Origin of the sequence: Plantibacter sp. CFBP 13570, assembly GCF_014841395.1 — a bacterium.
Classification (GTDB): Bacteria; Actinomycetota; Actinomycetes; order Actinomycetales; family Microbacteriaceae; genus Plantibacter; species Plantibacter auratus.
The window spans coordinates 1-57509 of sequence record NZ_JACYTW010000016.1 but is presented as its reverse complement, the minus strand read 5'-3'; the positions used below and the strand labels follow the sequence as shown (position 1 = coordinate 57509).

The 57509-nt window shown below is 70.3% G+C and carries 50 protein-coding genes and 1 pseudogene (1 of these 51 running past the window's edge); 26 read left to right on the top strand and 25 right to left on the bottom strand.

Annotated elements, in window-relative coordinates:
• A protein-coding gene (locus IFT89_RS07915; RefSeq protein WP_202938683.1) for an MFS transporter crosses the window boundary here: on the bottom strand, window positions 1-238 show its 5' portion. Its footprint begins 1229 nt before the window's first position; only the first 238 of its 1467 coding nucleotides appear in the window; its start codon is at window positions 236-238; its stop codon lies off the left edge, out of view.
• 178 nt (window positions 239-416) lie between these two features.
• Between IFT89_RS07915 and IFT89_RS07910 the strand changes: the two genes are divergently transcribed.
• From IFT89_RS07910 to IFT89_RS07870, 9 genes are all read left to right on the top strand, one after another.
• Entirely contained in the window at window positions 417-1163 is a 747-nt protein-coding gene (locus IFT89_RS07910) for an ABC transporter ATP-binding protein (protein ID WP_124768575.1), read from the top strand.
• Between the two features lie 2 nt (window positions 1164-1165).
• On the top strand, window positions 1166-2539 hold the full coding sequence (locus IFT89_RS07905) for an FtsX-like permease family protein (RefSeq protein WP_202938682.1): 1374 nt from the start codon (window positions 1166-1168) through the stop codon (window positions 2537-2539).
• A gap of 97 nt (window positions 2540-2636) precedes the next feature.
• A complete protein-coding gene (locus IFT89_RS07900) occupies window positions 2637-5219 on the top strand; it encodes an ATP-dependent Clp protease ATP-binding subunit (protein WP_202938681.1) in 2583 nt (860 codons plus the stop codon).
• 306 nt (window positions 5220-5525) lie between these two features.
• Window positions 5526-7388, top strand: coding sequence for a molecular chaperone DnaK (gene dnaK / locus IFT89_RS07895; protein ID WP_085511953.1), 1863 nt, complete (start codon window positions 5526-5528; stop codon window positions 7386-7388).
• 2 nt (window positions 7389-7390) lie between these two features.
• Complete coding sequence (locus IFT89_RS07890) at window positions 7391-8086, top strand: nucleotide exchange factor GrpE (RefSeq protein ID WP_202938680.1); 696 nt, start codon at window positions 7391-7393, stop codon at window positions 8084-8086.
• Between the two features lie 2 nt (window positions 8087-8088).
• The gene (locus IFT89_RS07885; protein ID WP_194599428.1) at window positions 8089-9090 is read left to right on the top strand and encodes a DnaJ C-terminal domain-containing protein; all 1002 of its coding nucleotides are present in this window, start codon (window positions 8089-8091) and stop codon (window positions 9088-9090) included.
• Window positions 9091-9120: 30 nt separating this feature from the next.
• Window positions 9121-9537 carry a heat shock protein transcriptional repressor HspR gene (locus IFT89_RS07880; RefSeq protein ID WP_202938679.1) on the top strand — a complete coding sequence of 139 codons (417 nt, stop codon included), beginning with the start codon at window positions 9121-9123 and terminating at the stop codon, window positions 9535-9537.
• 90 nt (window positions 9538-9627) lie between these two features.
• Complete coding sequence (locus IFT89_RS07875; protein ID WP_202938678.1) at window positions 9628-10269, top strand: hypothetical protein; 642 nt, start codon at window positions 9628-9630, stop codon at window positions 10267-10269.
• 39 nt (window positions 10270-10308) lie between these two features.
• On the top strand, window positions 10309-11508 hold the full coding sequence (locus IFT89_RS07870; RefSeq protein ID WP_202938677.1) for a class I SAM-dependent methyltransferase: 1200 nt from the start codon (window positions 10309-10311) through the stop codon (window positions 11506-11508).
• A 90-nt stretch (window positions 11509-11598) separates the two neighbouring features.
• On the opposite strand, the gene IFT89_RS07865 is transcribed toward IFT89_RS07870, so the two are convergent.
• The gene (locus IFT89_RS07865; protein ID WP_202938676.1) at window positions 11599-13071 is read right to left on the bottom strand and encodes a hypothetical protein; all 1473 of its coding nucleotides are present in this window, start codon (window positions 13069-13071) and stop codon (window positions 11599-11601) included.
• Window positions 13072-13162: 91 nt separating this feature from the next.
• Here IFT89_RS07865 and IFT89_RS07860 point away from each other — a divergent pair, with 91 nt between their 5' ends.
• The 6 genes from IFT89_RS07860 to IFT89_RS07835 are packed head-to-tail and all read left to right on the top strand — an operon-like array spanning window position 13163 to window position 19603.
• Window positions 13163-14080 (top strand): DUF817 domain-containing protein, encoded by a 918-nt coding sequence (locus tag IFT89_RS07860; RefSeq protein WP_202938675.1) that lies wholly within the window; start codon window positions 13163-13165, stop codon window positions 14078-14080.
• Window positions 14081-14136: 56 nt separating this feature from the next.
• Complete coding sequence (locus tag IFT89_RS20750) at window positions 14137-15969, top strand: sensor histidine kinase (protein ID WP_202938674.1); 1833 nt, start codon at window positions 14137-14139, stop codon at window positions 15967-15969.
• A 52-nt stretch (window positions 15970-16021) separates the two neighbouring features.
• Window positions 16022-16306: an ATP-dependent Clp protease adapter ClpS gene (gene clpS / locus IFT89_RS07850; protein ID WP_056009029.1), complete on the top strand. Its 285-nt coding sequence runs from the start codon at window positions 16022-16024 to the stop codon at window positions 16304-16306.
• Window positions 16303-16872 (top strand): DUF2017 family protein, encoded by a 570-nt coding sequence (locus tag IFT89_RS07845; RefSeq protein ID WP_192004454.1) that lies wholly within the window; start codon window positions 16303-16305, stop codon window positions 16870-16872. The genes clpS and IFT89_RS07845 overlap by 4 nt, the downstream gene beginning before the upstream one ends.
• Window positions 16873-16924: 52 nt before the next feature.
• A complete protein-coding gene (locus IFT89_RS07840; protein WP_137242401.1) occupies window positions 16925-18130 on the top strand; it encodes a glycosyltransferase in 1206 nt (401 codons plus the stop codon).
• 9 nt (window positions 18131-18139) lie between these two features.
• Window positions 18140-19603, top strand: coding sequence for an MGDG synthase family glycosyltransferase (locus IFT89_RS07835; RefSeq protein WP_202938673.1), 1464 nt, complete (start codon window positions 18140-18142; stop codon window positions 19601-19603).
• A 10-nt stretch (window positions 19604-19613) separates the two neighbouring features.
• On the opposite strand, the gene IFT89_RS07830 is transcribed toward IFT89_RS07835, so the two are convergent.
• A complete protein-coding gene (locus tag IFT89_RS07830; protein ID WP_202938672.1) occupies window positions 19614-21872 on the bottom strand; it encodes a beta-glucosidase family protein in 2259 nt (752 codons plus the stop codon).
• Between the two features lie 106 nt (window positions 21873-21978).
• Here IFT89_RS07830 and IFT89_RS07825 point away from each other — a divergent pair, with 106 nt between their 5' ends.
• Entirely contained in the window at window positions 21979-22647 is a 669-nt protein-coding gene (locus IFT89_RS07825) for an ABC transporter ATP-binding protein (protein WP_244650653.1), read from the top strand.
• The gene (locus IFT89_RS07820) at window positions 22644-24386 is read left to right on the top strand and encodes a hypothetical protein (protein ID WP_202938671.1); all 1743 of its coding nucleotides are present in this window, start codon (window positions 22644-22646) and stop codon (window positions 24384-24386) included. Before IFT89_RS07825 ends, IFT89_RS07820 begins: the two co-directional genes overlap by 4 nt.
• A 112-nt stretch (window positions 24387-24498) precedes the next feature.
• On the opposite strand, the gene IFT89_RS07815 is transcribed toward IFT89_RS07820, so the two are convergent.
• Complete coding sequence (locus IFT89_RS07815) at window positions 24499-25500, bottom strand: ABC transporter substrate-binding protein (RefSeq protein ID WP_236555357.1); 1002 nt, start codon at window positions 25498-25500, stop codon at window positions 24499-24501.
• A 440-nt stretch (window positions 25501-25940) separates the two neighbouring features.
• Here IFT89_RS07815 and IFT89_RS07810 point away from each other — a divergent pair, with 440 nt between their 5' ends.
• Entirely contained in the window at window positions 25941-26348 is a 408-nt protein-coding gene (locus IFT89_RS07810) for a hypothetical protein (RefSeq protein ID WP_159877537.1), read from the top strand.
• A gap of 251 nt (window positions 26349-26599) precedes the next feature.
• Window positions 26600-27199, top strand: a complete 600-nt coding sequence (locus IFT89_RS07805; protein WP_202938670.1) for a hypothetical protein — start codon at window positions 26600-26602, stop codon at window positions 27197-27199.
• A 127-nt stretch (window positions 27200-27326) separates the two neighbouring features.
• Here the strand turns inward: IFT89_RS07805 and IFT89_RS07800 are convergent, their stop codons facing one another.
• From IFT89_RS07800 to IFT89_RS07785, 4 genes are read right to left on the bottom strand one after another with little or no spacing between them, the layout of a single operon-like run.
• Window positions 27327-28130 (bottom strand): ABC transporter ATP-binding protein, encoded by an 804-nt coding sequence (locus IFT89_RS07800; protein WP_202938669.1) that lies wholly within the window; start codon window positions 28128-28130, stop codon window positions 27327-27329.
• A gap of 1 nt (window position 28131) precedes the next feature.
• Entirely contained in the window at window positions 28132-29175 is a 1044-nt protein-coding gene (locus tag IFT89_RS07795) for a FecCD family ABC transporter permease (RefSeq protein WP_202938668.1), read from the bottom strand.
• The gene (locus tag IFT89_RS07790; protein WP_079704968.1) at window positions 29172-30242 is read right to left on the bottom strand and encodes an iron chelate uptake ABC transporter family permease subunit; all 1071 of its coding nucleotides are present in this window, start codon (window positions 30240-30242) and stop codon (window positions 29172-29174) included. The genes IFT89_RS07795 and IFT89_RS07790 overlap by 4 nt, the downstream gene beginning before the upstream one ends.
• A 4-nt stretch (window positions 30243-30246) precedes the next feature.
• Window positions 30247-31197, bottom strand: a complete 951-nt coding sequence (locus IFT89_RS07785) for a siderophore-interacting protein (RefSeq protein WP_202938667.1) — start codon at window positions 31195-31197, stop codon at window positions 30247-30249.
• A 122-nt stretch (window positions 31198-31319) separates the two neighbouring features.
• On the opposite strand from IFT89_RS07785, the gene IFT89_RS07780 reads away from it, so the two are divergent.
• The 4 genes from IFT89_RS07780 (at window position 31320) to IFT89_RS07765 (ending at window position 35905) form a co-directional block, all read left to right on the top strand.
• The gene (locus tag IFT89_RS07780; protein WP_121291528.1) at window positions 31320-33482 is read left to right on the top strand and encodes an ATP-dependent Clp protease ATP-binding subunit; all 2163 of its coding nucleotides are present in this window, start codon (window positions 31320-31322) and stop codon (window positions 33480-33482) included.
• A gap of 224 nt (window positions 33483-33706) precedes the next feature.
• A complete protein-coding gene (locus tag IFT89_RS07775) occupies window positions 33707-34684 on the top strand; it encodes a PrsW family glutamic-type intramembrane protease (protein WP_202938666.1) in 978 nt (325 codons plus the stop codon).
• A gap of 87 nt (window positions 34685-34771) precedes the next feature.
• Window positions 34772-35191 carry a hypothetical protein gene (locus tag IFT89_RS07770; RefSeq protein WP_192019321.1) on the top strand — a complete coding sequence of 140 codons (420 nt, stop codon included), beginning with the start codon at window positions 34772-34774 and terminating at the stop codon, window positions 35189-35191.
• A 60-nt stretch (window positions 35192-35251) separates the two neighbouring features.
• Window positions 35252-35905 (top strand): DUF1345 domain-containing protein, encoded by a 654-nt coding sequence (locus tag IFT89_RS07765; RefSeq protein ID WP_274499325.1) that lies wholly within the window; start codon window positions 35252-35254, stop codon window positions 35903-35905.
• 618 nt (window positions 35906-36523) lie between these two features.
• Here IFT89_RS07765 and IFT89_RS07760 read toward each other — a convergent pair.
• Together IFT89_RS07760 and acs are read right to left on the bottom strand one after the other, a co-directional pair.
• A complete protein-coding gene (locus IFT89_RS07760; RefSeq protein ID WP_086473061.1) occupies window positions 36524-37105 on the bottom strand; it encodes a nitroreductase family protein in 582 nt (193 codons plus the stop codon).
• A gap of 80 nt (window positions 37106-37185) precedes the next feature.
• On the bottom strand, window positions 37186-39282 hold the full coding sequence (gene acs, locus IFT89_RS07755; protein ID WP_192019322.1) for an acetate--CoA ligase: 2097 nt from the start codon (window positions 39280-39282) through the stop codon (window positions 37186-37188).
• A gap of 174 nt (window positions 39283-39456) precedes the next feature.
• Between acs and IFT89_RS07750 the strand changes: the two are divergent.
• Window positions 39457-40372 (top strand): annotated as a pseudogene (locus IFT89_RS07750) (NADP-dependent oxidoreductase); the annotation flags it as partial.
• Between the two features lie 245 nt (window positions 40373-40617).
• On the opposite strand, the gene IFT89_RS07745 reads toward IFT89_RS07750, so the two are convergent.
• The 14 genes from IFT89_RS07745 to IFT89_RS07680 all read right to left on the bottom strand — a co-directional run bounded on the left by IFT89_RS07745 (window position 40618) and on the right by IFT89_RS07680 (window position 55185).
• Window positions 40618-40962, bottom strand: coding sequence for a hypothetical protein (locus IFT89_RS07745; RefSeq protein WP_133059936.1), 345 nt, complete (start codon window positions 40960-40962; stop codon window positions 40618-40620).
• Between the two features lie 209 nt (window positions 40963-41171).
• A complete protein-coding gene (gene thrC / locus IFT89_RS07740; protein ID WP_202938664.1) occupies window positions 41172-42617 on the bottom strand; it encodes a threonine synthase in 1446 nt (481 codons plus the stop codon).
• A 92-nt stretch (window positions 42618-42709) separates the two neighbouring features.
• On the bottom strand, window positions 42710-43819 hold the full coding sequence (locus tag IFT89_RS07735) for a threonine aldolase family protein (protein ID WP_202938663.1): 1110 nt from the start codon (window positions 43817-43819) through the stop codon (window positions 42710-42712).
• A gap of 161 nt (window positions 43820-43980) precedes the next feature.
• Window positions 43981-44418 (bottom strand): hypothetical protein, encoded by a 438-nt coding sequence (locus IFT89_RS07730; RefSeq protein ID WP_079704981.1) that lies wholly within the window; start codon window positions 44416-44418, stop codon window positions 43981-43983.
• Window positions 44415-45566 (bottom strand): ABC transporter permease, encoded by a 1152-nt coding sequence (locus IFT89_RS07725; RefSeq protein ID WP_240043960.1) that lies wholly within the window; start codon window positions 45564-45566, stop codon window positions 44415-44417. The genes IFT89_RS07730 and IFT89_RS07725 overlap by 4 nt, the downstream gene beginning before the upstream one ends.
• Window positions 45563-46447 carry an ABC transporter ATP-binding protein gene (locus tag IFT89_RS07720; protein WP_202938662.1) on the bottom strand — a complete coding sequence of 295 codons (885 nt, stop codon included), beginning with the start codon at window positions 46445-46447 and terminating at the stop codon, window positions 45563-45565. The genes IFT89_RS07725 and IFT89_RS07720 overlap by 4 nt, the downstream gene beginning before the upstream one ends.
• Before the next feature lie 187 nt (window positions 46448-46634).
• On the bottom strand, window positions 46635-47639 hold the full coding sequence (locus tag IFT89_RS07715; RefSeq protein ID WP_191940431.1) for an aldo/keto reductase family protein: 1005 nt from the start codon (window positions 47637-47639) through the stop codon (window positions 46635-46637).
• 63 nt (window positions 47640-47702) lie between these two features.
• Window positions 47703-48410, bottom strand: coding sequence for a response regulator (locus IFT89_RS07710; protein WP_202938661.1), 708 nt, complete (start codon window positions 48408-48410; stop codon window positions 47703-47705).
• On the bottom strand, window positions 48407-49810 hold the full coding sequence (locus IFT89_RS07705) for a sensor histidine kinase (protein ID WP_202938660.1): 1404 nt from the start codon (window positions 49808-49810) through the stop codon (window positions 48407-48409). Before IFT89_RS07705 ends, IFT89_RS07710 begins: the two co-directional genes overlap by 4 nt.
• Window positions 49811-49944: 134 nt before the next feature.
• A complete protein-coding gene (locus tag IFT89_RS07700) occupies window positions 49945-51378 on the bottom strand; it encodes a DUF6421 family protein (RefSeq protein WP_202938659.1) in 1434 nt (477 codons plus the stop codon).
• A 160-nt stretch (window positions 51379-51538) separates the two neighbouring features.
• On the bottom strand, window positions 51539-52402 hold the full coding sequence (locus tag IFT89_RS07695; protein ID WP_194643779.1) for an ABC transporter permease: 864 nt from the start codon (window positions 52400-52402) through the stop codon (window positions 51539-51541).
• A gap of 45 nt (window positions 52403-52447) precedes the next feature.
• Window positions 52448-53509, bottom strand: a complete 1062-nt coding sequence (locus tag IFT89_RS07690) for an aliphatic sulfonate ABC transporter substrate-binding protein (RefSeq protein WP_124768606.1) — start codon at window positions 53507-53509, stop codon at window positions 52448-52450.
• Between the two features lie 54 nt (window positions 53510-53563).
• Window positions 53564-54472 (bottom strand): ABC transporter ATP-binding protein, encoded by a 909-nt coding sequence (locus IFT89_RS07685; protein WP_202938658.1) that lies wholly within the window; start codon window positions 54470-54472, stop codon window positions 53564-53566.
• A 131-nt stretch (window positions 54473-54603) separates the two neighbouring features.
• On the bottom strand, window positions 54604-55185 hold the full coding sequence (locus IFT89_RS07680) for a TetR/AcrR family transcriptional regulator (RefSeq protein ID WP_071262226.1): 582 nt from the start codon (window positions 55183-55185) through the stop codon (window positions 54604-54606).
• A gap of 88 nt (window positions 55186-55273) precedes the next feature.
• Here IFT89_RS07680 and IFT89_RS07675 point away from each other — a divergent pair, with 88 nt between their 5' ends.
• Both IFT89_RS07675 and IFT89_RS07670 read left to right on the top strand, forming a co-directional pair.
• Entirely contained in the window at window positions 55274-55711 is a 438-nt protein-coding gene (locus IFT89_RS07675) for a DUF1304 domain-containing protein (protein WP_374190794.1), read from the top strand.
• A 92-nt stretch (window positions 55712-55803) separates the two neighbouring features.
• On the top strand, window positions 55804-56817 hold the full coding sequence (locus IFT89_RS07670) for an NADP-dependent oxidoreductase (RefSeq protein WP_202938657.1): 1014 nt from the start codon (window positions 55804-55806) through the stop codon (window positions 56815-56817).
• Window positions 56818-56896: 79 nt separating this feature from the next.
• Here the strand turns inward: IFT89_RS07670 and IFT89_RS07665 are convergent.
• Window positions 56897-57509: Glu/Leu/Phe/Val dehydrogenase family protein (locus IFT89_RS07665; protein WP_244650652.1), on the bottom strand; the 613-nt coding region annotated here is incomplete at its 5' end.

Below are 57509 nucleotides of genomic sequence, written 5' to 3'. Positions count from 1 at the left end.
ACGACGCCGAGCCCCAGTCCCACAGGCTCCACGCGAAGATGCGACCCTTACGGCCCGCCTGCGCCTTCACTGCGGCGACCTGCGAGGTGTCGAGGTCGACGGTGGCCGCTGCGGCGTCGGGGGTGACGAGCGGTGGTGGCGGGAAGTTGCGGGGCCGGGATCCGAGACGCGGGGCCTCGTCGCCGTGCCCGCCTGTCCGGCCGGTGTCGTCGGTGCCACCTGGGGGAGTCGTGCTCATGGACTGAGGCTAGTGCCGCGTGGTGAACGGGCGGTAGCGCGGAGGCCCGGCGTTGCAGTCGACGACACCGAACTCTACATTTGATATTTCAAGGACATCGAGCGCAGCAGCCCCGATGCTCACGACCGACCTGAGGTGGTGGAGACACCGTGCCTGAACGACGAAAGACACTGCAACGATGAGCCTGGAAGCACGCGATCTCTCCTTCGGCTATTCACTGCATCGCCGCGAACCGGTCCACGTGTTGCGGGGGGTGAGTCTTTCTGTAGCCGCCGGTGAGTCGTTGGCGGTCGTCGGGCCCTCGGGATCCGGGAAGTCGACACTCCTGCACTGCCTATCTGGTCTCCGAGCGCCGACACGTGGAAGCGTCGTGGCGTTGGGGACGGAGCTGTCATCCCTGACCGAGTGGGGTCGTTCCCGATTCCGGCGGCGGTCCGTCGGCTTCGTGTTCCAGGACTACAACCTGATCCCCTCCATCAACGTGCGGGACAATCTCGCGTTGCCAGCGCTCTTCGCCGGTCGCGCAGCCGGGCGTCAGGCGGTCGCAGATATCGCCGCGGACATCGGACTGTCGTCGCGCCTCCGGCATCGCCCGGACGAGCTGTCAGGCGGTGAACGGCAGCGCGTCGCGATCGGCCGGGTGTTGCTGTCGCAGGCTGAATTGGTCTTCGCCGACGAACCCACCGGTGCACTCGACACGTCGTCAGGACGGGTCGTGCTCGACCTCCTGTTCGGATCGCTCGGTCCCGAACGCACGATGGTGATGGTTACCCATGACCTCGATGCTGCTGCGCGGGCGGATCGTGTGCTGGTCCTCTGTGACGGTTCTGTCCACGCCGAGCTGACGTCCGCCACCCCGGCAGCGCTCTGGTCCGCCATCGAAACGGCCCGCGCGGACAGTGTCCATACGTCCGTGGGAGCATGACGATGGCCGGTCTCGTTCTCCGCACACTCCTGCAGCAGTGGCGGGTGTGGATCTCCCTGCTCCTGTTCCTGGCACTCGCGAACGCGCTCCTTGTCAGCGTGGGAGCGCTCGTGGAGGTCGCCGATCGGCTGCCCGTCCGGGAACAGCGCATCGTCCGGAATCTGAGCACGCCGATGTCCGGGATGGCCTCGGTCGCCGTCTTCGTCATCACCTCGAGCGCGGTCTCCTTGGCGGTGCAACTCCAGCGTCGACCGTTCGCGACCTGGAAGCTCGCGGGGATGTCGTCAGTGCGGATCGCCGGCGTCCTTGTGTCGCAGCTGATCGTGCTCGGGACCGTGGGTGGAGCGCTCGGGCTGCCGCTGGCCCTATTGGTCGCACCGCGGTTCACCAGCTGGGTCCTGCAGGCCAACGCGGTCACCGCGATCGTCGATGCCCCGGCGAGCACGCTGGTGCTCCTGTCGACCTGGGCGCTGCTCATCGGCATCCTGTTGCTCGCCGGTCTGCAAGGTGTCGGCTCGATCCTCCGGGTACCGGCGGTCGATGCGGTCCTGAGCGCGGAAGTCGTCCGCCGTCGCCCGACCGCGTTCAGGCTCACGCTCAGCCTGGTCATGTCGGCGGCGGTCCTCGCAGTGGCGGCCGCAATGGTCGGTTCGGCTAGCGGCGACGTGTCCAGTCGGCTCGGTCTCCTAGTAGGCCTCGCGATGCTCCTGTCGTTGCTCATCATCCCGCTGATCGCGCTGCACGTCTCGCGGATCGCTGCACTGTTCCTCGCGGCGTGGACATGGATCGTCCCACGTCGGTGGTCGACGGCTTGGTACCTCGCGCGTCGTGGCTGCGCCTTCCGCTTGGACCGTGTAGGCGTCTCCCTCGTTCCGCTCTACGTCGCGGTCGCCCTCGCGAATTCGATCTACACCGTGTTCGAGACCGCCGATTCCGCCAGGAGGGCGGCCGGGCTTGTGCCCGCCGGCGAGCACGGCATCAACCACTCCGGCGTCTGGACCATTCTCGGTCCGACGGTCGTCCTGGCGATCGCCGGCACCGCGACGGTCGTGGTGATGGCTGCTCGTGAGCGGGCGCGCGAGCGCGCGCTGCTGGCTGTGGGCGGCGTCAGTCACCGCTCGATCGTCGGAGCCGTCGTCGTCGAAGCCTTCATGTATGCCGTGACCGCGACGTTCCTCGGGCTCCTGACGGCAGCGGCTGTCTCAGCGGTGGAGGCTGAGGCGTTCGGTCGCCTCGAAGCGGGGGCGCGCCCGGTGCTCGCCGTCGCGCCAGGCCTCGCGGTCGGCGCTGGAGGCTTCTGTGTGCTGGCTGCCGCCCTCGCTTTGCCCGCGGCGCTGGAGCATCGTCGGGCGGCGGTGGACAGGCTCGCTCGCTGAAGGTTCGCTGGGACGAGGATCGTTGCCGGGAATAGCTTTGGGCATCCCGCGTTGGACTTGAGCGTACGACACTCAAGTTTGAATCCAGGAGGTTCACGTGCCCGAAGACTTCACCCAGGGCGGCGCAGCAGCAGACGGCGGATCGTCGTCGTTCGACGACTTCCTCGCCCGATACCTCGAGGGCGAGCGGGCGCGTTCGGCGCGGACCATCGACCTCAGCCGCTTCCTCACCGCGCGGACGCAGGAGATCCTGCAGCGCGCCGGCCGGTTCGCGCTCGAGCGCGGCCAGAACGAGCTCGACGCGCTGCACATCCTGCGCGTCATCGTGAGCGAGGAGCCCGCGAAGGACGCCGTCGCGCGCCTCGGCGTCGACCCGAAGGCCATCGCCAAGGCCGCCGAGCAGCGCCTGCCGCAGGCGTCTTCGCCGAGCGTCAAGGACCCGGCCATCACACCGTCGGCCCAGCGCGCGCTGTTCCACGCCTACCAGGTGGCCCGCGCCGCCGGATCGACGTACGTCGACCCCGAGCACCTCTTCTTCGCCCTCGTCATCAACCAGGATTCGCCTGCCGGTGAGGTCCTCGCCCGCGCCGGCGTCACGGCGGAGGCGCTGACCCAGGGCATGCGCCAGACCGTCGGCGACCCCGGTGTCGCCACCGACGACCAGGACGACCGCGATGCCGACGACCTCGACTCGGACACCCCGATGCTCGACCGTTTCGGCACCGACCTCACGGCGCTCGCCGCAGGCGGATCGCTCGACCCCGTCATCGGACGTTCCGAGGAGATCGAGCAGACCATCGAGATCCTCTCCCGCCGCACGAAGAACAACCCCGTGCTCGTCGGCGAGGCCGGCGTCGGCAAGACCGCGGTCGTCGAGGGGCTCGCCCAGGCGATCGTCGACGGCGGCGTCCCGGAGCAGCTGCGTGGGAAGCGCGTCGTCTCACTCGACCTGCCGGCCATGGTCGCCGGAACCCGGTACCGCGGCGACTTCGAGGAGCGCCTCACCGGCCTGCTCGACGAGATCGCGGCCAACCGCTCCGAGCTGATCGTCTTCATCGACGAGGTCCACACGGTCGTCGGCGCCGGAGGTTCCGGCGAGGGCGGCATGGACGCTGGGAACATGCTCAAGCCGCGTCTCGCGCGCGGTGAGCTGCACCTCATCGGTGCGACCACGCTCCGTGAGTACCGCGGGATCGAGAAGGACCCGGCACTCGAACGCCGCTTCCAGCCCGTGCGCATCGGCGAGCCGTCGATCGAGGACGCCGTCCTCATCCTCGACGGTCTTCGTCCGGCCTACGAGGAGCACCACGACGTCCGCTTCACCGACGACGCCCTCCGCGCCGCCGTCGAGCTGTCGGCCCGGTACCTGCCCGACCGTGTCCTGCCCGACAAGGCCATCGACCTCGTCGACCAGGCCGGAGCCCGGCTGCGGTTGCGGCTCGGGAAGGCGGTCGACGTGAGCGCCCTCGTCGAGGAGCTCGCGACACTCGAGGCGTCGAAGAACGCGGCCGTGTCGGCCGAGCACTACGAGGAGGCCTCGCGCATCCGCGACGAGATCACCGCCGTGCAGGCGAGGCTCGACGCCGCCTCCAACGGACCCGGTGCCCGCACCGACCGCGACGCGGTCGTCGACGAGGCCCAGATCGCCGGCGTCGTGTCCCGCGCCACCGGCATCCCGGTCAGTCGGCTCACGGAGGGCGAGCGGGAACGTCTCGCCGGTCTCGAGGACGAACTGCACGCCCGCGTCGTCGGCCAGCACGACGCCGTGACCGCGGTGTCGAAGGCCGTCCGTCGCAACCGCACGGGCATGGGGGATGCGAACCGACCCGTCGGCAGCTTCCTGTTCCTCGGCCCCACCGGCGTCGGTAAGACGGAGCTCGCGAAGGCGCTCGCCGGATCCCTCTTCGCTGACGAGCACTCCGTGATCCGCTTCGACATGAGCGAGTTCGGCGAACGCCACACGGTGTCGCGACTCGTCGGCGCCCCTCCCGGGTACGTCGGGTTCGACGAGGCGGGCCAGCTCACCGAGCGCGTGCGGCGCAACCCGTACTCGATCGTGCTGTTCGACGAGATCGAGAAGGCGCACCCGGACGTCTTCAACCTGCTCTTGCAGGTCCTCGACGACGGTCGCCTGACCGACGGTCAGGGGCGGACGATCGACTTCCGCAACACGGTCGTCGTCATGACCTCGAACCTCGGCTCCGAGTTCCTGGCCTCCCGGTCCGGTGCGATGGGCTTCGTGGCCGGTGGCGCCGACGACCCGACGGGCTTCGGCTCCGAGGAGGCGCTGCGGGCACGGGTCATGGGCAAGCTGCGCGAGGCGATGCGTCCGGAGTTCCTCAACCGCATCGATGAGATCGTCCTCTTCCGCAAGCTCGACCAGCAGCAGCTGCAGGAGATCGTCGCGCTGATGCTCGGCCGCACGACCGAACGGTTGGCCGCGCGCGGTGCGTCACTCGAGACGACTCCGGAAGCGCGCGCCCTCCTCGCGGAGCTCGGCTACGAGCCGGAGTACGGTGCACGCCCCCTGCGTCGCCTCATCCAGCGTGAGGTCGACGACCGCATCGCCGAGCTCGTCGTGGGCGGCGGGGTCGGCGACGGCTCGACCGTGCACGTCGACGCGGTCGGCGGGAAGATCGTCGTCACCGAGCGGTCTGTGATGGTGGCGGAAGCCGCCTAGGCCGGGAGATGGATCGACAGGCTCAGGGACCGGACCTCCGGACCCTGGGCCTGTCGCCGTTCCGGCTGGCCGCCGCGCAGGCAAACTGGCCATCCGCTGGGAGTTGAGCCAGGCGGACTCAACTTTCTTGACGTCGAAACCGGGCCTCGGTAGCATTGAGTCATCGGGGCTCAAGTCTCGACGTCACACCACCATCACCCCATCAACCAGCTCGGTGCCGAGCTCGTCGAGTCGGCCGGACGCCCACAGCATGCCGCCCGAGTCGACGAGTTCCGAACCGGCAGTCAACACAAGGAGAACCAACACATGGCACGTGCAGTAGGCATCGACCTCGGTACCACCAACTCGGTGGTCGCCGTCCTCGAAGGTGGAGAACCCACCGTCATCGCCAACGCCGAGGGCTTCCGCACCACCCCCTCCGTCGTCGCATTCACCAAGGACGGCGAGGTGCTCGTCGGTGAGACCGCGAAGCGCCAGGCTGTCACCAACGTCGACCGCACCATCGCGAGCGTCAAGCGCCACATGGGCACCGACTGGAAGTTCGACGTCGACGGCAAGAAGTACACGCCGCAGGAGCTGTCCGCCCGCATCCTCGCGAAGCTGAAGCGCGACGCCGAGCAGTACCTGGGCGACACGGTGACCGACGCGGTCATCACCGTCCCCGCCTACTTCAACGACGCCGAGCGTCAGGCCACGAAGGAAGCCGGTGAGGTCGCAGGCCTCAACGTGCTCCGCATCATCAACGAGCCGACCGCTGCAGCCCTCGCCTACGGCCTCGACCGCGGCAAGGAGGACGAGCTCATCCTCGTCTTCGACCTCGGTGGCGGTACCTTCGACGTCTCGCTGCTCGAAGTGGGCAAGGACGACGACTTCTCCACCATCCAGGTCCGTTCCACCTCCGGTGACAACCGCCTCGGTGGAGACGACTGGGACCAGCGCGTCGTCGACTACCTGATCAAGCGCTTCAAGGACTCGACCGGTGTCGACGTCTCGGGCGACAAGATCGCGAAGCAGCGCCTCAAGGAAGCCGCCGAGCAGGCGAAGAAGGAGCTCAGCTCCTCGATGTCGACCTCGATCCAGCTCCCGTACCTCTCCCTCACGGAGAACGGCCCGGCGAACCTCGACGAGACGCTCAGCCGCGCGAAGTTCGAGGAGCTCACCAACGACCTCCTCGAGCGCACCCGCAAGCCGTTCAACGACGTCATCGCCGAGGCCGGCGTGAAGGTCTCCGACATCGCGCACGTCGTGCTCGTCGGTGGATCGACTCGTATGCCCGCCGTCGCCGAGCTCGTCAAGAAGCTCACCGGTGGTCAGGAGCCCAACAAGGGCGTCAACCCTGATGAGGTCGTCGCCGTCGGCGCCGCCCTCCAGGCCGGCGTGCTGAAGGGTGAGCGCAAGGACGTGCTGCTCATCGACGTCACCCCCCTGTCGCTCGGTATCGAGACCAAGGGTGGCATCATGACGAAGCTCATCGAGCGCAACACCGCGATCCCCACGAAGCGGAGCGAGACCTTCACCACGGCCGACGACAACCAGCCGTCCGTCGCGATCCAGGTCTTCCAGGGCGAGCGCGAGTTCACCCGCGACAACAAGAACCTCGGCACCTTCGAGCTGACCGGCATCGCGCCGGCTCCGCGCGGTGTGCCGCAGGTCGAGGTCACCTTCGACATCGACGCCAACGGCATCGTGCACGTGTCCGCCAAGGACAAGGGCACCGGCAAGGAGCAGTCGATGACGATCACCGGTGGCTCGTCCCTCGGCAAGGAGGACATCGAGCGCATGGTCCGCGAGGCCGAGGAGCACGCTGCGGACGACAAGGCCCGCCGCGAGCAGGCCGAGGTCCGCAACAGCGCCGAGCAGCTCGCCTACTCGATCGACAAGCTCATCAAGGAGAACGACGACAAGCTGCCCGAGGACGTCAAGACCGACGTCCAGGCCGATGTCGACGCCCTGAAGAGCGCGCTCGCCGGTGAGGACGAGGACGCGGTGAAGACCGCGTTCGACAAGCTCAACGAGAGCCAGGTCAAGCTCGGCGAGGCGATCTACGCCCAGGCGCAGGCCTCCGAGTCCGCCGCAGGAACCGAGGCCCCGGCTGAGGAGGCGACCTCCGATGAGGACGTCGTCGACGCCGAGGTCGTCGAGGACGAAGACGACAAGGACAAGAAGTAACCATGACTGACGAGAACCAGAACCAGAACCAGGACGATCCCATCATCCCTTCGACAGGCTCAGGACAGGCCGCGAAGCATGGGGACGACCCGGAGACCGGCGAGGTTCGTCAGCCTGGCACCGAGGGGGCTGACGCCGACGCGTCGGCCCCCTCGGGCGCACCTGCCGAATCCGCCGGCGCCGACGCACCGGCCGCCGACGACGAGCTGACCGTCGAGGACATCCTCAACGCGGCTCCCGAGGAGCCCGCGCAGGGCGGCGACCTCTCCCCGGCCGAGCAGCTCGCTGCAGAACGCCTCGGCGACCTGCAGCGCGTCACGGCCGAGTACGCGAACTACCGGAAGCGCACCGAGGCCGGCCGCGAGGTGGAGCGCGAGCGCACCACCGGCGAGGTCGCCAAGGTCCTGCTGCCGGTGCTCGACGACCTCGACCGCGCTGACAAGCACGGCGACCTCGAGGGCGACGCCCCCTTCACGCAGATCGCGGCCAAGCTCCGCGGCGCTGCCGAGAAGCTCGGGCTGAAGCCGTTCGGAGCGATCGGCGAGACCTTCGACCCCAACGTGCACGAGGCCATCTTCCAGCAGCCCACGCCGGGCGCCGAGGGCGAGACCGTCCTCGACGTCGTGGAGACCGGGTACCACCTGGGCTCCACCCTGCTGCGCGCCGCGAAGGTGGTCGTCGCGGTCCCGGCGAGCTAGCCATGGCGAGTCAGGACTGGTTCGACAAGGACTTCTACAAGGTCCTCGGCGTCAAGAAGGACGTGACGCCGGCGGAACTGAAGAAGGTCTACCGGAAGCTCGCCCGGCAGTACCACCCGGACTCCAACCCGGGTGATGCGAAGGCCGAGGCGAAGTTCAAGGAGATCAGCGAGGCCCACTCGGTCCTCGGCGACCCCGAGCAGCGCAAGGAGTACGACGCCGTTCGTGCCATGGGCGGTGGAGCTCGCTTCACCGCCCCGGGTGCCGGCGGCGGCCAGGGCGGCTTCGAGGACGTCTTCGGGACGATGTTCGGTGGGGGCGGTGGTGGTGGCGGTCGCCAGAGCTACAGCTACCAGCAGGCTCCTCCCGGATACGAGGACATCCTCGGCGGCATGTTCGGCCAGGGTGGCTTCGGCCAGACCTCAGGTGGCTTCCGCGGCTACGGCGGACCCACGCCGGGCCGCGACATCACCGCGCACACGACGATCGACTTCATCACGGCCACGCAGGGCGACACCATCTCCCTGCAGACCTCCGAGGGACGCACCATCAAGGTGAAGATCCCGGCGGGTGTGTCGGATGGACAGAAGATCCGCCTGCGCGGCAAGGGGCAGCCGAGTCCGGACGGCGGCGAAGCCGGCGATATCGTGGTCACCGTGAGTGTCCGCAAGCATCCCGTGTTCGAACGCGACGGCCTGAACCTCCGCGTCACCGTGCCGGTCACCTTCGTGGAGGCCGCGCTCGGCGCCACGATCGAGGTTCCGACGCTCGGCGGCGACCCCGTCAAGCTGCGCGTCGCCCCCGGTACGCCGAGCGGCCGCGTCCTCCGCGTCAAGGGCCGTGGTGTCGCGACGACGAAGGGCACCGGCGACCTCCTGGCCGTCGTGCAGATCGTCGTCCCGGCGCATCTCGGCGGCGAGGCCAAGGAGGCACTCGAACGGTTCCACGAGCTGGAGCCGAAGGACAACCCCCGCGACGAGCTCATCGCTCGGGCTCGGGGCTAGTAGCCAGCAGCGCACGGAAGGGCAGGGAGCATGGACGAGCATTCGCCGGTCTTCGCGATCGCGATGGCTGCCGAGCTCGCCGGCATGCACCCGCAGACCCTCCGGCAGTACGACCGGCTCGGGCTCGTGTCGCCGACGCGGACCGCGGGGAAGTCACGCAGGTACTCGATGCGCGACATCGCCCAGCTCCGTGAGGTGTCCAGGCTCAGTGCCGAGGGCGTCAGCCTCGAGGGCATCTCCCGCATCCTGACCCTGGAGAACGAGGTCAGCTCGCTCCAGGGTCGGGTGCGGGAGCTCGAGCACGCGCTCGCCAACGCCCTGCTGCGTACCCCGGGCAACCGGGTGTTCGCCGCCGGCATGGAGGGGAGCGTCGTCCCGATGCGGAGCGGTACCCGCACCCGCCGCCGGACCGAGGTCGTCCTCTGGCGGCCGTCGCTCTCCGAGTAGCCGACCACAGCGCACTCGTGGTCGTCATCCCGCGTGGATGACGACCACGGGTGCGCTGTCGTATGTCTGCGCGCCGCGTAGGGTTGGGGCATGAGCGCGCAGCCCGTGGTGACGAAGCCGGACCCGGCGCAGACCGCACCCGCGACGGCCCGGAGGCGGCGCGGCGCCCGCCTGACCGGGCTGACCGCCTACCCGCTCATGTACTTCGGCGTCATCGCGGGCGTGCTTCCGCTGCTGACGCTCGTCGTGATCGGCGCCCCGATCCTCGTCGGCGTCCTGCTCGGTGCGGGCGAGGCCGAGTGGGTCGACGGCTTCTCGCGCGTGTTCGGGTTCATCCTGCTCTTCCTGACACCGCCGTTCGGCGCCTGGGTGTGGGGGTACGTCGCGCTCGGGGTCGTCGCCTTCCTCGGTGGCATCGCCCTCAGCCTGCGGATCCTGCGACGTCACGGCGTGCGTCGCGCCGGAGCCGTCACGCACTGGGGCATGTGGGCCACCGTCCCGCTGCAGCTCATCTTCGCGGTCATCAGCCTCGTGATCGTGTTCGGTGCGATCGCGTCCGTCCGCGCCGAGGACGCCAGCGGCCTCGAGACCGTCCGCGCCTTCGGCCAGGGCGTCGCGATCGCCACGGTCGTCAACCTCCTCGTCTCCGCCGGGCTCGGTGTCCTCGTCTTCCCGGCCGTTCTCCGAGCCGTGAAGGCGGAGAAGCCGGCTCGGCGCGGGCGCCGTCGGTGACGCCGTTCCTCGTATCGCGTGGCCGGTTACGCTGAGGGGATGCCCGAGTTCTCCTTCGACGCGCTGCGCCGGTTCCCCGATCACGAGGCACCCAACCTCTTCGCCGTCGACGCGACCGACCGGCTCCTGCTCGACCAAGCGGCCGCTGCCCTCGCCGGGCGGGTGCCGACGCCCGGCGAGATCGTCGTGGTCGGCGACGCCTACGGGGCGCTGACCCTCGGCGCCATCGCGCTCCTGGGGGCGACCGACGTCCGGGTCCACCAGGACGCCGCCGTCGGTGAACGCGCCCTCGCGGCCAACGCCGAACGGCTCGGCGTCGACGGCGGCTTCCGCAACCTGCCGCTCGGCGAGGAGCTGTTCACGGGCGCATCACTCGTCCTCCTCCAACTCCCGAAGCACCTCGAAGCCCTGCATGAGATCGCCGCCGCCGTGGCCCGCTGGGGCGCCGTCGACGTCCGTCTCCTGGCCGGTGGCCGGGTGAAGCACCTCACGCCCGCGATGAACGAGGTCCTCGGTCGGAGCTTCGCGACCGTCACCGCGAGCCTCGCCCGGCAGAAGTCCCGAGTGCTCCGTGCGAGCGATCCGGTGACCGCCGCCGTCGAGGGAGCGCGTGACGCGGCCGACACCATGGCCTCGACCGCGCTGCGCACCGAGCACCATGCCGACATCGGCCTGACCATCGCCGCCGCCGGCGCGGCGTTCGCCGGCACGAAGCTCGACATCGGCACCCGCTTCCTGCTCGAGGCGCTGCCGGAGATCGCGCCCGACGCCCGGACGGCCATCGACCTCGGCTGCGGCACCGGCGTCCTCGCGGTGTCGCTCGCCATCGCCCGGCCAGAGCTCGCGGTCATCGCGACCGACCAGTCCGCTGCAGCGGTCGCCTCGACCACCGCGACCATCGCGGCCAACGACGACGCCGACCGCCGGCTGGTCGACCGCATCACGGTGCTCCGCGACGACGGCCTGTCGATGCAGCCGGACGCGTCAGCCGACCTCATCGTCCTGAACCCTCCCTTCCACAGTGGGACCACCGTCCACACGGGCGTCGCGCACGACCTGTTCACCGAGGCCGCGCGTGTTCTGCAGCCGGGCGGCACCCTCGCCGTCGTGTGGAACTCGCACCTCGGCTACCGGGCTGCCCTCGAACGGCTCGTCGGTCCGACGACGCAGTTCGCGCGCAACCAGAAGTTCACGGTGACGGTCTCGCGCCCCCGGGCCGCCGGCGAGCCGCGTCCGTAACTCCTGCTGCTTGGACCGCTCGGCGAGCAGGGGCCGCTCGAACACCGGCATCGTCGACCGTCCGGACGGGCGTTGCAGGAGTTGTGGACGTCAGGCGGCGTTCCAGAGGCGCTCGATGCGCTCGCGGAGTGCGGTCTCCTCAGGGGACTCGTCGGCGTACTCGGAGGCGTCGATCGTGATGGTGTTCGCGGCGTCGAACCACCAGGTCCCCGGCTCACCGTCGACCCCGATGCTGGTCCACGTCCCCGGAGCGACACCCGCCTTGACCAGGCCGATGGCCGTCCCGAGCGTCGCGTCGTCGCCCGCGTGGAATTCGACCTGCAGGCGACCGACACTGGTCTCGGCGGACGCCAGCGAGCCCATTGCGGTCAACTGCTCGACCAGGGCGAACAGCATGGTCGCGTCCTCGCGGGCGCCACGCACGGAGAACGTGCCAGGGGAACCGCTCACGACGGGGCCGTCGATGCCGACCGACTCGACGACCGATGCCTCCGGCAGGGCGTCGAGGACGTCGAGGGCGGTGCGCCCGGCGCCCGGGTCCGCGACGGTGAGCCTGACGCTGTCACTCGACGCCGCGATCGCGGTCACGCCGGGCACCGCGCCGAGAGCCTGGACGACCGGCAGCATGTCCGCCGACTGGACGCCGTCATCCCAGGTGACGATGCCGCCCTGGATCTCCACTGCGACATCCGCCGGAACCGCACCCGTCGCCACCGCGGTCGCGGCGGCCACGTCCTCCACGCTCGCGATGCGGAGGTCGATCGTGTCCGGGGTCAGCGCGGCGCCGATGACCTCGAACTGCTCGGCGACGGCAAGGTAGGCGGCGCGGGTCGTGCCGGGGTCGCCGCTGACCGTCGCATCGTCGTCGACGCCTGAGGAGATGGAGAACCGCGCGTCCCCGTCCCAGTTGGGGAAGCCGGGGGCCGCATCGTCGGCATCGTCCTCGTCGGGTTCGGCCGGGTCGACACCGTCGTCGCTGCGGCCGCTGACGACCGCTGCGGCGTAGGCGGGTGTCGCGTCGGCGGTCGCCCTGGCCAGGTCGTAGGCATCGAGGAAGTCCTCGCCCGGACGCGCCACGAGGGTGAGCGAGGACGCACGCGCACCGTCGGTTCCAGCGGAGGCGAGCTGCAGCTCGCCGCCCGGCACGCCCTCGTCCTCGAGCGAGGCGAGCAGCTCCAGCTGGGTCGCGTTGTCGGCTCGTCGGTCGAGGACGGACAGGGTGAACCCGCGGACGGTGAGGTCGACGCCCTCCCACGTCGCTCCGCCGCTCCGCTTCGCCTGCTCGTTCAGGAATCCGCCGATGCGGTCTACGATCGCGCTCAGTCGATCGTCGGTGACGTCGTCGTCCAGGAGCACCGACGCCGATGCCGTTCCGCTCCACGGCAGGGTGTTGCTCCCGGTCGTGTCGACATCGGCCACCTCCGGGACACCGTCCAGGAGCTGCTCGAAGTCCTGTCCGGCGGCGGAAGCCGCGTTCACGTCGCCGCAGCCTGAGAGACCGAGGACGGCGGCCACGGCGAACAGCGCCGTGGCGACGGTCCGGATCGTGCGGTTCTGCTGCATGGATCCACCCTAGGAGCCGCACGCCGCAGCCCGCGTCGGGGTGCTCCCGACGTCTCAGGTGCGGCGCCGAGTGTGCCCGTATGCTGGCCCGATGTCCGAGCCGTGCACCCCTGCAGACGGAGCACCTCGCGGCTCGCGCCGCCGAGATCAGCACGATCTCACCGCGGTCGAGCGCTGGATCGACGACCGGGCCAACCGGCTCCTGCGCGACGCCCCCGATGGCGGTGCGCGGGCGAAGGCCGTCGAGTTCCTCGTCTTCGGGGCGAAACAGGCGTGGGCGTGCATCTTCGGCGCAGCGATGCTCGCGGTCATCGTCGCCGCCCGCCTCTGGTACCCGGACGACGTCTGGCTCGCCCGGAACGACGCGCTCGTCGTCGCTGCCATCGTCATCCAGGTGGTCATGATCGTCACCAGGCTCGAGACGGGCCGCGAGCTCTGGGTGATCGTCCTGTTCCACGTCGTCGGGACGGGCATGGAACTGTTCAAGACCGGGGTCGGATCGTGGGAGTACGACGGCGGCGGGGTCCTGCACCTCGGTGCCGTGCCGTTGTACACCGGGTTCATGTACGCGGCCGTCGGGTCGTACATGGTCCGTGTGTACCGGCTCTTCGACCTCCGGTTCGACCGCTATCCACGGGTGTGGCTCACGACGATCATCGCCGCCGGCATCTACGTCAACTTCTTCAGCCAGCACTACGTCGTCGATCTGCGATGGGTGCTGCTCGCCGCCGTCCTCATCGTGTTCGCGCGGACGATGATGCACTTCCGCGTGTTCCGTCGGACGCACCGCATGCCCGTGCTGGTGGCGTTCCTGCTCGTGGCCTGCTTCATCTGGATCGCCGAGAACATCGGGACGATCACGGGCGCCTGGCTGTACCCGAATCAGGAGGACGGCTGGCAGCTCGTCCCGCTCACCAAGCTGGTGTCGTGGTTCCTCCTCATGATGATCTCGGTGGTGATGGTCACCTGGGTGTACCCGCCGAAGCGGCCCGATCGCCTCCCGACCTGAGCCGCCTGCTGTCAACAGTTGCTGAAGGCGGTCCGCGCACCGGGTAGGGTTCGGGAGTGAGCGACCCGATCCCGGTGATCGCTCGTCCCCTCCGGAGAGCAGCCATGGCCCAGCGTCAGCCCCAGGACCCACGATTCCGTGATCGTGGCGGCGCTCGGCCAGCCTCCACGCAGTCGGGTCCCGTTCAGCCGGGCCCGGCCCGGCCAGCCCCGGCTCGACCTGCCGCCGCTCCACGGCCCGCACCACCGACCGTCGGCATCTCCGTCCCGGCCGCGGCAGCCGCACCCCTGCCGCGGGCCAACCATCTCTTCGCCGGAGCGCAGTTCGCGTTCATCGCCTCGATCGTGATGCTCGGGCTGTACATCGGCCTGACGTCGACCTGGACCCTGCTGGAGCCGGACTTCCTCATCGGGCTCTCCCTGACCGCTGCGGCCACGTCCCTGCTCTTCGCCGTGCCGCCGTCAGGCAAGCTCCGTGGCCTGCTCGTGCTCGTTCCGACCATCGACATCCTCGCCGTCGGGTTCTTCCGCGACACCCTGCCGAACCTGCCGACGTCGGGTCTCCTCATCGTGATCCCGGTGCTCTGGCTCGCGGGTGGGTTCGGGGTCTCGGCACTGCCCGTACCGGTGTTCGGAGCGATCTTCGTCTCCCTGGTGCCGGTCGCGCGCGCCGGAGCGTGGCCGACGACGCCTGGCGGGTGGGGTGCGATCTGCATCCTGCCGGCCCTGGTCCTCATCATGACCGTCACCGTGCACCTGGCCGCGCGCCAGCTCCGCGCCCACGAGGGACGGGCGCGCATCGCGCTCGCCGCGGCGACGGAAGCGGCGGCCGTCGCGACGACGGTTTCGGAATCCGTCGACGCCGCCGTCGCCTTCTTCCGGCCCGACGGCACGGTGGCGCTCCGGAATGAGGCCACGTACGAGCAGGCCCGACTGGCGGGGTTCGACCCCAAGACCCGCGCCGGCGTCCACGTCTACGGACCGGACCGGAAGACCCGGCTGCGGCCCGACGAGCAGGTCATCAACCGGGCGCTGCGCGGAGAGAGCTTCCGCGGCGATCTGTACTGGGTGGGGGAGCCGGGCGACCAGCGCGCCATCATCGGGAACGCGCGACAGGTGCACACCGACGACGGCACGTTCGTCGGCACCATCACCGTCGGTCACGACGTGACCGACCTCGCGAACGCGGTGGCGCTGCGGGAAGCGTTCCTGATCGACGTGTCCCACGAACTCCGCACCCCGTTGACGTCGATCATCGGCTACCTCGACCTCCTCACCGAGGGACATGACCTGCGGCAGCTCGGGCTCGAGCGCGAGGTCTCGACGATCCAGCGCAACGCGGAGCAGTTGTACGCGATCATCGGCGACCTGCTCGCGGCGGGCGACGCCGAGATGCGGGTGCGGATCGCCCTCACCGACGTCGCCGACATCGCCCGGCAGAGCGTGGGAGCGATCCTGCCGCAGGCGTCGGAGGCCGGTGTCGTCGTCCGAGCCGAGGTCCCGCCGCACGTGGAGCTAGAGGGCGACGGTGGACGGCTCCGCCAGGTCCTCGACAACCTGCTGTCGAACGCGGTGAAGTACACCCCGCGAGGTGGGCGCGTCGTCGTGACCGTCGCAGTGGACGGTGAGACCTGCACCGTGAACGTCGCGGACACCGGCATCGGCATCTCACCGGACGCCCAGCGGCAGCTCTTCGACCGCTTCTTCCGGGCCAGGGAGGTCCGCGACGACGCGCGGCCCGGCGTCGGCCTCGGGCTGTCGATCGTGAAGTCCATCACCGAGGCGCATCATGGCTGGATCACCGTGTCCAGCCGCCCGGGCCGCGGCTCCACCTTCACCGTGACCCTGCCGCTCCGCCAGCCGCGCGCCGGCGCACCGTCCGCTTCCTGAGTCGGACCCCGGCAGGGAGGCGCTGCGGCACGCATCGTGGGAGGCTTGGAGGATGGCGCAGATCCTCGACCAGCCGATCGTCGACGAGGCGACCCTCACCATGCAACCGTGGGTCACCATCGTGTGGAACGACCCGGTGAACCTCATGTCCTACGTCTCACTCGTGTTCCGCAGCTACTTCGGCTACACCCACGAGGAGGCGGAGCGACTCATGCTCGCCGTGCACCACGAGGGCCGTGCGGTCGTCGCGACCGGCAACCGCGAGGAGATGGAGCGCCACGTCGAGGCCATGCACGGGTACGGGCTCTGGGCCTCGCTCGCGAAGGCCGACGCATGAGCGCCTTCGTCCGTCCGCCCGTCGGACCCGTCGTGCTCCGTCTCGACGAGCAGGAGACCTCGATCCTCGAACAGTTGGCGAGCCAGCTCGTCGACATGCTCGAGGACGCGACGCGCGCCGGGCTGGCGACCGCTGTGGAGCTCGACCCCGCCATGGCGCGACTGGTGCCGGAGGGGTACCGCGACGACCCCGAGGCCGCCGCGGAGTTCCGACGCTTCACCGCCGACGACCTCGTCGGCGGCAAGGTGACCGCGGCGCGGACCGTCCTGGCGGCGCTCACCGCCGACGCGTCCGACGCGGCTCAGCCGACGGACGTCCCAGCCGGGCACGAGGACGGTGCAGCCGTGACCCTCGAGGGCGAGACGGCCTGGACCTGGCTGCGGTTCCTCAACGACACCCGGCTCACCATCGCGGCTCGACTCGGCATCGAGGAGGACGACGCGGAGCCGTTCGACCCGTCTCCGACGAGCTCGGACGACGAGCAGGATCCCCAGCTCATGATGGCGATCTACGCCTGGCTCGGGTACCTGCAGGAGTCGATCGTCGCCGTCCTCGACGAAGCCTGAGTCGCGGCGCCGGACACCTGCGACCCGGGTGCCACGGGTAGCCTTGGTGACCATGCACATCCTCGTCTTCAGCGACCAGCACCCCGAGTCGTCCGGCGGGGCCCAGGTCTCGATCCGGCTGCAGCGGCGCTTCCTGGAGGCCGCGGGACACACCGTCACGGTGTGCTCGCCGCGGATGCACCAGGAGCACGACGACGACCCGCACTATCTCGACACCCCTTCGATCCCCATCACGCTCGACCGCGAGTACTCGATGACCGTGCCAGGCCGCCTCACCGACCGCTGGCTCGACGCACGCCTGGCCGAGCTGCCCCCGGTCGACGTCGTCCACGTGCAGGCCGACTTCTGGCAGGCGCTCACGGCCTACCGCTACGCCGAACGGCACGGGATCCCGGCCCTCCACACGATGCACAACCGCATGGACGTCGGCATCGAGCAGACCATGCCGGCTCCGGGCCTCGTCGTCGGAGCCCTGTCGTGGTGGCAGCGCCGGGTCCTCCGGCCGCGGCTCTCGACCCTGCCGACCGGCGTCTGGTCCTACCTGCAGGAGTTCGCCAAGCGTGCGGCCGTCGTCATCGCGCCGTCGCACCACTTCGCGCGGGTCCTCCGTGAGCAGGGCGTGACCGCCCACGCCGAGGTCCTGTCGACGGGCGTCGACGACGCGGTGCTCGACGAGATCCTCGACGAACGCGCGACCACGCTCCACGTGCCGCACCGGCTGCCGTCGTTCGTGTGGATCGGCCGCTTCAGCCAGGAGAAGCGGCTCATGGAGTTCCTCGAGGCGGTCCGGCTCGCGGACGTCGACGCGGTGTTCCGCCTGTACGGGGCCGGACTCCTGCTCGCGAAGGCCCAGGCGTTCGTCGCACAACACGACCTCGCCGACCACGTCGTCTTCGCCGGTCGTGTCTCGTACCCCGACTCGCTGCGCGCCATCGCCGACGCCGACGCCCTCGTGCAGACGTCGATCGGGTTCGAGACGCAGGGCATGACCGTGTTCGAGGCGGCCGCACTCGGCACACCGTCGATCATCAGCGACCCGAACATCGCGGCGGAGCTCCCGGCCGACTCGATGTGGCAGCCGACGGACGGTGGGGTCGAGGCGCTCGCCGAAGCGATCCGCCGCGCCGTCGCCGACATCGAGGCGGGTACCGCGCCCGTCGTCGCACCGGGCCTCGCCCGCACCCTGCGCCAGTCGACGCAGACCACCCGCCTCATCAGCCTGTACGAGGCAGCCCTGGCGCCGGAGGCCGCGCGCTAGCATCGGCTCATGCGCAGGACATCGAAGCAGCAGCCCGGACCGGATGGCGGCGAACGCGTCCTGATCCTGTCGGCCGGGGTCGGGTCCGGACACAACAGCGCCGCCGCCGCCGTGGAACAGGCGTGTGCCGGGCGTCCCGACGTCACCGAGGTCGAGGTGCTGGACGTCCTGCAGGCGAGCACCTCCCTGTACCGCGACGTCCTCGGCAAGGGGTACTTCGTGCTCGTCGAGGAGACGCCCTGGCTCGTGGAGTGGGGCTACGACCTCAGCGACGCACCGTTCCGTCGTCGCGGCCCGCTCGACCCCTGGACGCGGGCGAACGCGATGCCGGTGGTCAGCGCGATCAAACGCTTCAGACCCACGGCGATCATCTGCACCCATTTCCTCCCGGCCCAGTTGCTGGCCTCCCTCATCCTCCGCGGCGCCGTCGACGCCAGGACCGCGATCGTCACCACGGACTACGACTTCCAGGGGCTGTGGTTGACGAGCGCCTTCCACGCGCTCTTCCTCGCCCGGGAGGAGGGGCGGGTCCAGCTGACGGCCCTCGGTCTCCCGCCCGACCGCGTCGTGGCTTCGGGGATCCCCATCGCCGCCCAGCCGAGCACCCCGGCCGAGCGCGACCCGGCAGCACCGCCCATGTTGCTCATCTCGGCCGGTGCGTCCGGCGGTGACTACGCGCTCGCGGTCGTCCGACAGACGCTGCACCTGCGGTCGCCGTTCACCGCGACGATCGTGTGCGGGCGGAACGAGGCACTGCGGCGGAGCGTCGAGGACCTCATCGCGCCCGGCGACGACCGCTACACCGTGCTCGGCTTCACCGACGAGATGCCGCGGCTCCTGCGCCGAGCCGACCTGTTCATCGGCAAGCCCGGAGGACTGTCGGCGTCGGAGTGCATGGCCGCCGGTCTGCCGATGGTCCTCGTGAACCCCATCCCCGGGCAGGAGGTCCGCAACGGCGACTACCTCATGGAGCAGGGTGCCGCCGTCCGGTGCAACACCGCGACGACGATCGGGTGGAAGATCGACGGAATCCTCGGCGAGCCGGGTCGTCTGGCGCGGATGCAGGCCGCGGCCCGACGGGTCGGTCGCCCCGACGCGGCCCGCGACGTCGTCGACCGGCTGCTCGACGGTCCGGCACGACCGTTCGTCGTGACCCGGGCGGCGCAGAAGACGATCTTCGACGCGAGCGCCCGGCGGGTGGTCGCGAGCGAGCTCGAGGGCGAGTCGGCCCTCGTGCGTCTCGTCGACCCGGCGGCGTCCAGCACGGTCGCGCTGCTCCGGGCCGGTGAGCTGGACGACCTGCAGCAGCGCTACACCGGGCCGGACGGCACCCTCGTGCTGCGACGCGACGACGCGGTGCTCTCCGTCCGGCGTGACTCGCAGCGCCTCCTCCGCGCCGTCCTCGGACGGGATGAGGAGCTCGCCGTGCGGGTCGAGGGTCTCGCCGACCTCGAGTCGGCCGGCCCGAGCTGATCGGGTCGGGTCAGCCGGCTGTGTCCGGCAGTCGGGCGGGGTCGTCGTCGAGGTCGCTGTCACCGTTCCGCAGCGGGGTCGCGTCCGCCCAGGTCGACGGGCTGTGCTGGGCGGCCTGCAGTGCCCAGTCGCCGGTGCGGGGTGACCAGTGGCGGGTGACCGGGTCGCGTTCGAGCGTCGGTGTCGGATCGAGGACGACCCGGACGACGCGTTCCTCGCCCGCCTGCAGGGTCACCTTCCGGAACCCGAGGAGCTGGGCGACCGGTCGCTCGAGTGCGGTGTCGGCGGCGTAGAGCTGGACGACGGTCGACCCCTCGCGGTGACCGGTGTTCGTCACAAAGACCTCGGCGGTCCCACCGGTGTCGTCGAACCGGTGCCCGAGCAGGCGGTGGTCGATCGTCGTGTACCCGAGGCCGAAGCCGAACGGGAAAGCCGGCGTGTGACCCTCCTCGTCCAACCGCCGCTGTCCCCAGCGGTCGTCGTACACGACGGCCTTCGCCTCGCGGTCGAAGGGCGGCAGGTGTGCGGGATCGGTCGGGATCACGAACGGCAGTCGCCCGCCGGGCTCGATCACACCGGTCAGGACGTCGGCGAGCGCTCGACCACCCTCCATCCCGCCGTACCAGGCGAGGACGAGCGCCGGGACCCGGTCGCGCCAGGCCTCGGTCAGGATCGCGCTCCCGCCGATGAGCACGACGACCGTTCGCGGGTTGGCTGCGGCGACGGCCAGGATGAGGCGTTCGTCCGACGGCCGGAGATGGAGCGAAGTGCGATCGCCGCCGCGCACGAACCGCGACGCCAGGTGCGCGACGCCCGTGATGGCGCTACGGAGTCGACCCGAGTCCAGGGCCGCCCCGAGGACGCCGACGTCGACGCCGCCGGTGACGACCGACTCGCCCTCGTCGTGCTGATCGAAGCCGACGACGACGATGGCCGTGTCGGCTGCCACCGCCGCAGCGACCGCGGCCCGCACGTTCCCGGCCGGGGTGGTCGTGATCTGCGTGTCGGGGAGTGCCTCACGGAGCCCTTGCAGCGGCGAGACGGTGGTCGGCGGACGGACGCGCGACGAGCCGTGGTCGCCGAGGTTCGCCCGGTCCGCGAGACGGCCGACCACCGCGATCCGACGGGTCGTCGCCGACAGGGGCAGGAGCGGTACGCCGTCGTCGACCGGGCGGTTGGCGAGGAGCACGATCGACTCCTCGGCGACGTGTCGGGCGAGCGCGCGGTGGGCCGAGCCGGCGACGACGTCCGCCGAGGGTTGCGGTTCGGTGCGGGTCGCGGCGTGCAGGAGGGTCGTCCGCAGGATGCGCCGGGCCGAGCGCAGGACGGTGGCGTGGTGGAGGGTGCCTGCCCGCAGGGCGGCGGGCAACTCGTGTGCCCGTCGCAGGCGGAGCGGCATCTCCACGTCCATCCCGGCTTCCAGGCTGCCGACCGCGTCATGGGTCCCGAAGACCCAGTCGCTCGTCACGAAGCCCGTGAAGCCCCACTCCTCCCGCAGCACCTCGGTGAGCAGCGGACGGTTGACGTCCATGTACTCGCCCCGCACCCGGTTGTAGGCGCTCATGACGGAGTCCGCGCCGGCGTCGATCACGGCTTTGAAGTGCGGCAGGTAGACCTCGTGCAGTGCGTGGTCGTCCACCGAGACGTCGACCTCGAACCGCTCGTCCTCCATGGAGTTGAGCGCGAAGTGCTTCACGCACGCCATCGTGTGGACGCGGACGCCGCGGGTCATGGCCGACCCCATCCGGCCCGTCAGCACCGGATCCTCGCCATAGCACTCCTGTGCGCGGCCCCACGCGGGATGACGGAGCAGATTGACGCAGACGGACGCCGAGTAGTTCGCCCCGCGGATCCGCGTCTCCGCACCGATCGCCTCACCCACCTGCTCCTCGAGCACCGGGTCCCAGGTGGCCGCCCGCGCCATCGTCACGGGGAACGCGGTCGACTCGCCGATGACGACACCGCGGGCGCCGTCACTGAACCGGATCCCCGGGATCCCGAGCCGTGGGACGGCTCCGGCCACGAACGGACGCCGGTGGAGCAGCACGGGGATCAGCGGGAGGAGTCGGCGCGGGGAGTCGCCGTCGAGCAGCCCCAGGAGCTCCGCGTCGGTCAGCCGCTCGATCAGTCGTTCGGCGCCTGCGTCGGCGTCGAGGCGTCCGGCGCGGATCTCCCGCACGACCTCGTCGTGGGCGTCGCCCTCGGGTGGTCCGCCTGCGCGGCGCTGCTTCGGCGGACGCGCGTTCCGACGCCCGGTGACGATTCCCATGCTCTGCATTCTGCACCCTCGACCGACGTGCTGAGCCCCGACGCCCGACCGCGCGATCCGCCGCGAGGTGGAGGACACCTCGGCGGACGCCTGCGAGGATGGGACGATGTCGGGACACGAGTGGGAGTCGGTTGCCGCGATGCAGCCGCTGATCGAGGCGGATGGCGTCGGAGCGGTGATCGACGGGGAGACCCTGCTGGCGCCCACGGACATCCGGGTCGAGCCGGGGATGGCGCTCGCCGTCCGGGGCCGGAACGGATCGGGCAAGACGACCCTGTTGCGGATCCTCAGCGGACGGCTGCGTCCGTCGAGCGGGACGGCGACGATCGGCGGCCGGACCATCGACGACCGCGACCGCACGGTGCGTCGCTCCGTCTCAGCCCTCATCGGCACCCCGGCCTACGCGCCGGACCTGACGCTGCGCGAACACCTGCGCTACATCTCGACGACCTGGGGAGTGACCGGCCAGGCGGCGGACGACGCCGCCGACGAGCTGCTCGCGGCCCTGCGCATCCACACGCTCGCGCGCCGCTTCGCCACCGAGCTGTCCTCGGGTCAGTCGCAGCTCTTCGCCCTGGCGACGGCGCTCGTCCGGCCCTTCGACGTGCTCGTGCTCGACGAACCGGAGCAGCGCCTGGACGCCGAACGACGTGGTCTCGTCGCCGACCGCATCCTGCTCGCGAAGGAGCGCGGTGCGGCCATCGTCTTCGCGAGCCACGACGCCGGACTCGTCGAACGGGTCGCGGACGAGGCGATCACGGTCGAAGCCCCGTGAGCACCGACTCCGGGCACATCTCGCGCGACGACCGTCGGGTCCTCCGCGCCGGCCGGGCGGTGCTCGCCGCGCGCGACGGGCGTCCGCGGGTCACCGACGTCGCGTTCGTCGTCTACGCCGCGCTGCTCGTCGCACTCATCGTGGGCGCTCCGCTCGTGCGGTTCGCGGTCCTCGGACTGATCGAGCCGGATGCCGCGGGCGTCGTGGCGGCCGTCCGGCCCGGGGCGGTCGCGCTGCTCTCGGCGATCGCGACGATCGTCGTCGTGCTCGGTGGTCGGACGAGGGGACCGGTCGTGCCGAGGCCCGCGGCGGTGCAGTTCCTCGCCGATTCGCCACTGCCGCGTCGACTCACGCTGCGTCGTCCCTTCGTCGCCTCCGCGCTCGCACTCGCGGGGCTCTCGGTCCTCGTGGCCGGGGTGGTCGGCTTGTCGCGACTCCTGGTGCCGGAGGAGCGGGCGATCGTCTCGGCCGGAGTGGCCGCCGACACGGCCTCGGTGATCGGCATGACCGGACCGACCGTGCCCGCCGCCGTGGTGGCGTTCGTGATCGGTGCCGTGGGCTTCTCGCTGCTCCTCGCGGTGGCGTGGCTGCTCGGTCAACACGGTTCGCGACGGACGGTCGCCGCCGTGGTCATCGTCGCCGGTGTGGGCGGAGTGCTCGGTCTCCTCGTCCCCGGCATGCTGCTCGTTTCGCCGTGGGGCTGGCTGGGGCTCCTCTGGTCGCCGGTGGCTGGCGGCATCGAGGCCATGGTGCTCGGCAGCGCGCTCGCGACGGGGGACTGGGCGGGGCTCTTCACCTGGGGTGGCGGCGGTGGCTGGTTCGCGTCGGTGGGGGTGCCGGTGTCGTGGTGGCCGGCTGTCGCGCTCGTCGTGCTCGGGGCTGTCTCCCTCCTGCTCGTCCCGAGGGCGCTGGACGGGCTGCGGAGCGGACCCCTCCTCGACCAAGCGCTGCGCTGGCAGCGGGTCGGGATGATGCTGCAAAGCGGCGATGCCTCGGGTGCCGTCGGCGGGCTGCGAGCCTCCCCGACGAGCGGTCGCCGTGTCCCGCTGCGGATGACCGGGCCGTTCTGGCTCGTCGTCCTCCGGCGGTCGATCGTCGGAGCACGGCGGACGCCAGCGCGGGTCGCCCTCGGTTCGCTCATCCTTGCGGCGTCCGGTGCGGCGGTCGGTCTGTCCTTCGGGCTCCCGGACGGTGTGCGGTGGATGCTCGCCGTCCCCGCGGCGTTCCTCGCCTACCTCGCGGTGGGTGTCTGGTGCGACGCCGTTCGGCACGGGGTCGAGAGCGCGGGGACGCCCACGCTCTACGGTCGGAGCCCCCGCTCGCTCGTGCTCGCCGGAGCCGTCGCCCCGCTGCTGGCCGCGGTCGTGATCGGAGGGATCGGTGCCTTGCTCGGGGTGCTCGCCTCCGCGGCACCGGGCGGGATGGAGCTCCTCCAGCCGCTCGGGTGGTGGCCGCTGCTCGCGGTGTGGATCGTCGTGCTCCGGACGTTCGACGCCGCGAAGGGACCACTGCCGATCCTGCTGCTCATGCCCGTCCCGACGCCGTTCGGCGACGCATCCTCGCTGAACGTCCTGCTCTGGCAGTCGGACGCCATCCTGCTGGCGCTCCTCGTCGGTGGTGGGTTGACCGCGCTGGCGCCGGTGGCGCCGGGTGCGGCCGTCGTGCTGCTGGTGGGGGTGCTCGTGATCGTCGCGGCGTTGGGGTTCGCGCGGTTGCGGAAGCTGTCCCGGCCGGCCTGAGCGTCGGGGCGCTCAGCGTGAGAGCCGGAGAACAGCGCGAGAGCCGGACGGAAGACGCGATTCCGTCCGGCTCTCGCGCGGATCTCCTGCTGTGGTGCTGGTGGGCTGGACCCTACTTCGCGACCTTGGCGGCGGCCTCGGCGAGCTTCGGGACGAGCTGCTCGAGAACGACGGGGATGCTGAGCACGGACGCCGCGCTGTAGGCCTGCGTGAGCTCGTCGGCGGGGTCGAGGACGATCGCGCGACCGTCCTGCACCACGGGGAGGCTCGCGAGCAGCGGGTCGGCGGTGGTGTCCGCTGCGCTGAACCCGATCGGGAGGAGGACGGCGACGTCGGCGTCGAACGCGGACACCTGCTCGGCGGAGACCGCCGCGTAGAAACCGGAGGCCTCGAGGTCGAGGACGGCCGGGTTCTGCTGGAAGCCGAGGTCGGCGAGGATGTCGAAGCGACCGTCGCCCTCGAGGTAAGCGCCGTAGGCGTCGCCGAACTTCGTCGCGGCGACGGTGGTGAGCCCGGCGAACTCCTGGTGGAGGTCGGCGGCCTCGTTGATCGACTGCTTCGTGGCGGAGACGAGTGCGTCGCCCTCCTGGGTCTTGCCGAGCGCGGCGGCGACCTGCTCGAGCTGGACGTCCCACGGGGTCGCGAACGCGGCGGTCCCCTTGGGTGCGAAGACGGTCGGGGCGATCTCCGAGAGCCGCTCGTACTGCTTCTCGTCGCCGGCGGACCGGGTGTTGAGGATGAGGTCGGGTTCGAGCGCCTGGATCTGCTCGTAGTTGACCGTGTCGCCGCTGTCCTCGATGATCTCGGGGGTGACGTCGCCGAACAGGTCGGTGGCCCATGGGCCGACGGCCTTGTTGTCGGCGCCGAAGGACTGCCAGTCGTAGACACCGACGGGCACGACGCCGAGGGAGAGCGCCATCTCCGCGTCGGACCAGCCGAGGGCGACGACGGTGAGGTCGCCGGCGGGCTCCGGGACGGTCACCTCGCCGAACATCGTGTCGACGGTGCCGAGCGTGCCGGTGGAGGCGTCGTCGGTGGAGGACCCGGCGGTGCAGCCGGCGAGGGCGAGGCCTGCGACCGCGAGGGCGGCGACGGCGGTGAGGGTGCGGGTCATGCGGCGCATGTTCTGCTTTCCGTTGAAGACGTGGGGTATGAGGTAAGCCTAAGCTTCCCAAGTCACGTCCCGGTAACGCTTGTGCTTCGGCCAGCGCGGTGCGCTGACGTGAGCGCGGGTCACTGACGTGAGCGCACCCCTCCGGAGACCCGCGCTCACGTCCCCTGAGGTGCGCTCGCGTCAGCGCATCGCGCTGGCACGCGGGCCAGTTGTGCGGCATATGTCGGTGTAGGCATATCTGCTCTGTGGATAACCCCGGGCGGGAGTCTGGGCGCGCTTAGCGTCGAGGGATGCCACGGACCTCGCGCTCTCGCTCTGTCTCTACGATCGTTCTCACGGCGGGACTGCTCGCCCTCACCGCGTGCACGGGACCTGAACCCGCGCCGCCTCCGAAGAGTTCGCCGCCGGTCTTCGAGAACGAGGAACAGGCGCTGGCGGCCGTGACCGATACGTATCAGCGTTTCCAGGAGCTCTCGTTCCAGATCCTTGCCGAAGGCGGAGCGAACCCGGAACGGATCTCGACGCTGGCATCAGACGACGTCGCTCAGGTGGAGATCGACGGGTATCGCCGATCGGCAGAGCTGGGGTACGCCGTCACCGGTACGCCGTCGATCCAATCCGTCGTCCTCGACCTCTGGCTGCCCCACCCGGACTCCCTCCAGATCGTCGCTCGTGCAGACGTCTGTGTCGATATCTCGAGTGTCCAGGTACTCGATAGCGCCGGGGCGTCTGTTGTTTCAGCCGATCGTGCGACCCAGTCGCTCTGGTCAGTCGACATCGCGTACCGAGAAGCAGATCGATCGCTCTTCGTGAATTCCAAGGAGAAGGAGAAGGACCAATGCGACTGAACGAATCTCACCGTCCGACGGTGCCTACCGCCTGGGCGCTGGTCCTTGGTCTCATCCTCGCACTCGGCCCTGGGACTGCGGCGGTAGCTGCGCAGTGCTCGGACTTGGACCACTCCATCGGCGCTTGCATCGGTAACGGTTCGGTCGACATCGGTGGCAGCGTCGAACGCCCGGGCACTGGCGTTGGTTCCGGCGGCGGAACGGGCGGAGGCGACGACGAAGGAGGCGGCTCGGCCGAGCTTCCTCCCGGGGTGACCGACGGGCCCAACGGTGAGCGGACGGTCTGCAGCCTCATGCGGCCGGACGAGTGCTACACCTTCACTCCCGGCGATCTCGGCACCGACCTCGGAGCAGCACCGTCGGCCCCCGTCACGATCCGCGACGTCGCCAGCTTCGCCCCCGCCGCACCCACCGTCACCACCGAACCCGCCGCCTGGGGCGTCCGCGGGCTCCACACCAACGTCATCGCAGCTGCTTCCGGACACACCCGCACCGGCACCCTCCTCGGCCAGGTCGCGGAGGTGAACTTCATCCCCGTCGGATTCACCTTCGACTACGGCGACGGCGACACGACCACCACCCGGACCGGCGGATCCTCATGGGCTGCCCTCGGACTCGCGGAGTTCTCCAAGACCCCGACCAGCCACCGCTACACGACGGTCGGGACCAAGACCATCACCGCCGAGGTCGAGTACGCCGCCGAATACCGCATCGGCGACAGCGGGTGGCTTCCCGTCGTCGGAACCCTCTCGATCCCGACCGAAGAACCCCACACGGTCCAGATCGTCCGCAACTCGACCGTCGGCGTCGACAAACCCTGCCGACCCGGCAAACCAGCCATCGGCTGCTGACACCGGGACGCGTCCACCTGGTGAGCGCGCCCCACCGGCGTGAGCGCACCCCTCCGGAGACCCGCGCTCACGTCAGCGGGGCGCGCCCACGGCAGCGCACCGCGCTGACACCGGCCAGCACCACGGGTCAGTGCGCGCCCATCAGTGGGATGACCAACGGCGTGTGCGACTCGGGGTCGTCGATGATCCGGCAGCGGAGCCCGAAGACCTCCTCGACGAGCTCGGCCGTCACGATGTCCGCCGGCGCACCCTGCGCGACCACGTGACCGTCGCGCATCGCGATCAGGTGCGTCGCGTACCGCGCCGCCTGGTTGAGGTCGTGCAGGACCGCGACGAGGGTGCGGCCACCCTCCTGGTTCAGCCGGGTGAAGAGGTCGAGCAGCTCCACCTGATGCGTGATGTCGAGGAAGGTCGTCGGCTCGTCGAGCAGCAGCAACGGCGTCTCCTGAGCGAGGGCCATCGCCACCCACACGCGCTGGCGCTGGCCGCCGGACAGTTCGTCGACGAGGCGACCGGACAGCTCGGTGACGTTCGTCGCCTCCATCGCCGCGAGCACCGCCGCCTCATCGGCCGCCGACCAGCGTCGGAGGATCGACTGGTGCGGGTATCGGCCACGCGACACGAGGTCGATCACCGAGATGCCGTCGGGCGCGATCGACGTCTGCGGCAGCAGCCCGATGCGCTTCGCGACCTCCTTCGACGGGTAGCGCGTGATCTCCTGACCGTCGAGCACGACGTGTCCCTGGGTCGGCTTCAGCAGCCGGGCGAGGGCACGCAGGAGCGTCGACTTGCCGCAGGCGTTCGGGCCGACGATGACCGTGAACGAGTCGTCGGGGATCGCGATGTCCAGCTCGTGGATGATCGTCCGCTGGTCGTAGCCGACGCGGAGGCCGGTTCCGGCGAGTCTCGTGGTGGGGGTGTCGGTCTTCATGTCAGCGCTTTCCCGCCTGCGTGATGAGCAGGGCGATGAGGTAGATGCCACCGAGGGTCACGGTCACCGCACCGACCGGCAGGGCGGCCGGGGCGATGATCCGCTGGGCCACGACGTCGCTCACGAGGAGCAACGCCGCACCCATGGCGGCCGAGGGGACGAGGGTGATGCCGGCGGACTTCGTCAGCCGACGGGCGAGTTGGGGTGCGGCGAGGGCGACGAAGACGATCGGGCCGGCGACCGCGGTGACGGTCGCGGTGAGGGCGACGCCGATCACGAGCAGCAGCAGCCGCGTGCGCTCGACCGGGATGCCGAGGGCGCTCGCGATGTCGTCGCCGAACTCCAGCATGCCGAGTCGGCGGGACATGAGCGCGAGGAGGGGGACGAGGACCGCGACCGCGATCGTCACGGGCACGACGTCCTGCCACCCGAGGTCGGCGAGCGAACCCATCCCCCAGCTGGCAGCGGCGATGGCGGCATTGAGGTCCGCCCGCAGTTGCAGGTAGTCGTTGAACGCGTTGAGGACGGCGCTGATCGCGATGCCGATCACGATGAGGCGGAACCCTTGGACGCCCCGAGACCACGCGAGGAGGTAGACGACGAGGGCCGTCGCGAGCCCGCCGATCAACGCCCCGGAGACCATCGCCGCATAGTTCCCGCCGACGACGAGGGTGACGATGAGCGCGCCGGTGAACGCACCGGAGTTGAACCCGATGATGTCGGGACTGCCGAGTGGGTTCCGGGTGATGGACTGGAAGATCGCGCCGGAGAGCCCGAGCGCGATCCCGCCGACCACGGCGATCACCACTCGCGGTAGACGCCACTCCAAGACGATGCGCAGGACGCTCTCCGAGCCGGAACCGGTGACCGCGGCGAGCAGTTTGTCGAGCGGGATGCGGTACTCGCCCTGGGTGAGCGCGAAGGCGCTGACCCCCACGATGACGGCGACCAGGGCGCCGACGACGATCAGCTCACGCCGGTGGATCACCCAGCTGACCCGACCGATCCGCGCGGTGCGCCGACCCGGTTCGGCGACCGCGGTCACAGCCCCTGCGCCTTCGAACGGCGGATGAGCACGATGAGGAGCGGGGCACCCACGAACGCTGTGACGATCCCGACCGGCATCTCGCCGGGGACGGCCACCCGCCCGACGAGGTCGGACAGCAGGAAGATGATCGGCGCGAACACCATCGTGAACGGGAGCACCCAGCGCTGGTCCGGTCCGACGATGGCGCGGGCGAGGTAGGGTGACATGAGTCCGAGGAAGGCGATCGGTCCGGCCGCCGCGGTGGCCGAACCGCACAACAGGGTGATCGCGACGACCGAGAGCACCCGCGTCCGGAGCACCTTCGTGCCGAGCGAGGTCGCGAGATCGTCTCCGAGGGCGACGGCGTTGAGCGACCGGGAGACGACGAGGGCGAGGACGACCCCGACGATGAGGAACGGCAGCACCCCGAGGAACACGTCCATCTGGCGGTTCTGCAGCGAGCCGGCCTGCCAGAAGCGGATCTTGTCGAAGATGTCGGGGTTGCGGATCGTGATGGCGAAGGTCACCCCCTGGAGCGCGGCGGAGAGCGCGACGCCGGCGAGCACGAGGCGGACCGGGGTCGCCCCGGCACGGCCCCGGGAGCCGATCACGTACACGATGACGGAAGCAAGGCCAGCGCCGGCGAAGGACCACCACACGTAGGAGCTCAGGTCGGCGGTGCCGGCGATGGCGACGGCGAGCACGACCGCGATGTACGCCCCGGCGTTGACGCCGAGGATGCCGGGGTCGGCGAGCGGGTTCCGCGTGACGGCCTGCATCATCGCTCCGGCGAGGCCGAGCGCCGCACCGACGCCGATGGCCAGGAGCATGCGCGGCACCCGGAACCCGGTGACGAGGATCGCGTTGGTGTCGTCGCCGCCCTGTGACAGCGCCCGCCAGACCTCGGCGGCACTGATCGTCCCCGAGCCGATGAAGAGGCTGCCCGCGGCGATGGCGGCGAGCACGACGAGCGCGGCGACGAGCAGGAGCCACCGCGAGGCGGTCGATCGGGCGATGCCGGTCGACGCCTCTCGTGCGCGGGCGGCCGCGGTCGGGAGCCGCAGGCTGTCGAGGTCGGCGCTCACCGGCTCATCGGTTGTCTTCGGCCTTGCCGTGTCGCCAGTAGCCCATGAACGCGACCGACTTGCGGTCGACGCCGCACCCGGAGACGAGGTGTCGGCGGAGCGTCTTGATGGCCGACGCCTCTCCGGCGAGCCATGCGTAGAGCGGTGCGCTCTCGAGGACGGGGCCTCCGGCGGCGTTGACCGGCGCTTCCCAGAGCAGCTCGGTGTCGACGTCGACGTCCTCGAGTGCCGGCTGCGTGGCGATCGTGGCGGTGTCGACGCTCGGCGCGAGGCGGCTCGCGATGCGCTCGACCTCGGGAATGAGCAGGGTGCCCACGGGCTGGTCGCCGCGGGGGAGGACGACGACCTCGACCCCGTCGGGCTTCGTGGACAGGGCGGCGATGTCGTCCTCGTGCGGCAGCTCGACGACGGCGATCCCGCGCGCGGTGCTCGGCAGGCGCTCGAGGATCCCGGCGATCCCGGGCAGGGCCGTCTCGTCGCCGGCGAGGAGCACCTGGTCGACGGTGGCCGGCGCGTGCCAGTCGATGCCGCCGGCCGGGACGGCCGACCGGGCGTTCGGGACGTTGACGACGAGCTCGTCGCCGACCTTCGCGTCCATCGCCCAGGTGGACGCGGGGCCGACGCGGCCGTGCAGCGCGATGTCGACGTCGAACTCGGCGAGCTCGGGCCGGACCTCGCGGATCGTGTACGTGCGCATCGGGTGACGTTTGTCGTTGGGCAGCAGTCGCCAGGCCTGGTACCAATCGTCGTGCATCGGCAGCTCGTCGAAACCGGTGTCGGGCAGCGGGAAGAGCAGCTTGATGCGCTGGTCGTGACGGTTGTCCGCGATGTGCTGGACCTCGGGACCGGTGAACGTGAATCGCCGATAGCTCGGGCTCACCTGCTCGATGCGCCGGACGACGGCTGCGAGGAGGATGAAGATCGAGTCGGGGGTCTGTTCACTGAGGCGAGGCATCGATAGGTAAGCCTACCCTTCGATGCGTTGGAGATCACCTGCCGATCGCATCTTGTCGGCAGAGAGTGGCGGTGGTAAACTTGAGTCATATCCACTCAAGTTTTGAACAGGAGACCGTACCCATGCCAGCAGGCCAGACGCCTCAGCAAGAGGATCAGCGCAGCGCGCTCGAGCAGTACGGCGTCAACCTGACCGAGATCGCCGCCTCCGGCAAGCTCGATCCGGTCATCGGCCGCGACGCCGAGATCCGCCGCGTGAGCCAGGTGCTCACGCGACGCACCAAGAACAACCCCGTCCTCATCGGCGAGCCCGGCGTCGGCAAGACCGCCGTCGTCGAAGGCCTCGCCCAGCGCATCGTCGCGGGCGACGTCGCCGAGAGCCTCAAGGGCAAGCAGCTCATCTCCCTCGACCTCTCCGCGCTCGTGGCGGGTGCCATGTACCGCGGGCAGTTCGAGGAGCGCCTCAAGGCGGTGCTCAAGGAGATCGACGAGTCCGATGGACAGATCATCACCTTCATCGACGAGCTCCACGTCCTCATGGGCGCCGGTGGCGGCGAGGGGTCCGTCGCCGCGGCCAACATGCTGAAGCCCATGCTCGCCCGCGGTGAGCTCCGGCTCATCGGCGCGACCACGCTCGACGAGTACCGCGAGTTCATCGAGAAGGACGCCGCCATGGAGCGTCGCTTCCAGCAGGTGTTCGTGGGTGAGCCGAGCGTCGAGGACACGGTCGCCATCCTCCGTGGCCTCAAGGAGCGGTACGAGGCGCACCACAAGGTGGCCATCGCCGACAACGCGCTCGTCGCCGCAGCAGCCCTGTCCAACCGCTACATCACGTCGCGGCAGCTGCCCGACAAGGCGATCGACCTCATCGACGAGGCTGCCAGCCGACTGCGCATGGAGATCGACTCGGCGCCCGTCGAGATCGACGAGCTTCGACGCAGCGTCGACCGCCTGAAGCTCGAGGAGCTCGCCCTCAAGAAGGAGAAGGACGACGCCTCCAAGGAGCGCCTCGCCCGCCTCCGGGAGGACCTCGCGACCCGCCAGGCCGCGCTCGGCGAGCTGCAGGCGCGCTGGGAGCGCGAGCGTGCGAGTCTCAACCGGGTCGGCGACCTCAAGAAGCAGCTCGACGCCGCCCGGAGCAAGGCCGAACGCGCCCAGCGCGAGGGCAAGCTCGAACAGGCGTCCAAGCTGCTCTACGCCGACATCCCGCAGCTCGAACGCGAACTCGCGCTCGCGGAGTCGGCCGAGCAGGACACCGACGGCGAGCCCCGGATGGTCAACGACCAGGTGACCGCCGAGGACATCGCCGCCGTCATCGCCGCGTGGACCGGCATCCCCGTCGGTCGCCTGTTGCAGGGTGAGACGGAGAAGCTGCTGCACCTCGAGCAGGAGCTGTCCCGCCGACTCATCGGGCAGCACCGTGCGGTCGCCGCCGTGTCCGACGCCGTCCGGCGCACCCGGGCCGGCATCTCCGACCCCGACCGCCCGACCGGCTCGTTCATGTTCCTCGGCCCCACCGGCGTCGGCAAGACCGAGCTGGCGAAGGCGCTCGCCGAGTTCCTCTTCGACGACGAGAAGGCCATGGTCCGCATCGACATGTCCGAGTACGGCGAGAAGCACTCGGTCTCACGGCTCGTCGGTGCACCTCCGGGGTACGTCGGCTACGAGCAGGGCGGGCAGCTCACCGAGGCCGTTCGTCGACGCCCGTACTCCGTCGTGCTGCTCGACGAGGTCGAGAAGGCGCACCCCGAGGTGTTCGACATCCTCCTGCAGGTGCTCGACGACGGTCGGCTGACCGACGGACAGGGGCGCACGGTCGACTTCCGGAACGTCATCCTCGTGCTGACCTCCAACCTCGGCTCGCAGTACCTGATGGACGCCTCACTCTCCCTCGAGCAGAAGGAGGAGGCGGTCCAGCAGCTCGTGCGCCAGGCCTTCAAGCCGGAGTTCATCAACCGTCTCGACGACATCGTCGTGTTCCAGCCGCTCAGCGAAGCGGAGCTCGGCCAGATCGTCGAGCTGTACATCGACCGCCTGCAGCGTCGACTGGGCGAGCGTCGGCTCCACCTCGCCGTCACGCCCGACGCCCGTGCCTGGCTCGCGGAGCGCGGATACGACCCCATGTACGGTGCGCGTCCGCTGCGTCGACTCATGCAGCGGGAGATCGACGACCGCCTCGCGCGGGCGATCCTCGACGGCTCGATCCGCGACGGCGACACCGTCCACGTCGGGCTCGCGAGCGACGGCGACGGCCTCACGGTCGAGCGCGCGGTGGTCCCGGCCTAGCCCGGCTGCTTGCGGCCAGCGCGGTGCGCTGACCCGAGCGCGACCCACCGACGTGAGCGCGCCCCTCTGGAGGGGCGCGCTCACGCGTGTGCCCCGCGCTCGCGCGACAGCACCGCGCTGGCAGTGACCCCCGAGTGGGGGAGGAAACCCCTGGTGCGCGACGGATGCCGCGCACTAGCGTGATCCTCGCGGTGGGCCCGATCGGCGTGCCCTGAGAGGATCCGATGTCACACGCAGCCCCGAGCACGACGCCTGAGACCAGCGACACCGCCGTGCCCCTCTGGCGTCACGCACACGCCCCCGCCTGGTTCTTCTTCGGTGGCCTGGCGCTCTGGCTGTTCCTGCTGCTGGTGCCGCACGTGCTCCTCGGCAACCCGGCGGTGATCCCCGCGTGGATCCTGCTCGGCTCAGGTCTCGCCGCGTCCACCCTGCTGCTCATCATGGCCCGACGTCTCCAGTCGGGCGACGGCGTCACGACGGCGACGCTCCTCTGGGCGGTGCTGGTCGGAGGTTTCATCGCCATCACGCTCGGCAGCACCTTCGACTCCCTCATCGGCGTCGCCGCGACCGATGCCGGCGAGAACCCGCACGACATCGGGCTGTTCTTCGCCGGGGTCGCCGAGGAACTCGCGAAGATCATCGCCGTCGTGATCGTGGCGTGGCGGCTGCCGGTGAAGACCGCCCGGGGCGGGCTCTTCGTCGGCGGCGCTGTCGGGATCGGCTTCGCCGTCCTCGAGAACCTCTGGTACATCGGGCAAGGGTGGGCGAACGGGGTCGAGGCCTCCCAGAAGCTCGCCGCCGGTTCGCCACCACTCGAGACGATCCTCTCGCACCCGGCGTTCCAAGCGGCCGGGGCCGCATTCGCCCGGACCGTCTTCGACCCGGTCGGACACCCACTGTGGACGGCACTGTTCGCCGCGGCGCTGTTCGCGGCTGCACGCAACGGTCGGTTCCGGATCACCGTGGGCGTGCTCCTGACCTACCTGCTCGTCGCGGTCATGCACGGTCTGTGGGACGGCAACACCGTGCTCTGGGGGCTGCTGTTCCCGAGCATGCCGGTGCTCAAGGCGCTCGTGGTGCCGGCCATGGTCGTGCTCGTCGTCGCATTCGCGCTCATCTGGCGGGCGCGGGTCCGTCGCATCAACCGCGACGCCGGCGTCGTGTCGCTCCACGTCCCGCGTCGCGAGCGGAAGCAGGCCTGACCACCGGACGCGCGAGGCCTGCTGTGATCCGGGCGTGCCGGGGAGTAGCGTGAAGCGCACCCGATCCGCGACGCCGAGGAGACACCCATGCTGGGACGCAAGACCTTCGAACAGCGAGAGGTCGACCAGGCGAAGACGATGATCGCCGCGCTTGTCGCCGGACGCGAGACGCTGGCCGAAGCCGGAGCGGACCCCGCAGCACTCGCCGTGGTCGACCCCGAGTTCTTCACCGGCCTCACCCTCGTGCTCGACCGGCCGTTCGTCCACCGGGTGCGCTCGGTGCTCGGAAAAGGTCCCGGGGCCCTCAACGAGCTCGAACTCATCGTCGCGTCGGTCCTCGACCACGACCGGGTGTTCACGGTGGGGACCGTCCTGCAGTACTCCGAGGAGACGTCGTTCACCGGCCTCGTCCCGGGCGAGACGATCCTGCTGAGCGCCGAGCAGTTCGAGCGCCTCGCCGTCGGCGTCTTCGCCGAGTTGGAGGAGCTGTTCGTCGAAGCGGTGTGAGGTGCGGCGTCGGCCGCGAGCCTGCGTCATGCGCTCCACGGACGGTGCCACGATCAGCTCGTGAGCTCATCGACGTCCGGAACGATCATGGTGCGGCACGGCGCGAAGCTCCGGTTGACCGTCTCCGCCCTCATCGGTGTCGCCGTGGGGGTGATCGTCGGCCTGAACTGGTTCTGGGCGGGTGCGATCCTCGCCGGCTGGGGGACCACATGCGTGGTCTTCGTCGGTTCCCTCTGGATCCGCATCTGGCGGATGGGCCCGGAGCGGACGCGCGAACACGCGACCTCGGAGGAGCCCGGGCGGACGACGAGTGAGGTGCTCATCGTGCTCGCGAGTGTCGGGAGCCTCGTGGCCCTGAGTGTCGTCATCCTGCAGGCGAGGGCGTCCTCCGGGGTCGAGCAGGGCGTGCTCGCCGGTTTCGCGGTCGTGAGCGTGGCGCTCTCCTGGGCGCTCATCCACACGATCTACACCCTGCGGTACGCGCGCATGTACTTCGCGGCGCCGGAGGGCGGCATCGACTTCAACCAGGAGGAGGCGCCGCAGTACAGCGACTTCGCCTACCTCTCGTTCGACCTCGGCATGACCTACCAGGTCTCGGACACGACGCTGCGGTCCAGCGAGCTGCGCCGCACCGTCCTCAAGCACACCCTGCTGTCGTACCTCTTCGGCTCCGTGATCCTCGCGACCGTCATCAACCTCGTCGCGGGGCTGTAGGGGCGCCACGGACACGCCCTTCGGCAGGCGGTTGGATGTCCGCCTGCGTTGAGCGGACGGGGGCGGACTCCTTGACCGTCACTGGTCCTTGACCGATCGAGTTGTCCGTCGCGGATCAAGATATACTTACATATTTCATATGAGCAAGAGGATTGAGTCTGTGAGGATACGCTCGCGGTTGATGCGAGTGTGCCTCGTCGTTGGCCTCCTGGCTGCGCCAGTCCAGTTCGGAACGACGGACGGCGGCTCCATGGTCGCGGTGTTCCAAGGGGTCGGCGTATGGGCGATAGCACGCCAGTCACGCGGTGCAACGGAGCCGAACACGTCGCGCGATTGGTGGCGTCTGACGGAACGAGCTTCGATGAGCGCTCTCGCTGCCCTGCTCGCCGGTCTCGCGACGGTCAGCATGATCGTCTACGGGGCCCACTGGGGCGGGACTGGAGAACTCATCTTGCGATCATGCGTGGGAGCAGCCTTGACTGCGTTGTTCATCGTGTCGGCTATTGGACTGCGTCGTCACCGGCCTAGCCCGAGCGATGACGGATGAGCCCCGCGAACGACGACTGCGCAGCCCGGCGGACCGGACTGCGCAGCGTGGTGGTGCAGGAACCGAGCGGACTACTCCTGGACGATCACGAGGTCGGCGAGCGGACGACGCTCACGCGGAGCGGTCTCGCGGTCGCGGAGCATGCCCTCGGGCAGGAGCTCGGGGTCGCCGAGCTCGCCGAGCGCGGTGACGGTGAACGGCACCAGGCCGTCCGGCAGCGAGAACGCCTCCCGGATGCCGTCGGCGGAGAAGCCGGCCATCTGGTGTGCGAAGAGACCGTCGCTGTGGGCCTGGATGCTCAGGTGCGCCATCGCCTGGCCGAGGTCGTAGATCGCCCAGGGACGCTCGTTGCCCTCGTCGTCGAGGGTCTCGGCGACGGCGACGATGAGCGCGCCGGCCTGCGCTGCCCAACCGCGGTTGAAGGCCACCAGCTGCTCAGCGATCGTGTCGAACGTGGCGGTGCCCTTGGTGCCGACGATGAACCGCCAGGGCTGCACGTTGTTGGCGCTCGGCGACCAACGCGCGGCTTCGAGGGCCGAGGCCATCTTGGCGGCGTCGACGGGCTCACTCACGAAGGCGCGGGGGCTCCACCGGTCGGCGAGGACGTCGAGGATGGGGGCGTCGGTCTGGGCGGTACGGGTGACGATGGACATGCGGTCTCCAAGCGAAACAAGGGAAGTGGACAGAGGTTGCGTCGCCGTTGACGATGGATGCAACTGCATCGATCGGGGCGCTATTCCCGGGCTCGAGGGGTCCGTGCAGCAGTGACGATCTCGGCGATCCGGTGCGGGGCCGCTTCGTCTTGCAGCGACGTCGTGTCGCCGAGGGGCCGCTGGTCGACGATGTCGCCGAGCAGACGCCGCATGATCTTCCCCGAGCGGGTCTTCGGGAGGTCTGGGACCACGAAGACGTCGCGGGGCTTCGCGATCGGGCCGATCTCGTTCGCCACGTGGGACCGCAGCGCCTCGCGGAGTGCCGCGGAGCGCTCCAACCAGTACGCCTCGCCGTCGGCCTCCGGACCGTGGGACCGCGAGGACGGGATGACGAACGCGGCGATCGCGCTCCCCGTGATCGGGTCGTGTACGCCGACCACGCCGGCCTCGCCCACGTGGGGATGCGACACGAGGGCCGACTCGATCTCGATGGTCGACAGGCGGTGGCCCGAGACGTTGATGACGTCGTCGACGCGCCCGAGGACCCAGATGTCGCCGTCTTCGTCCCACTTCGCGCCGTCGCCGGAGAAGAAGTAGCCCTGCTTCCAGTACTTCGCCCAGTACGAGTCGCGGTAGCGCTCCGGGTTGCCCCAGACCGTGCGCGCGAGCGACGGTCCGAAGCGGCTGACGACCAGATACCCGCCGGATCCGTACGGCACCGTCTCGCCGTCCTCGTCGACGACCAGCGCCTCCAGGCCGGGGAGTGCGCGACTGCCGGAACCCGGCTTGATCGTGGTCGCGCCGGGGAGCGGTGCGATGACAGCCGACCCCGTCTCCGACTGCCACCAGGTGTCGACGACCGGGGTCTCGCCGCGCCCGATGCGCTCGCGGAACCACATCCAGGCCTCGGGGTTGATGGCCTCACCGACGGTGCCGAGGAGCCGGAGGGTCGAGAGGTCGTACTCGGCGGGCGGCCCCTCGGGGAACCAGGTCATGAGGGTCCGGATGAGCGTGGGCGCCGTGTAGTACGTCGTCACGCCGTAGCGCTCGATGATCTCGAAGTGCCGCGCCTGGTGCGGGGTGTTCGGCGTGCCCTCGTAGATCACCTGGGTGAGCCCGTTCGAGAGCGGACCGTAGATCTCATAGGTGTGTGCCGTGACCCAGGCGAGGTCGGCGGTGCACCAGTGGACGTCGTCGTCCTTGGCGTCGAAGATCGCCCAATGGGTCCAGGACGCCTGCGTGAGATAGCCGCCTGACGTGTGGACGAGTCCCTTGGGCTTCCCGGTGGTGCCGCTCGTGTAGATGATGAAGAGCGGGTTCTCCGCATCGAACGCCTCGGGCTCGTGGGTGTCGGCGGCGACACCCACGGTGTCGTGCCACCAGACGTCGCGGCCGGGGGTCCAGGGCACGTTCGGCGTCTCGTCGCCCGTGCGTGCGACGACGAGTACGTGCTCGACGGACGGCACGCCGTCGACGGCGGCGTCGGCGTTCTGCTTGACGGGGACGGCGGTACCCCGGCGGTACTGGCCGTCGGTGGTGATGAGCAGCTTCGCCTCGGTGTCCTCTACCCGGAAGCGCAGCGCCTCGGCCGAGAACCCACCGAACACGAGGGAGTGGATGGCGCCGATGCGGGCGACGGCGAGGGTGGCGATGACCGTCTCGGGGATGACCGGCAGGTAGATGACGACGCGGTCGCCCTGGCCGATGCCGAGTGCCGTCAGGGCGTTGGCCGCCTTCGCGACCTCGCGCTGCAACTCGGCGTAGGTGATGGAGCGGCGGTCGCCCGGCTCTCCCTCGAAGTGGAGGGCCACTTTGTCGCCTCGTCCGGCGTCGACGTGCCGGTCGACACAGTTGACCGCCACGTTGAGCGTTCCCCCGGCGAACCAGGTGGCGGCGGGGACGGTGAGTTCGGGCTCGGGGTCCGATGGGTCGGACCCTTCGACCGGCCGGGCCGGGTCCCAGGTGTGCGCCGTCTCCCACGGGGTGACCCAGTCGAGGCGTCGGGCCTGCTCCTCCCAGAACGCCACCGGGTCGGCGGCCGCGCGAGCCCACTCCTCCGGGCCGACGTTCGCCGTCTGGGCGAGGTCGGCCGGCGGGGCGTAGCTGCGCGTCTCGGCGAGGAGGTTCGCGATCGTGGCGGCGGGCGCTGCGGACGTCGATCCATCAGTGGGAGGCATGCTGCAACGCTACGCGGGAGGCCGAGGCCGGTGCCATCCGCGGGTCATGCGGCGTCATGGTCCGGACGTTCCGAGGGGCTGTGGAGGAGCGTCGGGAGTAGCCTCGAACCGCCGCCGCGATGCGTGGCGGACGTCGATCAGGGGTGCGCAGGCGCATCTCGGGAAGGGAACGACATGACGACCGTCATCCAGTACCAGGAGCTCGGCTCGGCCGACGTCCTCGAACTCGTCGAGGTGCCGACGCCTCAGGCGGGCCCCGGCCAACTCGTCGTCGAGGTGCGCGCCGCGGGCGTGAACCCGATCGACTGGAAGCTCCGCAGTGGTGTCCGCGGCGGCGAGCTGCAGGGCACCCGACGCGTCGGGAGCGACGGCGCCGGGGTCGTCGTCGAGGTCGGCGACGGGGTCGAGGGCTGGTCGATCGGCGACGAGGTCGTCGTCGTCAACGCCTCCGGGACGTACGCGACCCACGTCGGCGTCACGCCCGACCAGATCATCCGCAAACCGGCGGCCATCTCCTTCGAGGAGGCGGCGGCGATCGGCATCCCCGTGAGCACGGCCTACCAGGCGCTCCGGTCGCTCGGCGTGACCGAGGGGACGACCCTCCTGATCCACGGTGGATCGGGCTCGGTGGGGCACGCCGCCGTGCAGTTCGCCGTGGCGTGGGGAGCGACCGTCGTCGCCACCGCGAGCGAGGGGAACCACGCACGCCTGCGGGAGCTCGGGGCGATCCCCGTCACCTACGGTCCCGGGCTCGTCGAGCGCGTGCGCGAGGCGGCCCCGCAGGGCGTCGACCGCGTGCTCGACGCCGTCGGCACCGACGAGGCGCTCGAGGCCTCGTTCGAGCTGGTCGAGGACCGGCAGCACATCGGCACGATCGTCGTCGGTGCGAAGGCGGCCGGCCTCGGGATCCAAGCGTGGTCCGGCGGCAACCCGCTCCCGCTCACGTCGCAGGAACAGGCCTGGCGGGCGGAGGCGATCCCGGCGGTCGCGTCCCTCGTCGAACAGGGGCGCTTCAGCTTCGAGCTCGGCACCGTCCGGCCTCTCGCCGAGGCCGCCGAGGCGCACCGCGAGAGCGAGTCGGGTCACCCGANTCGACAGGCTCAGGGACCGGGGTGACTGGGGCGGGAGCGCCCTTCGACAGGCTCAGGGACCGGGGGTGGCTGGGGCGGGAGTGCCCTTCGTACAGGCTCAGGGACCGGGGGTGGCTCGGGCGGGAGTGCCCTTCGTACAGGCTCAGGGACCGGGGGTGGCTGGGGCGAGAGCGCCCTTCGACAGGCTCAGGGACCGGGGATGGCTCGGGCGGGAGTGCCCTTCGACAGGCTCAGGGACCGGGGGCTACTCCGGGCCCTCGCCGAAGCTGTCGCCGACGGGAGCGCGGTCCGCGAGGTCGTCCTGGTCGTCGAGGTCCTCGACGGCGTCCTCGGTGTCCGCGTCGTCGTCCAGACCTGCATCGCCGACGACGTCGTCACCACCGACGCCGTCACCGGCGTTGCTCAGACCGCCATCGCCGGGCGCCGCGTCGTCGGCCGAACGGTCGACCGCACCGCCGTCGGGCACGACACCGCCGACCGAGCTGTCGGTCTGGTCCTCACCCGGCACGTGTGCCTGGGCGCCCGGACCGCCGTGGGCGAGGGCGTCGCGTTGGGCGTCTGCTGCTGCTGGATCCATGGGAGTGCTCATGACGGCAGCGTAGAGCGGATGCCGCGTCTCGGCGGGGGCTTGGCTCCAGGACGCAGGGCACCTATCCTCCGCGCTGCCCGCCGGACCGGACGCGGTGCGGGCAGTGCGGTGCCCTTCGACAGGCTCAGGGACCGGGATGGCTCAGGGACCGGGGTGGCTCAGGGGCCGGGGTGGGTCAGGGACCGGGGTGGCTCAGGGACCGGGGTGTGTCAGCGGCCGGTGTGCTGCGCGATGATCGCCTTGATCCGGTCGACGTCGGCCGGCACGATCTCGAAGCGCTGCTCGAGCCCCTCGATGCCCTCGAACGCCTCGGGTCGCTCCGGCTCCTCGCCGAGCGCCTCGCGGACGATCTCGGCGAACTTCGCCGGCAGCGCGGTCTCGAGGACGAGCATCGGGACACCCTCGCGCAGGTGGCGGCGGGCGACCGTGACGCCGTCGGCGGTGTGCGGGTCGATCGTGACGCCGTAGCGCTCGTGCACGTCGCGGATGGTGGCGACGCGGTCGGCGTGCGTGCTGCGGCCCGAGACGAACCCGAACTCGCTGATCCGCTCGAACTCGGGCGTCCCGGAGAGGTCGAACCCGCCCTCCTCGTCGAGGGACCGGAACAGCTCACCGAGGCGGGTCGCGTCCTGACCGACGAGGTCGTAGAGGAAGCGCTCGAAGTTCGACGCCTTCGAGATGTCCATGCTCGGGCTGGAGGTGTGGTGCGTCTCGGCCGCCGAGCGCGGGCGGTACACGCCCGTGCGGAAGAACTCGTCGAGGACGTCGTTCTCGTTCGTCGCGACGACGAGCTGGTCGATCGGGAGCCCCATGGAGCGGGCGATGTGCCCGGCGCAAACGTTGCCGAAGTTGCCGGACGGCACCGAGAACGACACCTTCTGGTCCGGACCGTCGGTCGCGAGCAGCCAGCCGTGCACGTAGTACACGACCTGCGCGACGACGCGGGCCCAGTTGATCGAGTTGACCGTACCGACGGCGTGGAGTGCCTTGAACGGAGCGTCCTTCGAGACGGCCTTCACGATGTCCTGGCAGTCGTCGAAGTTGCCCTCGACGGCGAGGTTCACGATGTTGTCGTCCTGGAGACTGAACATCTGCGCGCGCTGGAAGCTGCTCATGCGGCCGTGCGGGCTCAGCATGATGACCCGGATCCCGGTCTTGCCCCGCATGGCGTGCTCGGCCGCGCTCCCGGTGTCGCCGGACGTCGCGCCGAGGATGTTGAGCTCGTCGCCGCTCTTCGCGAGTGTGTACTCGAAGAGGTTGCCGAGCAGCTGCATCGCCATGTCCTTGAAGGCGAGCGTCGGGCCGTTCGAGAGGCCGAGGAGCTGCAGCTCGGTGCCACCCTCCTCGCCGAGGGTGCGCAGCGGGGTGATGAGCGAGGCATCGTCGCCGGCGCGGCCGTTCGAGTACACCTCGGCGGTGTAGGTGCGACGGGTGATGTCCTGGAGGTCGGCTGCGGGGATGTCGTCGGCGAACTTCGACAGCACGGCGAACGCGAGGTCGGCATAGGACAGCTCGCGCCACGACTCGAGCTCGTCAGCGGTCAGCTGCGGGTACTCGGCCGGGAGGTACAGGCCGCCGTCCGGGGCGAGCCCGCCGAGGAGGATGTCCGAGAAGTGCTGGGGCAGATCGTGGCCCCGCGTCGACTGATAGTGCATGACCGTCTCTCTCATCCGGTTGGAAGCCCGATCTCCAACCTTGCCATATCGGGGGTCGACGCGCAGAGGCCCGCCGTCATCGTGACCGGCCGCTACGCGCGGGCGAGTTCCTCGCGGATCGCGGCGACGAACGCGTCGATGTCGTCCTCCGTGGTGTCGAACGAGCACATCCAGCGCACCTCGCCCTTCGCCGCGTCCCAGTCGTAGAAGCGGAAGCGTTCGCGCAAGCGGTCGGGGACGCCCGCTGGCAGGGTCGCGAACACCGCGTTGGCCTGGGTCGGCTGGCTGAAGCCGAGTCCCGGTGCCTCGCCGGCGGCGATGAGGGCCTCGAGGGAGGTGCGGAGGCGCGCGGCCATCGCATTGGCGTGGGTCGCGGAGCGGAGCCAGAGCCCGTCGCCACCGTCGGCCGCCGGCTCGAGCAGGGCGATGAGCTGCGCCGCACCGAAGCGCATCTTGGACGCCAGCTGCATGTTGAGCTTCCGCAGGTAGACGAGGCCCTCCGACGCCGACGGTTCGAGCACGACGATGGCCTCGCCGAACATGAGCCCGTTCTTCGTCCCGCCGAAGGACAGCGCGTCGACGCCGGCATCGGCGGTGAACGCGCGCAGTGGGACGCCGAGGGCCGCGGCTGCGTTGGCGATGCGGGCGCCGTCGAGGTGCAGCTTCATGCCGTGACCGTGCGCGTGGTCGGCGATCGCGCGGATCTCCTCGGGCGTGTACAGGGTGCCGAGCTCGGTGGTCTGCGTGATCGAGACGACGAGCGGCTGTGCGCGGTGCTCGTCGCCCCAGCCCCACGCCTCGCGGTCGATGAGATCGGGCGTGAGTTTGCCGTCGGGGGCGTCGACCGTCAGGAGCTTGATGCCACCGACCCGCTCCGGCGCGCCGCCCTCGTCGGAGTTGATGTGCGCGGTCGACGCCGAGATGACGGCACCCCAGCGCGGGAGCATGGACTGCAGGCCGACGACGTTCGCGCCGGTGCCGTTGAAGACGGGGAACACGGCGACGTCGCGGCCGAAGTGATCGGCGAAGACCTCGTGCAGCCGACGGGTGTAGTCGTCCTCGCCGTACGCGATCTGGTGGCCGCCGTTGGCCGCCGCGAGGGCGTCGAGGATCTCGGGGTGGACGCCGGAGTAGTTGTCGGAGGCGAAGCCGCGGATGCTGGTGTCATGCAGAGAGTCGGTCACTGATCCATCCTCGCGCATGCCACACGCAGCTTCCGTGCATCGCGGGCCGACTTCCTGCGTGGTCGGGTCGCCGTCGAGCATGTTCACAATTCAGGAGCGCCCGGGCGTGGCGCCCCCGCACCGTGCGTGTCGGCGGGGACGCGCCGAGGCGCTCCTGAATTGTGAACCGAGAGACGGGGTCAGTCGGCGGCGTGACGGGGGCCGTCGGAGGAGGGGACGACCTCCTCGGGCACGGCGTCGATCGCGGCGTCGACGTCGGCGTGCGCACCGGGCTCCGGCTCCGCGTCCGGGGTCTCCTGCGCGAGCGCGTGCTCGTAGGCGAGCGCGTGCACGGCGATCGAGGAGGCGACGGCGGCCTGCTGCTCGTCTTCGGCGGAGGGCTGAGCCGGCTGTTCGGCCGCCAGCGCGGCGGCCTGCTCGGGCGTCAGCCGGGCGTCCTGGTCCTCCTCATCCTCGTCCACGAGGTCGAGCACGATGGGCTCGTCGCCGTAGATGTCGCCGGCCGGATCGCCCGCGAGCGGGGCCGGCGCGGGGAGGCGCTGCTCGGCGTCGAGGAACTGCTTGGCCTCGAAGGCACCGGGGTTGAAGACCTCGTCGATCCCGCCGAGCCCGCTCATGCCTTGAGCGCTTCCGAGAGCTTGACCCGGCCACCCATTTTCAGCAGCGAGTTCTCGTAGATCCGCGAGCCGACGAGGATGACGAGCGCCGCGGTGACCCCGAGGATCAGCAGGGACAGGATCGGCTCCCACCACTGCGCCGAGCCGACGAAGAGACGGACGGGCATGCCCACGGCTGCCGAGAACGGCACGTAGGACATGATCGTCATCACCACCGGGTTGTCGTTGAAGAAGATGACGGCGAAGTACGGGATCATGATCAGCATCGTAATCGGGGTCGTCGTCGAACCGATGTCCTCTTGACGTGAGACCAGCGATCCGGCAGCGGCGAACAGCGCGGCCAGCAGGATGAAGCCGAGCACGAAGAACACCACGAACCAGACGACCGGGGTCCCGAGGCCGGCGAGCAGCTCCGTCTGGCCCGTCACCGTCAGCCCGATCACCGACAGCGCCGCGATCGCCAGGATCTGCCCGAACGCCAGGATGCTGTTGCCGAGCACCTTGCCGGCGAGGAGCGCCTTCACGGGGATGGCGGACATGAGGATCTCGACGACGCGGGTCTGCTTCTCCTCGACGACGCTCTGCGCGATCGACGCCCCGAAGGTGGTGGCGGAGACGAAGAACACGAGACCGAACCCGAGCGACACGATGTACAGCAGGAAGCCGGCGGAGCCGTCGGCGTCGGGATCGAGGATGGTGACCTGCGGCTGGGCGCTCAGCTGCATGATGAGCGTATTGGAGGCCTCGGAGTCGAAGATGACCTGAACACCCGTGGGGTTGTCGTCGGTGGCCGGCGCGATCGCCGCCTCCACATCGCCCGACTTCACCAGTGCTTCAGCTGCGGCGACGTCGGCCGCCTCGGTCACGTCGAAGGTCTTGCCGTCGACGAGTCCCGCACCCGCGCTCCCCACGACCGCGACCTTCGTGGTCTCCGAGGCCGTGTTCTTCGCGAGGAACCCACCGACGACGATGCCGGCGAGGATCACGAGGAGGAGGATGCCCGTCGAGATGAGGAACGTCTTGCTGCGCAGACGCATCTTGACCTCGCGCTCGGCGACGAGACCGATGCTCTGCACGAGGCTGGGGGAGGCCGGGCCGGAGCGACGACGACCGGCGGGCTGGATCGGGGACTCGGTTGCCGTGGTCACTGGATGACCTCCTTGAAGATCTGGGCGAGGGTGGGTCGGAGGGGGGCGAAGCTCGTGACGTCGCCCTGGGTCAGCGCCTCCCGGAGCACGGCCTGAGCCGCCTGGGCGTCGTCGGCGTCGAAGAGGGCGTAGCCACCGTCGAAGTCGACGACGGAGATCCCCGGACGCTCGCGCAGCCAGCCGGTGTCGGCCGCGGCGAGCAGCTCGTAGCGGTTGCCGGCGTGGGCTTCGCGGAGGGACTCGCGCGAGCCGGAGGCGCGGATCCTGCCACCGGCGATGATCACGAGGTCGTCGCAGAGGCGCTCCACGATGTCGAGCTGGTGACTGGAGAACAGGACGGGGGAGCCGTCTGCGGCGAACTCGCTGAGCACACCGACGACCACGTCGACCGCCATCGGGTCGAGGCCCGAGAACGGCTCGTCGAGGACGAGGACGTCGGGGTCGTGGACGAGCGCCGCGGCGATCTGCGCCCGCTGCTGGTTGCCGAGCGACAGGCTCTCGAGGGCGTCGTTCCGGCGCTCGCCGAGGCCGAGGCGCTCGAGCAGCTCGCCGGCGTTGCGCTTGGCGGCGTGGGTCGTGAACCCGTGGAGGCGGGCCAGGTAGACGAGCTGTTCCTCGACCCGCATCTTCGGGTAGAGGCCGCGCTCCTCCGGCATGTAGCCGAATCGGCGGCGGTCCTCCGGGGTGAGCGGGGTGCCGTCGAGGGTGACGGTTCCGGCGTTCGCGGCGAGGACACCGAGCAGGATGCGCATCGTCGTCGTCTTGCCGGCGCCGTTCCCGCCGACGAACCCCGTCATGCGGCCGGGGGCGACCTGGAAGCTGACGTCGTCGAGCACCTTCCGCTCGCCGTACGACTTGTCGATGTGGCTGAGTTCGAGCATCGGCCGCCTCCTGTGATCTGCGTGCTGGACCGAGTGTCCTGCGTCGGGTTCTCCCGGTATGACGATCACGCTACGCGGCGTGGTGTGCCACCGGCATCCGCCGTAGGACGGGTTGACGCGACGACGCCCGGTCCCCTTCTCCGTCGAGTGGGGGATACCGGGCGTCGTGGACCAGCCGAGCGCTGGATCAGGCGGGGCGGGACTCCGGGGAGACCGTCTTCGAGGGGTCGGTCTCGGCGACGGAGCCGATGGCCTCGTCGATGCGGGCGATGACCGTGTCGTCGAGCTTCACACCGGCCGCGGCGGCGTTCGCGGTGACCTGTTCGGGACGCGAGGCCCCGACGATCGCACCGGCGATGTTGTCGTTGTGCAGCACCCAGGCGAGCGCCAGCTGCGCCATGGTGAGGTCGAGCTCGTCGGCGATGGGCTTCAGCTGCTGGACGGCCGTCAGCACCTCGTCGTCGAGGAAGCGCTTGATGGTGTCGGCGCCGCCCTTCTCGTCGGTGGCCCGGCTGCCCTGCGGGAGTTCTGCGCCCGGGAGGTACTTGCCGCTGAGGACGCCCTGCGCCACCGGCGACCAGACGATCTGGGAGATGCCGAGTTCGCGCGAGGTCGGGACGACCTCCTCCTCGATGACCCGCCACAGCATCGAGTACTGCGGCTGGTTCGAGATGAGCTGGAAGCCCAGCTCCTTGGACAGGGCGTGGCCGGCGCGCAGCTGCTCGGCGTTCCACTCGCTCACGCCGATGTAGAGCGCCTTGCCCGCCCGGACGACGTCGGCGAAGGCCTGCATCGTCTCCTCGAGGGGCGTCTCGCTGTCGTAGCGGTGGGCCTGGTAGAGGTCGACGTAGTCGGTGCCGAGACGCGTGAGCGAACCGTCGATCGACTCCATGATGTGCTTGCGCGACAGCCCGACGTCGTTGTGCCCCTTCGGGCCGGTGGGCCAGTAGACCTTCGTGAAGATCTCCAGGCTCGCGCGTCGTTCGTCCTTGAGGGCGTCGCCGAGCACCTGCTCAGCCGCCGTGTTCGCGTAGGCGTCGGCCGTGTCGAAGGTGGTGATGCCGGCGTCGAGGGCGGCGCGAACGCTCGCCGTGGCGACGTCGTTCTCCACCTGCGAGGCGTGGGTCAGCCAGTTGCCGAAGATGATCTCTGAGATCTTGAGTCCGCTGTTGCCGAGGTATCGAAATTCCATGGTCGTCACGCTACTCCTCGCATCCGACCGACCGACGGGGTTGCGCGGAGACGGAGCGAACCCTCAGCTGCGCGGCGACGCCAGCCCGTGCTCGTAGGTGTAGATGACCGCCTGGATGCGATCACGGAGGGCGAGCTTCTGCAGCACCTTCGAGACGTGCGACTTGACGGTCGCCTCGCCGACGAAGAGCGTGGTCGCGATCTCCTGGTTGGACAGGCCCTGGGCGACCAGCTGCAGGACCTCGCGCTCGCGCTCCGTCAGCTGCCCGTATTCGGCGCCGGTCGTCGGTCCGGCCGGGACGGTGCGATCCTCCACGGCGTCCTCGACGGCGGGGGCCTGCCTGGTGAACCCCTCGATGACCCGGCGGGTGACCGCCGGCGAGAGGAGCGCCTCCCCGCCCGCGATCACCGAGACCGCGGCGACGAGTTCCTCCGGCGAGGAGTTCTTCAGGAGGAACCCGCTCGCACCGGCACGGAGCGCCTCGGCCAGGTAGTCGTCGCGGTCGAAGGTGGTGAGGATGAGGACGGCGGCGTTGGTGTCCGGATCCGCGACGATCCGACGGGTGGCCTCGAGGCCGTCCATGCCCGGCATCTGGACATCCATGCAGATCACGTCCGGCGCGAGCGTCGTTGCGAGCGCGACGGCCTCGGCGCCGTCCGACGCCTCGCCGACGATCTCGATCCCGGGCTGCGAGCCCAGGATGATGCGGAAGCCCGCACGCAGCAGCTCCTGGTCGTCGACGAGGAGGATGCGGGTGGGCTGCTCGGTCATGCCTGGTCCTTCGTGGTGGTGGTCTGGGGTCGTCCTGCGGCGGCGGAGGCGAGGCGGGCGTCGGCGATGGACGCGGCGACGGGCTCCATCGCCTGGTCGCCCGGCCGGCCGAGCGGGATGGCGGCCCGGACGAGGAAGCCGCCGCGGGCTCGTGCCCCGACCTCGAGGACGCCACCGGACGACGCCACGCGCTCCCGCATCCCGATGAGTCCGAGCCCACCGCGCCGGGCCACCGTCGGGACGGTCCCCGTGTTCGTGACCTCGAGCTCGACCGCGTCGTCCAGATAGCGGAGCCTGAGTTCGGCCGTCGCCGTGGTACCGCCGTACTTGCGGGCGTTCGTGAGCGCCTCCTGCGCGATCCGGTACAGGTTGAACGACACGACGGCCGGGATCGGGACCGGTGTGCCCACGAGTTCGAACCTCGTCGGCAGCCCGTTCGCCGTCGACTCGTCGGCGAGCCGGCCCAGCTGGCCGACGCCGACGGTCGACGGGCTGCTCTCCTCGTCGGTCGGTTCGCCGTGCGCGCGGAGGGTGCCGAGCATCTTGCGCAGCTCGTCGATCGCGCTCCGTGCGCCGAGCTCGACGTTCGTGAGTGCATCCCGCGCGGCGGCCGGGTCCGCATCGAGCACGGTACGCGCGGCGCCGGCCTGGACCCCCATGACCGAGACGTGGTGGGCGACGACGTCGTGCAGCTCGCGCGCGATCCGCACCCGCTCGAGGGCGACCGCCTGGCGGGCGGACCGGGCGCGCTCCGCTTCGAGCTCGGCCGTGCGCTGCTCGAGCGCCGCCCGTTCCCGGGAGGACTGGTACACGCGCTCGCCGAAGAAGTACGCGGCTCCGAAGTAGAGGATGTTCGTCAGGATCTGGATGAGGATGAACGCCACGAGGGGCGAGAAGAGCCCCACCCGGGAGAGGCTGGGCAGCGCGTCGGGGTCGGTCGCCTGGATGAACATGGAGACGAGCAGCCAGACGAACATGGCGACGATGATGAGCACGCGGACGAGCGCAGCGCGACGTCGGTTCGGAACCCATGCCCCGACCGTGTAGATCGCGAGGAACAGGGCGATGTTCGTGAAGAGGACCTCGGGTACGAGCACCGTGCCGCCCACGATGAACATGACGGCGACGACGATCGAGACGGAGCACGGGAAGCGGCGGCGGAACGCGAGCGGCGCGGTGATGCCGATCGCCCAGAGGACGGACGCCCACATCGGTGCGGGCTCGGGGTAGAACCCGGCGATCGTGTACAGCGTGAGGCTGAGGAGGGTACCGACGCCGAGGGCGATGGCGAGGATGATGTCGGATCGCTGTTCCGACGGCGTCGCGGCCGGACGCCGCCACTCGGCGTCGTAGGGGTCGACCGGGCGGTCCTCCTGCTGGTCGACGGCGGGCTCGCTCATGCCGTCCACGCTAGCGCGACGCCCCGCCGGGGACATCCGTCGAGCGACGGAGCGCGGCGGCCCGGCGCGCGAACAAGAGCCCGGAGCGGCACTCAGGAGAGTGCTGCTCCGGGCTCCTCCGCGGCACGGTCGGGTCAGGCCGCGGATCGCCCCGTGATCCCGGCGGTCGACGTGATGACGTCCGCCATCTTCTTGCCGAGCGCCTCATAGAACATCGACAGGGGGAACTCGTCGTCGAGGACCGCGTCGGTGAGTCCACGCGGCGGTCCGCTCAGGATCTCGTCGGACAGCCCACGCGCCCACTGCGATGCGGGGTGCGGCGTCAGCGTCGTCCGGACGAGCTCGTACGCGGCGAGCCAGTGCGCGGTCTTCGGACGGTCGATCGATCGCCAGTACAGCTCGTCGATGCTCTCGCCGAGCCGCACGACCACGTCGGGGACCTCGTCCCAGTCGATCGTGAGCCTGGTGTCGGTCCAGTGCAGCACGCCGTGCTGGTGCATCCACGCGAAGAGCAGCTGGCCGCCGACGCCGTCGTAGTTCCGGACGCGCGAGCCGGTGATGGCGAACCGGAAGATGCGGTCGAAGATGATCGCGTACTGCACGAGCTTCGCGTGCTCGAGGATCGCGGCCTCCGCCGCATCGAGCGCCTCGGTCTCTGCGCGGGTCGTCAGCGTGCGCTCCAGCCGGACCGACTCGCGGAACGCCGTGAGGTCGCATCGGAGCTCCTCGAGGGAGTACAGGAAGAACGGCATCCGCTGCTTGATCATGAACGGGTCGAACGGGAGGTCACCGCGCATGTGCGTGCGGTCGTGGATGAGGTCCCACATGACGAAGGTCTCCTCGGCCAGCTGCTGGTCGTCCAGGAGGGACGCGGCGTCGGCCGGGAGCTCCAGCTTGGTGATCTCGGCAGCGGCTCGGACGACCCGACGGTACCGGGCCGCCTCGCGGTCCTGGAAGATCGCGCCCCAGGTGAACGCCGGGATAGCGCGCATCGCGACCGTCTCGGGGAAGAGGACCGCTGAGTTCGTGTCGTAACCCGGCGTGAAGTCGAGGAAGCGGATCGGCACGAAGAGCGCGTTCGTGTAGTCGCCGGCCTCGAGCGCGGCGATGAACTCGGGCCAGATGACCTCGACGAGCACGGCCTCGATGTGGCGGTCGGTCGAACCGTTCTGCGTGACCATCGGGAACACGACGAGGTGTCCCAGGCCGTCCACGCGATGCCGCTCGGGGTGGAAGGCGACGAGCGAGTCGAGGAAGTCCGGGACGCCGAAGCCGTCGCGCTCCCAGCGGTCGAAGTCGGCGACGAGGGCGTCGAGGTACTCGGCGTCGTGCGGGAAGTTCGGAGCGAGGGTGCGGACGCTCGCGACGATCGTGGCGACGTGCCCTGCCGCCGACTCGTGGTCGCTCGCCTCAGGGATCGAGCCGTCCTTCACCTGGACGGCCTGCAGCGCAGTCGCGGCGGCCTTGAGGTCCGTCCAGGCCGGGTGCCCGACGAGTGCGGCGGCGTCTTCGACGACCTCCGGCTCTCCGACGATGCTCTTCGTGTGGGTGGTGGCGACGTTCGACATGGTGAACCTCCTTCCGCGTGCGCAGGCGTCGCCCGGGGTGGGTGACGATTCCTTCGAGCGTAGGGGCGGAGGGGGTGCGGATTTCTTGCGTCAGGAGCGACTTCGCTGCAACATTCGGCCGTTCGCGCTGGGGAACTGCACGGTCGGCCTCGGCGGGCTGCTACCCCCAGCGGCGCTTGATCCAGCGGTCGAGGACACCGACGAGCGCATCGGTGATCGCGCCGAGCAGCGCGAGCACGATGATGACGAAGAAGATGCGGTCGACCCGGCCGTTGTTCTGCGAGTCCACCAGGCGGAATCCGAGTCCCATGGACGAGGCGATGAGCTCCGCCGCCACGAGGAACAGCCACGACTGCGCCAGCGCGAGCCGGAGGCCGGAGACGACCGAGGGCGTCACGGCGGGCAGCTGCACCGTCCGGAACAACGCGACACCGTTCAGCCCGAAGGCGCGGCCGGCCTCGACCAGGTGCTTGTCGACGTGGCGGAGCGCGGCGGAGACCGTCGTGTACACCGGGAAGAACGCGCCGATCGCGATGAGCGTGATCTTCGACTCCTCACCGATCTTCAGCCAGAGGATGAGCAGCGGTACCCACGCGAGCGACGGGACGGCGCGGATCGCCGCGAAGGTCGTCGACAGCAGGATGTCGCCGAGGCGCGAGAGCCCCACGACCGCGCCGAGGACGAGACCGAGCACGGCACCGATGAGGAACCCGATGAGCACGCGCTGCACCGAGATGGCGACGTCCTGCTGCAGCCAGCCGCGCTGCGCGAGATCGACGCCGGCCGCCCAGACCTCGGCGGGTGCCGGGAGTTGCGAGGCCGGGACGAGGCCGAACGCGGTGACGAGCTGCCAGGCCCCGAGGATGACGACGGGGACGAGGAAGCCGCCGAGGACGACGACGATCCTGCGCGACCCGAGGACGGCGCGCGCTTCGCGGCCGGACTGGGTCGCCTGGGCACCCGCGGCTGCGGTGGTGCCGAGACCGGGTTGGTCGCTCACGGGAGCCTCTCGGGACGGGGTCATGGGCCCTTCGACAGGCTCAGGGACCGAGGTTGGGAAGGGGCCGGACTACTTCGTGCCGATGGCGGACGGGTCCGCGTCGTCCACGAAGCTCGGGTTGAAGAGGTCGGCCAGGGCGTCGTCGACCTTGTCCTGCGACGACACGTCGCCGGACTCCACGAAGATCGGGCCGATGATCGACAGGACCTGCTCCTGCGCCTTGCCCGGGGCCGGGTCGACGTCGAGGTTCGAGCGCTCCGTGATCACCTTCGTCGCCACGGCGAGGTCGAGGCCAGCGGCGTCCGCGAGGATCTGCGCCGTCTCGTCGGGGTTCGACGCAGCCCATTCACGAGCGTGCTCGTAGGCGTTCACGACGGTCTGCGCGACGTCCGGACGCTCGTCGATGAAGGACTCGGTCGCGGCCAGGATGCCGTAGCTGTTGAAGTCGACGTTGCGGTAGATGAGCTTCGCGCCCGCCTCCTCGGCGCCGGCCATGATCGGGTCGAGACCGGCCCAAGCGTCGACGGAGCCGTTCTGCAGGGCCGCCCAGCCGTCGGCATGCTGGAGGTTCTCGATCGTGACGTCGGAGGCGGACAGGCCGGCCTCCTCCAGTGCCTGCAGGAGGAAGAAGTAGGGGTCGGTGCCCTTCGTCGCGGCGACCTTCTTGCCCTTGAGTTCGGCGACGTCCGTGATCGTCGAGCCCTGGCCGACGACGATCGCCGACCACTCGGGCTGCGAGAAGACGTCGATCGCCTGGATGGCCGATCCGTTCGCCCGGTTCAGGAGCGCGGCGGACCCGGCGGTGGACCCGACGTCGATCGCGTCGGCCCGCAGCGCCTCGTTCGCCTTGTTGGAGCCGGCCGACTGGACCCAGTTGACGGTGATGTCCTGGTCGTCGAGTGCGTCCTCGAGCCAGCCTTGGTCCTTGATGATGAGGGAGAGCGGGTTGTAGGTCGCGAAGTCGATGTTGAGCGTGCCGCCCTCGGTGGTGCCGGCGGTGCTGTCGCCGCCGGCCGCAGGAGCGTTCTCGCCCGCGACGCAGCCGCTGAGGAGGAGTGCTGCGGCGGCGGTCGCGGCGACGAGGGCCACGCGCCCGGCGCGGGAGGTGGTGAAGCGGCGTCGTGAGGTCATGCGTTGGTCCTTGCTGTGGATCGGTGCGGGATGACGGCGGAGGTGGTGGGTGGCTCAGTACGGGAAGTGCGGGATGGACGGCAGCCGTTGGTCGCCGCGGACGAGACCGTGGCGGTCGATGCCGAGTCCGTCGAGGAGGCGGCCGCGCAGTTCGGCGAGCTCTGCTGACCCGCGGTCGCGCGGGCGGTTGCCGGGGACGGTCACGGTCTGCGCGATGGTCGAACCGGGCTGTCCCTCCTCGCGACCCAGGAGGATGACCCGGTCGGCGAGCTGGAGGGCCTCGTCGACGTCGTGCGTCACGAGCAGGATGGTGGTGGGCGCGGCGAGGTGGATGGCGAGCAGCAGGTCCTGCATCTTCAGCCGGGTGAGGGCGTCGAGGGCGCCGAACGGCTCGTCGAGGAGCAGGACGCCCGGCCGGCGGGCGAGGGCCCTGGCGAGTGAGGCGCGTTGCGCCATGCCGCCGGAGACCTCCCGTGGGCGGTGCTCGGCGAAGTCCGCGAGCCCGACGAGTTCGAGCAGCTCGGCGACGCGGGCACGTCCATCGGCTGCGGGTGTCCGCTTGGGCAGACCGAGTGCGACGTTCGCCGCGATGGTGCGCCAGGGGAGGAGTCGAGGCTCCTGGAAGCCGAAGGCCGTGCGCGGGTCGATGCCGGCGACGGGTGTACCGTCGATGAGCACGGAGCCGGCGGTCGGGTGGTCGAGACCGGCCGCGATCCGCAGCAGGGTGGACTTGCCGCAGCCGCTCGTGCCGAGGATCGCCACGACCTCGCCGGCCTCGGCGGTGATCGTGACGTCGCGCAGCACGGGCCGCGGGGCGTCGGCGCGTTTGCCGGCACCGCTCGCGAAGGTGCGGCCGACCCCGGCGAACGCGACCGTGGAGGCACGATCCGCCGAGCCGACGGGGACGGCGTCGCGGGTGACCGGCGAGCTCGCGGCGAGCGGGCTTGGGGCAGCGTTCGTCATGGGTCTCGGGCTCCAGGGGTGGGGTGCCCGCCATGCTACGCGAGGGTGATGCACCGCTCTCGGCCGCCGAAACAGAGCGTCACATTGGCGTCCGCCGGAGACATCCGGAGGGTTCCGGTGTTATGCGTCCACTACCAGCTGCCGACCTGCGTGAGGGCGACGTCGAGGATGGCGACGGCCTCCTCCCGGTTGACCCGGGCGAGCAGCAGCGCGCTGACCGACAACGAGGTGAGCTGCCGCGCGGCCGCGGCGAGTTCGTCCGCGTCCGCCTCGGGACGGGCGAGGGCGAGGGCGTCCGAGACCGCGGTGGTGAGCTCGGCCCGGTAGCCGTCGACGACCTCGCGCAGTGCATCGTCGTGGGCCGCGAGGCCGGCCGCGCTGTTGAGGAGGAGGCAACCGCGGCGGGGTGAGTCGTCGGGCAGGGTCGCGATGACCGTCTGCACGCCGGAGAAGTAGGTGGTGAGCCCGGCTCTGCCGTCCGTCGCCCGCGCGAGGACCGAGAGGCGCGGTCGGATGACGGTGTCGAGGTAGTCCTGCACGGCGGCGTCGAACAGTCCGCGCTTGCTGTCGAAGGCGTGGTAGAGGCTCGACCGCCGCAGGCCGGTGGCCGCTTCGAGGTCGGCGAGCGAGGTCGCCTCGTACCCGCGGTCCCAGAAGACGTCGCGCGCCGCCTGGACGACGGCGACGGTGTCGAACTCCTGCGTGCGTCCCATGGGTGCCTCCTCCTGGCTCGGCCGGCCCTCCGGACGGGTGGGTTGTGTACCGAGCGTTCTACTATTATAGTAGACCCATCGGTACAGAATGTCGCTCCACCCGGACGACTCGATGCCGATCTCCCGGAAGGCCCGTCCCATGCTCGTCGTCAGTCTCGTCCTCGTCGGCATCGCCGCCCTCCTGCACGTCTACATCTTCGTGCTCGAGTCGCTGCGCTGGACCGAGCCGGCCACCCGCAAGACCTTCGGCACCTCGGAGCTCGAGGCCGAGACCACCCGAGGGATGGCGTACAACCAGGGCTTCTACAACCTGTTCCTCGCGATCGGCACCATCGTCGGCATCGTCTTCCTGATCACCGGCTCGACCGGTATCGGCGCGGCCCTCGTCTTCGCCTCGGCCGGCTCCATGCTCCTCGCCTCGCTCGTCCTCATCACCTCGGACCGCACGAAGGCCCGCGCCGCGATCGTCCAGGGGACCACCCCGCTGCTCGGACTCATCGCGCTCGTCATCGCACTGGCCGTCTGATACCTCCGCGACGCCCCAGGCGTCACCCCGTCCGCAACCCGACGACGTGCTGCGCCCTCCCACCGAATCACCGCACCAAGGAAAGGCACCACATGAACACCCCCGCGCTCAGCACCCAGATCCAGCTCGTCTCGCGACCGGTCGGGTGGCCGACCGAGTCCGACTTCCGGACCGTCTCCGTCGAACTCCCGGAGCTCGCGCCCGGCCAGCTCCGGGTCCAGAACCTCTTCCTCTCCGTCGACCCCTACATGCGCGGTCGCATGAACGACGCCCGCTCCTACGTCGCGCCGTACCAGCTCGGTGAGACGATGACCGGCGGCGCCATCGGCCGGGTCGTTGAGTCGGCCGCCGAGGGCTTCTCCGTCGGCGACGTCGTCCTGCACCAGTTCGGCTGGCGCGACCTCGTCCAGGAGGACGCCAGCGGGTTCCGCGTCGTCCCTGAGCTCCCCGGCGTCCCGCTGTCCGCCTACCTCGGCGTCCTCGGCATGACGGCCCTCACCGCGTACGTCGGTCTGCTCGAGGTCGCCAAGTTCCGGGAGGGCGACACGGTGTTCGTCTCCGGTGCTGCAGGTGCCGTCGGCACGATGGTCGGCCAGATCGCCCGTCTCAAGGGCGCGAAGCGCGTCATCGGTTCGGCCGGATCGGCTGAGAAGGTCGCCCTGCTGACGGAGAAGTACGGCTACGACGCCGCGTTCAACTACAAGGACGGCCCCGTCACCGAGCAGCTCGCGGCCGCGGCACCCGACGGCATCGACGTGTACTTCGACAACGTCGGCGGCGAGCACCTCGAAGCGGCGATCGACGCCTTCAACGACGGCGGACGCGCAGCGCTCTGCGGCGTCATCTCGCAGATCAACGACACCGAGCGTGCCGAGGGCCCGCGCAACCTGTCGAACATCGTGACCCGCGGGCTCACCCTCACGGGCTTCACCGTCGGCAACTACACGCAGCACTTCCCGGCGTTCTCCGGTGAGATGGGTGCCTGGTTGCAGAACGGTGACGTCGTCTTCGACGAGACCCTCTACGAGGGCCTCGATCACACGCTCGACGCGTTCCTCGCCCTCATGCGCGGCGCCAACACCGGGAAGATGGTCGTCAAGCTCTGACGCGATCCCTCGACTTCGCCTGACACCGGCGACCGACGGCCCGTCCACCCGCTCCGGGTGGACGGGCCGTTCGCCGTCGTCAGACCGCTGCGAGGACCCCGCCGGCCGCATCGATGCGGGCCATCGCGAGGCGCTCGGCGGCGACGAGCGTCGTGACGCCTTCGGCGGCGGCGTCCCGGTAGATCGACTGCACGGTCCGCCCGATCGCCGACACCCGCTGTTCGATTGCCGCGGCGTCGGCGCCCGGTTCCGATGCCATGGCGAGGTAGATCACCCCGCCGGCGTTCGCCACGAAGTCCGGCGCCCACAGGATGCCGCGCTCCTCGAGGGCCACCGCGTCGGCGCGGGAGGCGAGCTGGTTGTTCGCCGCCCCGACCACGGCGCGACACCGCAGCTGCCCGATCACCCGGGCGTTCAGGGCGCCGCCGACACCGCACGGCACGAAGAGGTCCGTCTCGACGAGGTGCTCGTCGCCCGGTTCGATCCAGCTGGCGCCGATCTCCTCGGCGAGGGCGCGCTTCCGTGGGTCGACGTCGGTGACGATGAGGCGAGCCCCCTCGGCTGCGAGCCGTCGGGCCAGACGGCCGCCGACCTGGCCGAGCCCGGAGATCGTCGCCCGGTGGCCCGCGACGAGCGGGGTGCCGAAGACCGTCTCGAGCGTCGCGGTGATGGCCGCGTGCACGCCGGCCGCC

Excerpts from the sequence above, each read along its gene's own strand:
- IFT89_RS07905 (WP_202938682.1), top strand. The coding sequence starts at position 1,166 with ATGGCCGGTCTCGTTCTCCGCACACTCCTGCAGCAGTGGCGGGTGTGG.
- dnaK (WP_085511953.1), top strand. The coding sequence starts at position 5,526 with ATGGCACGTGCAGTAGGCATCGACCTCGGTACCACCAACTCGGTGGTC.
- IFT89_RS07835 (WP_202938673.1), top strand. The coding sequence starts at position 18,140 with ATGCGCAGGACATCGAAGCAGCAGCCCGGACCGGATGGCGGCGAACGC.
- IFT89_RS07890 (WP_202938680.1), top strand. The coding sequence starts at position 7,391 with ATGACTGACGAGAACCAGAACCAGAACCAGGACGATCCCATCATCCCT.
- IFT89_RS07845 (WP_192004454.1), top strand. The coding sequence starts at position 16,303 with ATGAGCGCCTTCGTCCGTCCGCCCGTCGGACCCGTCGTGCTCCGTCTC.
- clpS (WP_056009029.1), top strand. The coding sequence starts at position 16,022 with ATGGCGCAGATCCTCGACCAGCCGATCGTCGACGAGGCGACCCTCACC.
- IFT89_RS07690 (WP_124768606.1), bottom strand. The coding sequence starts at position 53,509 with ATGACCTCACGACGCCGCTTCACCACCTCCCGCGCCGGGCGCGTGGCC.
- IFT89_RS07700 (WP_202938659.1), bottom strand. The coding sequence starts at position 51,378 with ATGTCGAACGTCGCCACCACCCACACGAAGAGCATCGTCGGAGAGCCG.
- IFT89_RS07685 (WP_202938658.1), bottom strand. The coding sequence starts at position 54,472 with ATGACGAACGCTGCCCCAAGCCCGCTCGCCGCGAGCTCGCCGGTCACC.
- IFT89_RS07775 (WP_202938666.1), top strand. The coding sequence starts at position 33,707 with ATGTCACACGCAGCCCCGAGCACGACGCCTGAGACCAGCGACACCGCC.
- IFT89_RS07670 (WP_202938657.1), top strand. The coding sequence starts at position 55,804 with ATGAACACCCCCGCGCTCAGCACCCAGATCCAGCTCGTCTCGCGACCG.
- IFT89_RS07875 (WP_202938678.1), top strand. The coding sequence starts at position 9,628 with ATGAGCGCGCAGCCCGTGGTGACGAAGCCGGACCCGGCGCAGACCGCA.
- IFT89_RS07735 (WP_202938663.1), bottom strand. The coding sequence starts at position 43,819 with ATGCGCGAGGATGGATCAGTGACCGACTCTCTGCATGACACCAGCATC.
- IFT89_RS07780 (WP_121291528.1), top strand. The coding sequence starts at position 31,320 with ATGCCAGCAGGCCAGACGCCTCAGCAAGAGGATCAGCGCAGCGCGCTC.
- IFT89_RS07720 (WP_202938662.1), bottom strand. The coding sequence starts at position 46,447 with ATGCTCGAACTCAGCCACATCGACAAGTCGTACGGCGAGCGGAAGGTG.
- IFT89_RS07770 (WP_192019321.1), top strand. The coding sequence starts at position 34,772 with ATGCTGGGACGCAAGACCTTCGAACAGCGAGAGGTCGACCAGGCGAAG.
- IFT89_RS07830 (WP_202938672.1), bottom strand. The coding sequence starts at position 21,872 with ATGGGAATCGTCACCGGGCGTCGGAACGCGCGTCCGCCGAAGCAGCGC.
- IFT89_RS07675 (WP_374190794.1), top strand. The coding sequence starts at position 55,274 with ATGTCGCTCCACCCGGACGACTCGATGCCGATCTCCCGGAAGGCCCGT.
- IFT89_RS07785 (WP_202938667.1), bottom strand. The coding sequence starts at position 31,197 with ATGCCTCGCCTCAGTGAACAGACCCCCGACTCGATCTTCATCCTCCTC.
- IFT89_RS07760 (WP_086473061.1), bottom strand. The coding sequence starts at position 37,105 with ATGTCCATCGTCACCCGTACCGCCCAGACCGACGCCCCCATCCTCGAC.
- IFT89_RS07865 (WP_202938676.1), bottom strand. The coding sequence starts at position 13,071 with ATGCAGCAGAACCGCACGATCCGGACCGTCGCCACGGCGCTGTTCGCC.
- IFT89_RS07840 (WP_137242401.1), top strand. The coding sequence starts at position 16,925 with ATGCACATCCTCGTCTTCAGCGACCAGCACCCCGAGTCGTCCGGCGGG.
- IFT89_RS07680 (WP_071262226.1), bottom strand. The coding sequence starts at position 55,185 with ATGGGACGCACGCAGGAGTTCGACACCGTCGCCGTCGTCCAGGCGGCG.
- acs (WP_192019322.1), bottom strand. The coding sequence starts at position 39,282 with ATGCCTCCCACTGATGGATCGACGTCCGCAGCGCCCGCCGCCACGATC.
- IFT89_RS07815 (WP_236555357.1), bottom strand. The coding sequence starts at position 25,500 with ATGACCCGCACCCTCACCGCCGTCGCCGCCCTCGCGGTCGCAGGCCTC.
- IFT89_RS07825 (WP_244650653.1), top strand. The coding sequence starts at position 21,979 with ATGTCGGGACACGAGTGGGAGTCGGTTGCCGCGATGCAGCCGCTGATC.
- IFT89_RS07745 (WP_133059936.1), bottom strand. The coding sequence starts at position 40,962 with ATGAGCACTCCCATGGATCCAGCAGCAGCAGACGCCCAACGCGACGCC.
- IFT89_RS07880 (WP_202938679.1), top strand. The coding sequence starts at position 9,121 with ATGGACGAGCATTCGCCGGTCTTCGCGATCGCGATGGCTGCCGAGCTC.
- IFT89_RS07910 (WP_124768575.1), top strand. The coding sequence starts at position 417 with ATGAGCCTGGAAGCACGCGATCTCTCCTTCGGCTATTCACTGCATCGC.
- IFT89_RS07800 (WP_202938669.1), bottom strand. The coding sequence starts at position 28,130 with ATGAAGACCGACACCCCCACCACGAGACTCGCCGGAACCGGCCTCCGC.
- IFT89_RS07695 (WP_194643779.1), bottom strand. The coding sequence starts at position 52,402 with ATGACCCCGTCCCGAGAGGCTCCCGTGAGCGACCAACCCGGTCTCGGC.
- IFT89_RS07885 (WP_194599428.1), top strand. The coding sequence starts at position 8,089 with ATGGCGAGTCAGGACTGGTTCGACAAGGACTTCTACAAGGTCCTCGGC.
- thrC (WP_202938664.1), bottom strand. The coding sequence starts at position 42,617 with ATGCACTATCAGTCGACGCGGGGCCACGATCTGCCCCAGCACTTCTCG.
- IFT89_RS07870 (WP_202938677.1), top strand. The coding sequence starts at position 10,309 with ATGCCCGAGTTCTCCTTCGACGCGCTGCGCCGGTTCCCCGATCACGAG.
- IFT89_RS07860 (WP_202938675.1), top strand. The coding sequence starts at position 13,163 with ATGTCCGAGCCGTGCACCCCTGCAGACGGAGCACCTCGCGGCTCGCGC.
- IFT89_RS07715 (WP_191940431.1), bottom strand. The coding sequence starts at position 47,639 with ATGGAATTTCGATACCTCGGCAACAGCGGACTCAAGATCTCAGAGATC.
- IFT89_RS07730 (WP_079704981.1), bottom strand. The coding sequence starts at position 44,418 with ATGAGCGGGCTCGGCGGGATCGACGAGGTCTTCAACCCCGGTGCCTTC.
- IFT89_RS07710 (WP_202938661.1), bottom strand. The coding sequence starts at position 48,410 with ATGACCGAGCAGCCCACCCGCATCCTCCTCGTCGACGACCAGGAGCTG.
- IFT89_RS07705 (WP_202938660.1), bottom strand. The coding sequence starts at position 49,810 with ATGAGCGAGCCCGCCGTCGACCAGCAGGAGGACCGCCCGGTCGACCCC.